Raw genomic sequence first — 41,786 nt, forward strand, 5'->3', positions numbered from 1 at the left:
GGATCTGAATTCATGATACTGCCTGTAAATCCGAGTGTTTATATTAGTATAGGTTAAAAATGAAACTTTATTAGGTCGCTTAAAATGGTAAAGAAGCCTAGAAGGCTATTCTATTGTTATCAACAGGATCTATTAATATTGCATCAATTTGAGCCTCTTTTTTGTTCCTTTCAACTTTAATAAAAAGAATTTCTTTTATTTTCATTTTTCCTGCTATTTATAAGCGCAGTATTGCGTAACAAATTAACTGATGGTATAATTATTGAACAATAGCTGATTGTAATAAAAACTTCAGTTATAGCGGCCTATCTTCTCCCAAAGGATTTACGGAGGACTGGTACTTCCTAGTTTTAATCACTAAACGGGTTTGTCGCTGATAAGACTTAATGAAGAAACGTGTATTCGTTACATACTCATTAAGCCTGGTTCAGCGAATCTGGCTTATAGTATTCCTCGCAATCACCAATTTTATTAAGTCTATTAGGTTAGATATTTTTTATGAGGTGATTTATGTATACGAGAAAGGACTATAGGCAATTTTTTGGTGGTTATAAACGTCCAACTAAAACACCATCACGACCTGGAATGCAGATCCGTGGATTGAAAGAGCGATTATCTGACGAGCAAAAATTAGTAGCAGAACTCTATGCGGAAGGATATGCAGAACTAAAGGAAATTTTTGAAGCAGGGAGAGAGGCAGGTAGGTGCCTTGATCATATGCAGCAGTGGCTCGATCACAATGTTTCAAACTACAGAACAACAAGCTTAGATTCTTCAAAATCGGTGCAGACACTCCAGGGTGATGTTTCTGATTCCAGTGGACAGACAGTGGATTCGCAAAGTAATAATTCTACCGATTCTAACGCAGCATCAACTGCTCCTGGAAGGCCTGCGAATCCAACAGAATCGGTGCAGACAGTCCAGGGTGATGTTTCTGATTCCAGTGGACAGACAGTGGATTCGCAAAGTAATAATTCTACCGATTCTAACGCAGCATCAACTGCTCCTGGAAGAAGGCCTGCGAATCCAACAGACAGTCTCGTTGTAAGCGCGGCCTGCAAATTATTATTCGATCAAATGTTTTATGATGCTCGTGAAAAAACTGGACGCCTTGCAGTTGCGGTAAACCTGCTCGAACCAATTTTCCGCTCCAAAGCAAATCCTTGGTTAGAACGTCTTATTGCTACTTATGCTTTTGCTAAAAAAGAAAAAGAAATTACACCGGAAATGTATGAAACAATATCTTGTAAATCAAAATATGTGCTCATTGCTTTACTCATTATTGTAGCCAATGTATTCATTTATGAGAAGCATAAAGAGTTGGAAAAATTGTCTTCTGAAGTCGAAGAACTCCAGAAGCGTTATGATCAAGCGCTTTTGCAACATGGAGGGGATGTAGCAGTTGTTAATCAAATATTAACCAAATTAGAGGCTATTGCGAAACAAAAAGAATATTACGAGAAAGCACTGCACGAGATTAGCACAGTGGTAAGTGAACTCGATGAAGGAGAAAAAAGTTATGTTCAAAAATTATTAGCTAATTATATTTATAGTAATATCACTAATGAAATGAATCGGAATTTTGAAGTTAAAGAGCATTTGAAACAAAGCAGCGCCAGTATCGAGTCGCCTGGATATCGGGAAATGGCCAAAATAGGTAGTGTTGATGGTGCAATATTTCATTGTGAAGATCAGGTCAAAAAGCTAAGCACGGATATAAATGGGATTAATGAAAGGCTTCAGGAAGTACAAGAAAGGACAATGAAAAAAAAGGAGCTTGTCGAGGAAATTGGTGCAAATCTGCAAATAAAGCAGGCCAAATTAAATGAAAAAACAAAATATCTAGGGGGATTTTTTAAGTCGGTATCGGAGCCAAAAGAAACCGAACAGCACCATACCAATGCCCCCTCTCTTGAGTAAGGAAAAACAATCCTTTTGCAAACTGCACTTAGTGCAGTTTGTTTCTTTTTAGCCATACATTAAGCTACAAAATATATTCATCCTGCTATCCTTTGAACTGCCAGAAAAAGGGAATAGTCATAAATGAATGACAACTTTTGACAATTTCATTTTAATGAGCGTGTCGAGGACTGCTCGCAAGATTTAACATCAATTGCAGCAGTAAAATTATTCCCAGCATCTTTTAATGCTTTTATATTTTCTGGAGTAGGGTCTTTTATAACCTTCTCAATGCAGTCAGCATAGGTATTCAGGTATTTTTCTCCCGCATAATTTCTACCTTGAGAGCTATAATGTTCTTTTGTTTTAAAAAAATTTAGCATTTCTTATCCTTTTTGATTTTCTCAAACTTTGATTTATATTATCAAATTTTGAAGAAAGAATGAGGGAATTATACTGATTTCCTTTTTATTTGGGTACAGAAATCCTGATTGTACAAATTTTACGGGATCGATCAGGGCCTAACCGGATAAGTGAAACAGCGGTGGATTAAGCGGTCAGTACACGAGAGAAGTTTGAGCTTGTGATCTAGTCTTTAATTAGAGCGAAGGCATGATTTTGACTGATCATGCCTAAGAATAATACACCTGAGAAGCGGAATAACTCACGTATATTATTCTTTGAGATTTCACAGATGTTCTTAGAGGAACATTATGCAAATTTATAATAGGCACCAAAAAGAACAGAATTAACTTGTACACCTTTTAAATTAGGTACAGCGTTAATGTTAATCACGTTATTGGTTGGAGAATCAACGTTAAAATCAAATTGTGGATTAGTGATTCCAAACGCATGTGTATAAGCTACTGATACCCCCCAACGTTCCATATCATAAACCGCACCCACTTTTACTTCAGGTAAAATATAGCTTTGATTTAAATTGCCAGTGAATCCATTGTTTATAGTAACACTTGAACCGCTTATTGATAATGTACTTACTTTGCTATTAGTAAATTTGTATCGTGCATTTTCAAAAAAGGTTCCCCCTTTGAGGAATACACCAAAATTGGTAGGTTGATATAAAACCCCCAATAAAAGGTCAGCACCATCTAAAGAAAGAGAGCCGGTGCTAGAAGCATTGTCTTTATACTCATTTTTCTTGCCTAAATAAGACCAGCCGGTTTCTGCTGTAAAACTAAAATTATTAAAGTAGGAATACATTAAGCCACCAGCCACACGCCCGCCCCAAGCATCTTTATTTGAAGAAATGGCAGAAACGGTAGAATGTAAAAAGTCCAAATCAAATGCAGTCCAAGAGGCTTCAGCACTTATAAAGGGTGTAATTGCATGGTTTGCTTGCACAGGTCCCATTGTGCCTGCTTGAGCAGGGGCAGCTATTAAAGCTGTTATTAACCCAAAACCACAACCCAGTTTTAAAAATTGATTCATATATTTATCCCTAAATTTTAAGAAAAAAATTTATTTTTTTCCTTGTATAGAAAATCACATGGTAGAACTTTTAAATATCTTATAATTGATATAATCCATAAGCAAGAACATTAATGAAGCTAGCCCCTGAATTGTGACTTTCAATTGAAGATTGATGAACTGATTGACGTTACAAAAAAGAGAGCACAAAAGACCAATACAAGAGTGGTCAATTTAGTTTAAAAGAAATTGGGGAGTATTTTTGCTCATTATTCTAGTGTAAGTAAATTGGTCAAAAAATTACGACTATAGTTTTTGTAAATTCACAATTCAGGGTCTCACCCTATAACTACTAGATATATTTATTTGGGTCTAAAATCTTGCTGTTCGACATCTTGTTCCAGCTTCATTTGTTCTGGAGTTAAGAACACACCTTGATATATATGCCAATTGCCATCAAATTTTGAGTTAACAGCTATCTGGTTATTTTCCGCATCGAAATAAACATCCATGTCACCTCGATCATCAATTGACTTAAACTCATTAATTTGAATGGTTTTTTGATCTGCTCTCAGTGTAAATAGATGTGGAAACATTATATTGTATCCAATAATGCACACTTGAAGATTTTCTTGACTACCAAGGTGTTCCATAATCTTTGATCTGTATTCATTCATTATTTTTTCATCAAAGCTGTCTCCAGAGTAAATATGGGAAACAAATAGCAGATCATCGGCTTTAACAATTAATGCAACACAATTGGTAATGCGCTCCAAACAATACACGACATGATTAGCACTCTCTAAATTGGTGAGTTCATCTTCTTTAGAACCCAAAGGCACAATCTTTTTCCCTTTCAATTCATCGGGCATTTGTTTTGTATACCAGGATTGTAGATGGGGGTTAGCCAGATATAAGCAATCTGACTTATTTAAAAGATCAACATATTGAGTGAAATTTTTTACTTCCGTTATCCTTTTAAGTCTGTCGGATAAGTTTTCATTTATGGATAAAATGAGATCATAAGGAAGTTGTCCATGAGAGAATCCAAGGAATATTTGGGCAAACTTGAGTTTGCGGAGTAAAATCAATTGTTCTTCAGAATCTCGATTTTTAAATAAAGATTCATTTATTAACTGCCTGGTACTTATATTTTGTTTTTTAGCACGTGTACTTGATGAAACTTGATTAACCAGCTCTTCCATAGACGGATTAGGGTTACATAAAACCAGGAACTTAGCCGATTGCGACATAAAACTATGGAACAAGGGTGATAATTTTGTTGATTTAAGATAATTATTTTGCCAGTGTACTGATAACCTAATGAGGTTTTTTTCGAGAGAATTTAATCGCTCGCGATTTAGATTCTCTTCATCAGTTTCGTTCATTTGATCTAAGCAGTGTTTTAAAGATAAGCAGAGTCCTGCCAATATCTTGTCTTTAAATATTCCTTTCTGATTTGCTTGATTTATTTTGGATAAATCAGACAGTAATCTATTTATAATTTCTTTTGAAACCACGTTATGTTCTCTTAAACACCATATTGAAAGTATAGATATAAATTTTTGAATCAATTCGTCATCCCATAATAAATTATCTAATGACGCACATTACAAAGAGTTAAATAGTCAAAACGATCTAATTGAACGCGATCCGCCCATGATTTGATTTTATGTGAGATGAAGAATCATGGTTATGAGTAAGCATCCCCTAAATAATATGAAAGAAAAAATTGGAGGTATAAAGCACTTAATAGTTAATTAATAATCATTGTGTATTATGTGCAAATCGTTGGCATGTTAATTATCTATTGTCTTAACCAAGTTGTGTCCTATGCTTAATCATGAAAATTTAATTGCTATTAATGGATTATTTATGAATCCCCAAAAGGGAACAAGTAAAGGAGTATGTTATGGTCTTTCGTGTAAATATTTAGACGCGTTATTTTGTAACGATAGAGATACTCTCTATCGTCGACTCGAATTAATTGAACGATGCCAGGAAAACCCAGCTGAGTTATTGCATAAGATTCAAATCGTGTATGATAAAATTAAACAATCAACCAAAGATAATCCAGTTCTAACTGACGAAGAATTTGCATTTCTTGAAATTCGTCCTTTTTTTGAAAGCATTACCTTACAGCTTCACCCTGATTTTTATCCCGAAATCCATGGTCTACATGTAATGCAAAACTACATTGCAAACCATAAAATTTCAGCTCCCAAACAATTAGAAAATGCAGCCCCCAAGCTTTTGCATCGTTCTTATCATGCAAAAGATAAACAGGAACTTACTATTTATTTTGAACAATTAAAATTAATGCTCCAATCATGTGAACAAGTGGTTGGCTTTATTCTAGAGTCTGATGAACATGCGATTGCTTTAAGCTACGATCAACCAAAAGACGCTTGGGCATTATTAAATGCGGATAATTTAATCAGGTCTGAAATTACTGGATTTTATCACCAGGAACTAAATAGTCTTGAGTTAGCAGAGGAATTGTATCAAGCACTTAATCCTCAGATTGAAATTGAAGAAGACGAGGAAATTGAATATGAGCCTTCTGAATATACCATTTTTAGTCTGAACTGTTTTGGTTTAAACCTTGATCCAACGTTAACATCTAAATTAAATTCTCTTTGCCCCCTTCCTATTGATAAACAAATAATCAGTAGAACAAATGAAGATAATGTATCGATTTTTTTTCTTGCCGCCCAATCTGGTGATATTGAAGCAATGAAGGTAATGCTTCCGGAACAGTATGATATCGATGAGGAACGATATGATGGTGAAACTCCATTATCAATGGCTGTACAGGAAGGACACCTTGAAGCTGTTAAATTTTTAATTAAAAACGGCGCAGATAAAAATCATTGTAATAAGAAAGGAGAATCTATGCTTCACTGTGCAGCCGCGATGGGGCATTCTGAGATTATAGACTATTTGATTTCATTAGATTTAGATATTGACGAAGAAGATTTAAATTGTAATACCCCATTAATAAGCGCGATCTACAACAATAAAGAAAAGTCGGTTTTAAGTTTATTAACACATGGAGCTGATGTTAATGTTCTCTATAAAGATCAATTCTCACCCCTATGCATTGCTGCATTTATTGGCAACCCAGAGATAATAGTTGCGTTAATTAATGCTGGTGCAAATGTAAACTATCAAATGGAGGATGGTAGCACAGCATTGGATATAGCATTATCTATGAATAACTTAGAGTCTGCAGAAGCAATACGCTTGTTTATAGCTACTAATGAACAAAATGATACGATGAATTCTATTTCACAAAAAGCTTACAAGGATAGGTTGTTAGAAGGTGTTGCTGCTCATTCATACTTGGTTGGTGGGCAAGATAAATCCATAGCTTTTTTTGATAAAATGCCTAAGAAACATTTGTCTGATATTCGTCATCAAACTGATATTGCTGAGAATGAATATGATAAAAGTAAGATGTTCCCCGCGCATTAATACAAATTGGCGGAGAAGCGGTCAAGATATATGCCATTTAACAATGTTATGTAATGAGGGGTAACTATTTTAATTAATTCATATCGAATTTATTTAATGAATTTTTTTAAAATCATTTCAAGTGGGCAAAATTGAGTAAATCCACTTTGCAACAAATTTGCACCGACAAAAGCGGTAAACCATAAAAACTTAGAACTGATGAACACTGGGCTAGCAGGAACTCCAAGACTGAGCGAAATCAAAATGAAAAAACCTGCAACAATTCGAATAATGCGTTCAATACTCATACTTTTCTCCTGATCATTAACTACGCTTATGCATTCTTTTCCACCAACTTAAATAAATTAAGGGAATTAAGAATAAGGTAAGAACGGTTGAGGCAAAAGATCCAAACATTAAGGATATGGCAAGCCCACCAAATACTGGATCTGATAACATAACAGCGGATCCTAAAATAATTGCTAATGCAGTCAAAATAATAGGCAAGAGACGCTCAACTCCTGATTCAATCACTGCCTGTTCAATCGAATATCCGCGATGTTGATGCTCCAAAATAAAATCAATCAATAACAGTGAGTTACGAACTACAATCCCTGCTAAAGCAATCACGCCAATCATGGACGTTGCTGTAAACGGTTGGTGCATGAGCCAATGGCCTGGAAATACACCAATAATCGTTAGAGGAATCGCCCCCATAATAATAAGGGGAATAAAAAACGATTGATAAAAAGCAGTCAGTAAAATGTAAATTAATACAATAGCCACAATAAAGGCAGAGCCGAGATCACGAAATACATCAAGGGTTAAACGCATTTCTCCTAGCCAGAATAATTGATTCTTGGTCAAATTTTGTGGTTGTTCTTCATGAAAGCCTAAATTACCTATCTCAAGCGAAAAGGGCGGTTTTTTTAGCATTTGTGTCGCAGAAGTGACTGCATAGGCGGGACTGGAACCTAAAACTTCTCCCGTCACATAAACAATAGGCGTTTGATCTTTAGTAAAAATTGGTTTTTGCTCTTTACTAAGATGTAATCTGGCAATTTGTGCCAGTGGAATCAGTTGTTGCTGTTGATTTTTAAGATAGAGGTGATCTAATACGTGAGCATCTTCCCGTGCATCACGAGGCAATCGCAAGATAATATGTTCTGGCTCTCTAGCATTAGGTTCATGTCCATTACCTACATAAACTCCTTTGAAAAAAGCAGCAACTTCTTGGGCTACCGTTTGTGGCGGTAATCCAGCGAGTATGGCTGCGTTGTGATCGATTTCAATACGGTATTGGTTTGCATCTGACATGACGGAATTATCAATATTAATCATGCCATAGATTTCGGGATATACCGATTGAGTGATTTTATTAGCGATTGTTCTTAAGTCATTATAATTAGGGCCATAAAGACCAGCTTCCATTTGTGAGCGAACAGGAGGGCCTGGAGGACTTTCAAAGAGTTTAATAGTACTTTCAGGGTATTGTTGTTTAATTGGCATCAGGCTTTGATAGACTGCTTCTGCTATTTCATGAGAGCCCACACTACGATCGTGTTTATTCAGCAAATTAATCCGAATCTGACCGTACTGACTTCCCCGTAACAGATTATCCCCGCGCACCATGGCGGCAAAATCCTCCGGTGCCGTTTCCCCTAAATACAGTTCATAGTCATAGACATAGGGATTTTGTTTAATTATTTGGCTCATCGCTTTTACTACAGCGGTTGTTTTCTCTAAAGTGGCATTTGCCCCAGCATCAACGGAAATTAAGAATGTATTGACGTTATCATCGGGTAGCATTTTAATTTCAACACCGAGAGGACTTAATGGTCCATTAGCGCCTGAAGGACGAATAAATTGCCATAAAGGCTGTAATAACACGACACCTAAGAGAATCACGATACTCAGATAAAATAAATGTCGTTTTTTAGATGAAATGAGTAATCCTTTGAATAAATATAGATAAATGCGCTGCAATAGCGTTGTATACTCATGATGTTCTTGATTAATTTGGCTATGTGCTTTTTTTCTAAGCCAGCGATAGGCCAGATAGGGCACAACACTGTAGGCAATAAAAAGCGAGACAATCATTGCTAAAGGCGCATTAAAAGGAATGGGAGCCATAAAAGGGCCCATCATTCCGCCAACAAAAGCCATAGGTAGCAAAGCTAACATTACCGTAAAGGTGGCAATAATTGTTGGCTTGCCAATTTCATTAGCGGCATAAATTAGTAAACGAGTGAAATTACGTTGTACTCCTTTCATTATATGGCGATGAATGTTTTCAATCACCACAATACTGTCATCAACTAATAAGCCCAAGGAGAGAATCAAGGCAAACAGGGTAATACGATTAATCGTTTGTCCCGACAACCAACCAATCCCAAGAACTAAACATAAAATGAGCGGGATGGAAAAAATTACGATGGATGCTTCTCGCCAACCTAAAAATAGCATGAGCAAGACAACAACACTGGCAATCGCAATACCTAAATGCTCGACTAAGGTATTGACTGCATTATTTGCTTCATCACCATAGTTACGGGTAATTGAGACTTTAATAGTTTCTGGAATCAATTTATCATGTTGCATCAGTTCAAGCTTTTTAAGGATTGCTTGAGCCACGTCTACCCCATTGCTCCCTTTTTGACGTGCTAACGCAATGGTTACAGCAGGCTCTAAATCATGGTTGTTTTGCTTTACATGTGATCCATACGAAAAATAAGAAGCAATGGATTCCTGCTCAGGACCCTTCTCAATAGTAGCAATATCTTTTAACAGAACGGGTTTTGCACCATCAGTGCCAATGATAATGTTGGCTAAATCCCTGTTGGAAATCAATGAACCCTCAATGCGTAACGGGGTTTCACTAAATCGACGTTCCAGAGTACCCGCAGCAAGGCTGATGTTGTTAATGGATAGCGCCTGTTGGATATTAGCAATTGAAATAGCATGCTCTGCCATTTTTTGGGGATTAAGCCATACACGTAGGGCATTAGGTGATGCGCCCATTACCCAACTTTTTCCTACCTGAGGTACGGCACGTAATTGTTCTAACACTTTATCCGCTAGTGTGCGGAGCTTGACTGCATTTTCCCCTTTAGCATGCAGGGTAATTGTTACCAATGGAACATCATACAAACTAACGGAACGGATTAAGGGCATCAACGTGCCCGGAGGCATTTTGTCCATATTACTGTTAATCTGGTTATAAACCTTAACCAGACTACTCTCTTCATTTTCATTCACTTTAAAACGCACAGTTACTAAAGCGCTGTCATCTATAGCCATTCCGTAGGTATGTTCTACTCCGGGGATAGAAGCCATCAGTCCCTCTAAGGGACGAACGATTTGATTAAGTATTTCCTGAGTATCGCTGCCAGGCCGACTCACCGAAATGGTTACTGCTGGGACAATAATTTCAGGATTATAAGTTCTTGGTGTGCGCTCTAGAGCCAGAGTTCCAAATAACAAAATACTAATGATTAAAAGAAGAGTAAGCTTTGACTGAATAAACGTTCTTGCCAGTTGCCCTGCTTTATTTAATTTATCCTTTGAATAAGGAATATCATTCACAATAGCGTCTCCCTAAGAGGTATCAGTTAATCAGGCTTTCGTGATTGCCTTAGGAATTAATTGATTGGTTAGCATCAAAATATGTGCTTGAGTAAGTCTTAATTGATGCAAGGTTTGAAGTTCTTGTGCTTTGCTTTGCGTCAATTTCATTTGGCTTTCCAATAATGCGCTCAATGGTATTAAGCCTCGGCCAAATCGTTTGTTTAATTTTTTGATAACCTCTGCTTCTTTTTCAGCCATTTGACGGCTTAATTGCAACTCATAGTTAAATTGTGTCTCATTACGTGTTAATTGCCTGAGAAGAAGTTTGAGTTGGTTACGTTGTTCATCTAATTCAAATTGTGCTTTTTTCGCCTTGGCTGTAGCTGATTGAACCGCTCCTGCACGCTCTCCTGCACTAAAGAGGGTCCAATTAGCACCTACCGCGATCGTATCTGAGGGTAATCCTGAACCGAGTGTGTAGCCATTCCAATCATGTCTTAGTTGAAGATTGACTTGTGGTTTATATAAAGATTGAGATGCAAGAATATTTGCCTTTTCTGCCTTTATATGGGAGCGAAGCGCTTTAATCGACGCATTTTCTTCCAGGGCCTGAGATATCAGGGTGTTTAATCGGCTGTTTCTTTTCCTCAAAGTAGTATGCTGACTTGGAATAAGGTAACTATTAGGATTGCCCATAAGTGTTCTAAAGTTATCCAGCTCATTTTCTGCTTGTAATCGTGCGCTTGATAAACCTAGAGAGGAGCTATTTAAATAAGCCTCCGCCATCAATACATCGCTATCCAAAGCAAGCGACTGTTTTCTTAACGCTTTGGTGGTTGCTAAAAATTCCTTTGCTCGAGTAACTTGCTGCTGGGCAACATGGATCAATTGATTGGCTGTTAAAAAGCCTTCATAAGAAACATAAAGTTGATAGGCCAATTGGTTTTGTGCTTGTTGATTCCCATGCTGGGCCGATATCAGTAATGCGCGAGTATTTTCTTGTTGTGCTTTTATTTTTCCACCTGAATAAATGGGTAAAGTCAATTTAAACGCGGTATCTAAATTACTGTAATAACCAGGATGATTTAACGCATTAGGTCTCGTAAATAAAGTACTTGGCCCTGTATATTGGTTGGCACCAAAATCAGCAAAAGATGCATTCCCCTGACTTAATTTATACCCAAATACAGACAGGGGATTATTGCTTCGCGTCCCATTAAGTTCTAACCCCAGCTGAGGCCAACTCATGCTATTTGCTTGTTTCAAAGCACCATAAGCGGCTTCGATTGAAGTCTTGGCGCTTTGTATTGATGGATTATGGCTTAAGGCTTGTTTTACTGCATGAGGGTAGGAAATAGGTTGTTCTGTATGCGCCCAGAGTGTGGTCGATAAAGAGCAGGCGATAACAATCAGTATGAGGTATTTTTTTATTATATGACAACTGAGCAACATTAAATATCCTTGGTCATTATATTATCTTTTTCTAATATATTGGTTAAAATTTAATCTTTACAATAAATTAAATACAACGTTGATAAAATCGCCTCTACTTCAGGTTTATTGATATGGTAATAAACATATTTTCCTTTTTTTGTAATGGATAAAAAGCCATCCTGCCTCATTTTGGCAAGATGTTGAGATAGCGCTGACTGGGATAATCCAATCAAATCCTGAAGCTCGCTAACAGTGCGTTCATTTTTCAACAAATGGCATAAAATAAGCAGCCTCTTGGAATTTGCCAAGAGTTTAAGCATTTTTGCGGCCTTGGAAGCATTATTTTTCATGACTTCAAGGCGATTATTAGTTAATGTTTTCATCCTCACATTATATTAGAATAAACTAATATTTCAATAGCCTAAAATACTTGTTAAATTTCCTCAACGGCTTACCCTGTTTTGGAAAAATAATGGAACTGCCAAGCGACTATTATCTTCATTCAGCTCTTTATTTTTTTCCAATAGGCAAAATATATAGAGGCTCTTCATTGGTAATTCCCAGGGCTTGTTTTACCTGGACATCATCGAATCCACCGATTGATACGGTAGCTAAATTTAAAGAAACAGTTTGCAGATAAATATTTTGCGCTGCATGTCCTGCTTCCATAAACACGAAACGATTTCCTAGTTTGCCGTATTTTTTTATCGTTCGTGAAAAAACAGCCGTAATTACAATGTTGGCAGCACCGGAGTTCACTGTGCTTTGTCCTAATGCAGCTCGGGTTAATTGAGCCGAGATATCCCCTTCCTTTATTTTTTGTAAGATATGTTTTGATGGCACATAATGATAAACGCCTGCGGACAAGTTGGAGACGTTTCTTGCCACCAAGTACACTTCTAATGGATAGAGTGCTCCTGCTGATGGGGTGGTTCGAAAGCCTTCATTAGAGGTTATCCCTTGCGAGGCCCACAGTAATTGGGCAACCTGCTGTAAGGTTATTGCTTGATTTTTATATTGTCTTATCGAACGCCGTTTTTTGAGTGCTTCTTCAATGGAAATATGGCTGGAATATGTCGGGCTAGGTAAGACTCGTTCAATTGGAGGGGTAAGGTCTGGCGTTATTTTAGGCTCTCTTGATAATTTCTTGGGAATCAAAATCAAGCAAAGACAGACCAGAATCGCTATTATCAAGAGCGCTATCTTTTTACGGCGCAAAAATTCCATTTGCTACCTCCTGATATATGTCCTCATAAAAAATATTTTGAATGATATTTCTTTAACTTTTAACATGATGGATATTATCAATTAACTTATTATAGTTAATAAAAGATAAAATAAATAAATTTGCTATTTAAAGAAATAGGAACAAATCGATATAAACTCCTCCGTTAAATAGGGAAATTGATATGAAGCAATGGCATGCAAAAACAGTAGACGAAGTTAGAATCGCCCTTGCAAAACAACAAATGAACCGGGGAAAAAATGAACTCATTGAGGCTCAACCTGTACGATGGTACTTCATATTAGCGAGACAATTTCTCAATTTTTTAATTCTAATTCTGATCATCGCAGCGATTCTCTCATTCTATCTTTCTGATAAAATTGATGCATTAGCTATTTTAGCAATTATTATTTTTAACGCATTTCTAGGTTTCTTTCATGAATTGAGGGCAGAAACAACACTCAGGGCATTAAAAAAAATGCTCTCACCTAAATGCTCGATTATCAATAAGAAAAAAGAACAAAATATCGATGTTAAAAATCTTATTCCTGGCGATTGTGTTGTGTTAAGGGCCGGCAATATTGTGCCGGCCGACATGCGGATAATCAAGTCAGCGAATCTTATGATCAATGAGGCGGCTCTAACCGGTGAATCAGTTCCAGCGGAGAAGCTTAGTGCCCCATTGCCAGAAGAAACAACAATATCGGATCAACGAAATATGGCATTCATGGGGACGCATATTGTTAATGGCCATGGGATAGGGCTGGTTGTTGCTATCGGTATGGATACGGAATTAGGCCGCATCTCAAGACTTGCAAATAAGATTGTTGAAGTAAAAACGCCATTACAAACTCAACTGTCTGTCATAGGGCGACAATTTGGCGTTTTAGCCGTTGTGATTTCAATAATTATTATTTTAATCGGGATATTCGAAGGCCGAGACTTAATTAACATGTTAATGACTGGAATATCTCTTGCGGTTTCTGCAATTCCTGAAGGGCTTCCAGCGGTAGTTACCATTGCCCTAGCCTTAGGAGCGCGGACAATGGCTAATAAAAAAGCCTTACTACGTCACCTTGAAGCTGCCGAAACATTAGGTGCTGTCTCCATTATCTGTACTGATAAAACAGGCACACTAACAAAAAATCAAATGAAAGTTGAGAGAATATGGACCGCAGGCGAAACAATCGATGTTACAGGAATAGGATATGAGCCTGTAGGAGTGTTTATAAAAAAGAACCAGCAAATAAATCCGCAATCTTCATTTGAACTTATGAGTCTTTTAAATACAGGCAGTAAATGTAATCACGCTCAAATAAATCAAGAAATGGGGAGCTGGGAGACTTTAGGACCATCTGATGAAATTGCATTACTCGTTGCTGCATTCAAAGCGGGAATAGAACAAAAACATCAAGGCAATATAACCCATGAGTTTTCTTTTGATTCGGTACGCAAAAGAATGTCGGTTATTGAGGAATTGGAACATAGTCAAATGATACATGTCAAAGGTGCACCAGAACATATAGTGCCTTTATGTACCCATTTTATAATGGATGGAAATGAAATCGGATTAGGTCCTGAAGAGCAGAAAAAAATAGAATATGCTTATACTCACTTTGCACAAAAGGGCCTGAGAACATTAGCATTAGCTAGAAAAAAAATTCCCAAGCAAGCGCAAGTGAATGTGCATGAAGCTGAGAGCAATTTAACGTTTCTTGGAATTATCGGTTTACTTGACCCTCCTAGACCTGAAGTAGTTCATGCAATTAAAGTCGCCCAAAAAGCAGGCATCAAAATCATTATGATCACGGGTGATTCACCAATTACTGCCAAGGCAATTGCTACCGAGATTGGTTTAAATGTTACAGAGGCTGTAACGAGTAATGAATTACAACAAATGAGCGATTCTGAGTTAAGCACGGTATTAAAACAAGATATTTTATTCGCAAGAACAGTTCCAGAAGATAAATTACGAATTGTAAGACTCTTACAAAATCAAGGAAATCTTGTAGCTATGACGGGAGATGGTGTTAATGATACGCCCGCTTTGAAACAAGCCGATGTGGGGATTGCCATGGGGGTACGTGGCACAGATGTTGCTCGAAGTGCCGCAGATATTGTTTTATTGGATGATAATTTTACTTCAATTATCGCGGCTGTGGAGGAAGGAAGGCGTCAGTATGCGAACATTTGCAAGTTTGTGCTCTATTTAACTTCTTCAAACATAGGCGAGGTATTAGTTATATTTGTTAATATGTTATTTGGGGGGCCACTTATTCTGATTCCCATCCAAATTCTTTGGATTAATTTAATAACCGATAGTGCTACTGCTATCTCATTAAGTATTGAACCCGCTGAACGTGACATTATGAAACAACCTCCAAGGGCTATCAATCAGCGTATTATAAACAGGAACTCTTTTTTACTGCTTGGGTTATTTGGATCTTACATCGCCGTAGTGAGTTTCCTTATTTATCAGCTTTATCTTCCGCACTCTTATGCCGTGGCCAATACGATTGCTTTTACTGCTGTGGTAGTCATGGCAAATCTTCATACTTTAAATTTTAGAAGCCTGACTACACCAATCTCAGAGGTAGGTTGGTTTTCAAATAAGTCAATTTTAGTCGCAATTTTTTGTATGATGGGTTTGCAAGTTGCAGCGGTCTATACACCAACGCTACAACATGTCTTACATACAACATCTTTATCTGTTAGCAATTGGGGGGTGATTCTCGTATCTGCTTTACCTTTATTTTTAATACCAGAACTTTACAAAAAGTTGCGATACAAAATTGTTGCATCATAGTCGCCCGGTTTGTAGGTAATTTTTAGAGCATATCGAAATTCTCTTTATTAGGAGTAGCTATTTTTCTATATCCTATTCATAGTCCGCTCTGATAATAAGACATGCAATTTAATAAATAACCCATGACTCATACATCCCCTTCGCGAGAGAAAGATCTTTATCATATTGTTTTATTAATGAAGCATAGCTCCAGGTATAAAAAGCTAAGCCATCATCTCTTAGGAAGATTATATACATTTGCTTAAATTCTTTATTTTTATATTTGTAATTAAAAACCAGAAATTCCCCATGAAATCTCTTTGGATTTTGGGGCAGATCGATTTCTCCTTGTTGTAATAATTTAGGTTCTTTGGCGTTCGCAAAAATCTGTGATTTTAAATCATCTTTCAAGTCTTGAATGGTTGCGTATGTTCCTTTATTTTTTTTGGTCAAAAGAGTTTGGATAGTAATTGTTGTATTATGAGAATCAGTGCCTTTTTTTCCTCTAAAGACAATAGTTCCTTTTCCAGATTTAATATATTCCCAGTTACTGGGATATTTTAGAGAGTATCTGCTGTTTTTATTATCGAAATTGAGCCATGTAAATTCTTGAGATGTCGATACGTTTGATGAAGTAAACTTGTTATGATCTACATCGATTCCTGCTCCAGTATAACTTACCGTAATATTTAAAATTTTCCATGCTCCATCCTCCCATATCAAGCGATATTCAATGGGGGTTTTTGCACCATCTTTTGCAGTCAGGGTTCCTTTGACAAATCCTCTATTATTTTCAATAACTCGTTCGTTAAAAAATGAACTCTCATTATTTTTTAATGATGGGTACTGATTTATAAATTTTTTAAAATCAGAAAGAGAGGTCGCTTTTTGAAAGTCTTTTGAAGTGTAGGAGTATGCTTTTTCAATATTACCAGCCTTTAATGCACTGAGCTGATGATTAATAGAGTGAATCAAGCCGCTTGTCAGGAACAATATGATTAAAAATACCGTACCAACAAATAGTAAAAACCATGCAACAATAGCCCCAATTATCATTAGTACTTTTTTTAATGAGGACGGATTTTTTGTGAGTTGAATCAAGTTGCCATTTTTATCTTCAAATTTGTTAGTAACTAAAAGAATTAAATCGATTAGATACCAAATGCCAAGTCCTCCTACTGTAAGGAGCATTAATAAACCGGTAGTTATTTTTCCCACATAAATTCGATGAATCCCAAAAACTCCTAAAAATAAACCTAAAATAAGTACAATAATGGGCGATTTCTGATGACTTTCTTTAATGGAACATGGACTTTGTATCTGAGAGGAAGAAGAATCTGCTTCTATAGATGCGCCACATTTACTACAAAACTGAGCATCTGGTGTTAGATTATTTCCACAATGCTTACAAAATTTAGATGCATCCATGCTTACTCTCCAATTTAATATCGAGCCAGTTCTAAATTCTATAGGCTAGATCTTAGGATTATACTTTTATATATAGATTAAATTTTAATAAACTCAATAAATCCTATCTAAAATATGGGATTGCTAGCGGTACTAATTTTTTTATGAAATGATGTAAAAAGTACTGCTTCATCAAAAAAATATTCTAAAATTCTTTGATTAATAAAGGATTAGTTCTTAGGCAATAATATATTGAATTGCTTCAATTATAGGTTAAGGGAGTTCAAGCTTCATCTTACCGACTACTTCCTCAGTTTTTGCGGGATCCAGAAGAGCTGTCTTAATATGCTGTACCCCACGGATAAGTAGCGGGGCATAGGCGCAGATGTGATCAAGATACAAGAACAGGCCGAGGCAAGAAGGCTGCGAGATGAATTGTCACCAGTCCCTGGTTGATTTTCTTATACAGAGAATGAATAAAGATTTTTCATTAGCGCTTCTTTTCTATTGTCTGTAAACGAATTCCTTGCTCTTCAATATCAATTAAACCTCGTTTATAAAGTTGTCCCAATGCACTTTTAAAATTTTTTTTACTCTCAGCAAATAGCTGTTGAATTTCTGCAGGAGAGCTTTTGTCGTGTAAAGCTAAAAAGCCACCAGCTTGTTCTAGCTTGGATATAATACGTTGCGCTAATTCATTAATACTGTTTTGGCCTATTTGCCTCAAAGCAACATCAATTTTGCCATCTTCACGTACTTTCTTAATGTACCCTTTTATTCTTTTGCCATAAGTTAATGTTTGAAAAATATCACCGGCATGGATTAATCCCCAGTGACTGTTGTTGATAATTACTTTTCGTCCTAACGGGGTACTCTCTGCAATTAGTAAACTAACTTCCTCACCTGGCTTAAAATGAGCTATTGTCTTATCCAAAAAATAATCGATTTTTGAGCTTGCAATAATGCGTCCCTGATTATCTTGCTTTAAATACACAAGATAAGATTTACCAATTTCCATAGGGCGCTGTTGTTCTGGTTTGGGAACCAATAAATCCTTATCTAAGCCCCAATCAAGAAAAGCGCCTACAGGATTTACATCAATTACTTTTAAAAATGCACAGCTACCTAATTTTGCAAGAGGACGCGCGGTTGTCGCTATAATTTTGTCTTCTGAATCAAAATAGACAAAAACATCCAATATATCACCAACCAAGGCGCCTTTAGGCACCGATTTATTGGGTAATAAAATTTCCCCCCACTCTCCTCCTTGAAGATATACCCCAAAAGGAGCTTCCCGCACCATTTTCAATTTATTAAATTGTCCAACTTTTATCATGACCAAACTCGTTTTTTTTATATTAGCCAAGCTTAACACATAATGTTTTATTAATTATTAACGATGGCATTAATTATTAAAAACTCTTGTGTTTTAAAAAATTGACGATACCTCAGGGCATTTTGATCCAACACAAAAAACCATTAAAAAATATGTATTCCAAAGCATTTTAAACATATGTTGCAAATTGATTGATAAAAGAAAATAATCGGCTCCTAATTATGTTTCAAAGAGTCGATTATTATGAAACCAGCAAGAATTGTAACATCCTTAATACAAGTGACTATTTTAACTTTTTTGATAATTAAAGGGGCTATTTCTGGAGATGTTCATCTTATAGGCTCAATAAAACATACAATACAACCTACTGCCGAATCTTCTTCAAATTACAATGGACTTAATAATAAAAAGGTCATTCAATTGCTTAAAATTGAGCTGTCTGATGAAGCTAAAAAACTGCTGGTGAGGCGCATTAAAGATATCGCCACAGATCGCTCTCAGGCTCCGCTTTCATTGCTAAATACTGAAACTCCTAAAATGGTTCAATTGGCTATGAATCATGTTCCTGTTCTTGACCAAGGCCCACATGGAACATGCATCACATTTGCAATAACTGGTGCGCTTGACGCCGTGATCGGCCAAGGAGATTACATTAGTCAACTTTGTCATTTACAGCTCGGCAATTACTTGGAACAACATGGATATGCAATGAGCGGTTGGGATGGTAATTATCCTATTGCAGTAATAAATCAGATTGAACAGTATGGAATTGTGAACAAAGAAAAACAAACAACTATAGGATGTGGCGGTTTGACTGAGTACCCCAATCATTCGAATAAGAAACCGGACTCTTTTATAGATCCCAAAGAATACAGCACGATGAATGAGCTAATCTTCGGTAAGATAGTGAATTGGTCAAATATATACTGGAGAATCAGTTCTGCCTGGACATTAAATGAAGTGAAAGAAGCGCTTCGCTCAGGCGACCGATCTGTTTTTGCGATCATGTTACCTCGCCTTGACTTGGGTGTCGTTGGTGCTGTTGGAAATTATAAAACCAAAAACGATACTTGGCTAATCACCTCAGATGTGTTAGTAGGTTTGCCCAATATACAAGCGGCCCATGGAATGATCATTACTGGTTATGATGATAATGCGGTCGCTGTCGATAATTACGGTAAGAAGCACACAGGATTATTAACCTTACGTAACTCTTGGGGGAGTAACATGGGGAATAATGGGGAGTTTTATATGTCATACGATTATTTTAGATTACTGACATATGATGTAAGACGTTTTTCGCCCAATTAAGAGCATGACATAATATTTAAAGACCAGTAAATCTTGGATGTATGCAGCAAGCCTCGTTGCTTTTGCAGCCAGGCTACACAAGATTCAGGGTTAACTTTTGGGGTTATATGCCAGCTCGATAACCTATTTTTTATTATTGACCTATAATTCAAATGTCTAATCAATTTAGGAGATAGGGAAATGAAAAAGGTTTCAATCCTTTTAGGAATCACACTAATGAGCTCATGTGCTTTTGCAATGGAGCAATCCAATATGGGACAAATGTCTATGAATGAAAATCATTGTCCTAAAGACAAGGAACAAACAGTTGCACTTGAAAAAGAATTCCTGCAAATGATGATTACCCATCATGAACAAGGAATGCAAATAATAGATTTAGCCATAAAAAAATCTCAAAACCCCAAAATAGTCGCTATTTCTAAGAAAATGCTTGAGCGCCAAGGCAGTGAGGTTACTAAAATGAAAGCTCTTCTCAGTAAATTACCCACTACCTCTGCAGCCAATTATCCAATTCCTGGAATGAAACCGATGGAGATGAAGTCTCTGGCGCCGCTTTCAGGTAAAGAATTCGATAATATGTATATAAGTGAAATGAGCGATCATTTTAAAGGAGGCATGCAAATGTCGGCTTACTTATTAAAATGTAGCCATGATCCCAAGATTAGAGAACTTTTGAAATCCATCCATGACAAACAAGGCGATGTTCAGAAATTAGAACAGCTGCATAGTTAAAACTGAAGCAATAGATAATCCAATCAGCCATTCTTGTCAGTGAGAATGGCTATAACAATTTGTATTTGTGAATGAATACAATTGGCCGATCTTAGATTAGACCCTATCCTGCCTTAATATAGCCTAAGTACTACAAGCACTAAATTGAGTTTTGACAATCGATTTATAATTTCAATATAATACAAAAATAATATTATTTGGACAAGTTGTTTAATATGAGTGGTAAGGGCCTGGATTATTGGCGACAAGCTTGGCGTGATGCCGGGTTTTTAGCGGCTTATCAGAATGCTGATTATTTGTTGAAGCGTTATGCACGACAATCATTTAATACTTACGGTAAGGACGTGGCAGAGTTTTATTTTGGTAAACCAAGAAGTATTTTTGCTCCAGGTATTAATTCTAAAAGCTGTCGTTCAACTCCTGATAGACAAAGCATGGATAGTGTTATAAAAGATTTGCAAGGTATTCTTAATGGTCGTTCAATTTATCAGGATGGCGATTTGCATAATATACTTCAAGTCTTTGGCGAAATGACGAATCAGGATTACACGACATCTTTTACAATTGTTCAAAAGCCATCCTTTTTTGAACATTTTATGTTCCTTGAATTTTTTCTTTCATTGTTGCAAAAATGTTTTGGGAAGGATCCAACTGAAGAAAAAGGAAATAATTTCTCTCCGCAAAATTAAAAAGTGCTCTGTTTTTTTCCTTGATTTTAGAAGAGTTCACTGCATCGTTGATGACGTTCCCTTTTTAAAGATTGCCTACCTTATGGTAGGCAATCTCAAATTTACGACAAATTGCGTTTTGCATATACTTTCATGGCAGCAGTCAAAAATTCGACCAAATCAGGATGATAGCGATTAAAGAAATCACGAAAATCAGGATGGTTCAGATAAGTTTGTCCAAGCCCTAAATATGTATCCCTGGTTGGCGTCCAACAATTTTTGACCCAGTCATAGTGCTGTTGAATCAGATCCTGAACCTCTTTGGATTCGATGTTAAGGCCTTGTTTTACTGCATTAGCAAGTGCAAGATTTAGTTGCTCACCAGAAGCTTTAAATGCCTCCCAATCCGGTTTTTTCCAATGGGAAACTTTTGCCCAGCTGTCATCAATTTGTTGCTGTGAAATTACACCCGCTTCAACCAGATATTTTTCATGTTCTTGTTGTTTGATTGGATCAAATCCTTCAAACATTTCTTCGATATTCATTTTATATTGTCCTCTTAAATGGGAAATGGTTTTATCAATCGTCTGTATGAGTGTTTGTGTTCGCTCAACATTCGATTGCAATGAGGATTTTTGTTGCTGCAACGATTTTATTTTATCGAAATCATTGCAGTTCAAAATTTCCTTAATGTCATTAAGAGGAAACTCAAGTTCACGAAAAAACAGAATTTGCTGAAGTAAAAATAACTGCTCTTCCTGATAATAACGATATTGATTATCACCATAAAATGCAGGCTTTAATAAACCAATTTCATCATAAAAGCGCAAAGTCCGGGTGCTTATACCAGAGAGCTTCGCTAATTGTTTAATTGTGTACTTCATGGGGTATTCCTCTTAAGTGACAAGAGACACAATAAGGGTTCACGTTGCGGCAAGGTCAAGCATTATAATCTACTTTATAAATTCGTTAATTTTAAGCAAGCATTTCCTGATTGCTATCCAAGCTTAATTTAGTTGTTCATAAATTATTTTATCTGATATATTTACGATTTTAGTGTTCAAAATGTAAATCTTTTGTCAATTGATGTTCTAACTAATTCATTTTAGCTCTCTTAAGACTAGTTTTTAGAGCTTAACTACGAATTAAACTCCAAATAATAAGAGGATAATACATGAAGCTGATGTCGGTCATTGGTATAAACCTTGAAATAACAAAATGGATTGTAAGTGAATCCAAATCTCCATTTGATAGCGAGGATAATCTGTGTGTTTATGAATGTACTACGCCGGAAGAGGCGAAGCAGATGCTGGAAAATATAAAATCAGCATTCAAGATGGATTATTCTATGGAGTTGGATGTAGGAGAGCAAGAGTCCCTATCATGGGATTACTATCTGGAAACACATGGAAGTTATGTTATTGCATCAATGAAGTTTTTAGAACGATATTTTGACGGGAAGATTGAGCAAGTTGACCAGGCCAGTAAGTTCGGAAATAAATCGTTCTTGATATACGAGTCAATGACAGGGGGGGATGATGACTTGCGCTCCCGTTTGATTATAGTAAATAGCAGTAACGATTCACTAATAGTTAAGCGTGTATTACCTGAGCAAATTGAGGAGTCCGAGTTAATTGATTTTTCTGAAGAATACCTGGGAGCTACTTCATATACTAAAAGGAATAAGGGGAGTGCTCAAATAAAAGAAGCATATAATTTTAATGGACTATTTTTACCTGGTGATAATTTTAATGTCCTTTGGTTGCCTGCCAAGCCTCATCAAGGACACGCTATGTATACTGCTTATGGATGTGCGAATCATAAAATTGCTAAAATGCTGGAAGCAAAGATTAGAGATGATGAAAAGAAGAAACAAAAAGCAACTCCGCTGGTAATTAATAGGGAACATATTACTTTGGTGTGTGAGGGCCCCATTTTACTGGCTTCAGGGATTTATTTGGAACAAATTTATGGTAAACCAATACATGTTTCTCTAGTCAATGATTTGGTAAAGCACGGCCTTGCTGATAAACAGGCGCAACACAGAGCAACTGCCGTAGATAAGATTTATGCTGAATGGGATAAAAAAGATCAATTAAGAAATCAGATTCATCTTTTAAAGCGACAAAGCAGCTCGATTCCAACATTCTTCGTCCCTCAATCGATTCCAACCGGTAACATTAGAAATTCTGTATTTGCATCTTCATTCAATAGTGAAAACACTGTTGTTCCAAAGCCCGCCCCACTACCATATCCTGCCATGTCTAGGGAGGAAAAGACCATTGTTCCAAAACCTGATCCGCTACCCTATCCTTTTATTCCCGTGAGGCAAAATTCGGTAACAGCTCAGGAGACAATGAAAATGGTTGCTCCACGCGCTCAATCAATATTCCATGTTGCTGATGCAAATGAGCCGCTAAAAACGTTTACCGAAGAGGAGTATTTGGCCCTCTTTCAGTAATCGAGTAAGTAGGCGTATCCTGGTTTCTTGTAACCAGGATACGCTTTTTTAATATAAAAATGCTCAAACAGGAGTGATGTCAATCTACCTTTTTACCAGTCGGTTTTGCACTGATTTTTGCTGGACTAAGGTTATTAGTGATACGGGAGACAGCCTTGTCTACTCGTCGCTGAAGCATGATTTCAACCATTACTGTCTCATTTGGATGAATAATTTTGTTCATGTCGGTAAGTGAGGAATGAAAATCAAGCATCCTATAATAGGCAAGGGCTTGGTTACTTGACTCAGGGTATGCCTTAATACGGAATCCCAGATTGCCTTGCATTTGGGGGGTATTAATCCCGGTCTCCATGATGTCGTAGTCAAGAAAATAAGTGAGTGCTCCTCGATTATTCAGGTTTCTTTGGCGGTCTACGAAGAAACCGGTAGGAAGTGCCTGCTCACTATATTTGGGTCCAGCGGTTAAATAAAGATCATAATCGACTAGATGATTGCCCCGATCATCTATAAGCCGGAAAATAATCATGGAGTAGCGATTGGTAATATATTCGCGCTTGAAGATAAGCGTGTTCACTGATTCTGTATGCTCATTGTTTTGCGTTTCCTTAGTCATCTTATCGAGCTCTTGTACTAGTGTATTATAGGCAGCAGGATTTTTTACTTGCAGGCATCGCAGAACCCATATTGCCGTAGGATGAGTGGCTGCATTAGCCATAGTAACACTACGGATGATGCCGATATTTTTACCAGAATGCGAAAGCCCAGGAAGAACACCAAATGCCATTGGCTTCGACCTTATCATTTGGGAAAACGCCAGATTTTCACCGTTATTTCCCTCCTGATGTAATTTCAATAGACTATAGTTCATATTGGCAGCCGCTACGCGTACCACTCCGTCAGACCCGGCTTCCCCCGTGTAGGAGTTAAGTGCATCATAAAGTTGACGATCAATTTTCTGGCCCGTAAGTGCAAAGGAATAGATGCCATGAGCAGTGCAATCGTAATCAAGCCAACTTTCATTAAGTTGCCAGCTCATGTCGCTCCCTAGCTCAAGCCAATTAAGCACTTGTTGTCCCGGTTCAACACCTTCAAAAAAACTCTTTATACGGCCTAGCCTGGATTTACCCAGTTGCGCAAGAGCAGAGCCATGGTTGGCAGGAGCCAGCATGATAAGATGGCTCAAGGGACAGTTCGCAAGATTATTCTTAAAATATAAATCCATCCATTTTCGAACAATTGGACCACCGGTAGAGTGCGTAATACAAGCAAAACGCTCCCCATCGCCTAGCTTATCAGCAATTTCATCACGTAATGCTTGATCAAATGCCCGTGCTATATCGTCAACCGTTATCGTATCGTCAAAGCTGACGTAGTGACCAAGATAAATATTGCCAACTCGAATATCCAGCGTTCCGTTTTTGCTCTGACTTTCCAGCCATTGGGGAAGCTCCCCATAAGTATTGGTATTCGTGACACTCCAACCATGGACGAAGATAACAATCATAATGCTCCTTAATTGATTGACTCGACAACAGGGCATTGTTGAGTAACTCGATGATATTAGATTATTTTAAACTTGAACCTCAAGTTTTTTAATTTGGCCTCCAGGATAAGATTTATTAAGACGCATCTCTATATTTGAACGAATTTGTTGGCTATAGCCGGGTTACAGTTCGATGATTAAGGTGTTTATCAGAAGGAAACAAAATAATTATTTTCTTAATTGTAGATTAATTCAAAAACAAACCTAATCTGGCTAAGTCCTGTTTTTTATACTTAGTAAAACAATAGAATTTAAGAAAGAGAGGTTTTGATGAGTGTTAATAACAAAAGTTTAGGAACTCATTAAAATGAAATCATTTTTCATCCAATAAATTGAGGTATTTTTGAGAAAATATATATATTTTTAGGTTAAATATCTGCCATAATTTTTCACACATTGTATGATTAATAATGGCTTAAAATATTCTGCTATACTTAATCTGTGTTAATACGAATGTTTTTAAGGGAATAAATCATGTATAAATTAATTTTGAGTTTTTATATTGCTATTTTAAGCACAAATCTAATAGCTGGAACCTACGATGAGCAAATTCAAAAAGCTATGAAGGAATGTGATATTGAAAGAAGTATGAATCAGTCATCGTATCATAGTAACGGTAATGCTTGTGAGAGGGTGCAACAATTAATTGAACTACAAAAGTCAGAAAACTATCAAAATCAAAATGTGAATATTCATGTACAAGATAAAAATGAATGAGGTTTTTTTAAAAGTTTTCGCTTAATCATCTAATAACTAAAGATAGTTATATAAATTTTTATTGTAGTTTTATCATTTCTGATAAGTTGAATCTTTAAAAAAAGATACAGAATGAGTGCTTTTTTCCTTAGGGTAATTCGGACAATGTGACCTATACCAACGATGATGTGCCATCGAGGGGCTAAATTGGTTATTGTCCATAAAGTAAAAGAAAAACCAACAAGCTATCAAATCGTAACTTCTAAACCAATCCATTCGAGAGGTTCACTAAAGTATTTCGGCTGCTCAAAAAACGAAACCTTCCTCCGAAGGGTATTTCATAGGAGCATCATTTGATTTTTCTTGAGAAAAAATTTTTTGTTTGAATTGATGAAAAACGTCTATAGGTTGTCATAAGCCAAGTATTTTGATTTAATTTGAATTAAGAAAATCCTTAATGTTCGGTACTCTTAAGTCATCCTGATCGAACATGTATTTGGTTTTTTGGTGATGGCTTCTTAATTGTTTACTCAATAGGAGCTATCAAGATGTATACATACCCCTCTTCTTTTATATCAAGCTTATGCCTTAAGGTTATGTTTCTTTTTGCTTTATCTTTGCAAGGATTTGCCGCTGACTGCTTTGAAAAACATCAGCCATTCCTGGATAAAACGTTTCAATTGGCACGTTCGGCTCGTCAAAAAGGAAATCACCCATTTGGTGCATTATTAGTGTATCGAGGAACGGTTATTTTAACAGCAGAAAATCTGGTTAACACCTCGCTAGATGTGACAGCCCATGCCGAAATGGAACTGATTAGGCAAGCCTCCAAGCGATTTCCTGAGGAGATCTTAAAACAGTCCACACTCTATGCCAGCACAGAGCCTTGTGCCATGTGTTCCGGAGCGATTTATTGGGCAGGAATACCGCAAGTTGTTTTTGGGTGTTCGGCACAAACATTAGAACAACTTGCAGGCGGTGGCTTAGCGATTTTTAGCGATGAAATTTTTAAACGAGGAAAAAGGACAATAAGAGTAAATGGTCCTTTTTATGAAGAAGAGGCCGTCAGGGTACACGAAGGATTTTGGAAGCATCCATCTCAATCTGCATAGGCAAATCGCAACACACAGTTACAAAGAACTTACTGGTTGATCTTTCACACTTATAAGTGTTTGGGATTAGCTGGTTGCTTGCAACCAGGCTATGCGTGCTTGTTCATAATTATCGGTAATAGTTAAGGATCTAAGAGAACAGCCTCGAACAGTGGGGGGCGTTACTGGATTAATTTGATTAAATTTTATTCAAAAAACATTGACAAATACGGATACATCGACCTTAATTATTCTAATATGCAACATGAATTTGTCTCGTTACTCTCAAATCTCAAAACCAACTTGTAGTGTTCATGGATTGAAGAACAGGAGGTTGCGAAAATGACAGTAGTTAAACGAATTACCGATCTTTCTAATTATACCACCGTACTCCCTTACGATAGTGAGTTATTTGGCATTTATCAACCATTACTTGGGTGGAAATCAAAGCGAATTCAAGAACGCTTTCAACAAGGTTTTCAAAATGATAAACCTTCAATTTTAGAAAAACTTAAAAATGAATTTGCTGGTTTAATTGATATTAACTTTAACCCCGATGGCCAGGTTAATATCCAACTTAAATCCGGTGCATTGGAAGCAGGGAAAATCCGTACTTTTGATAGTGTCGTATTACAACAAATTTCATTACAAATTCCTCCCTATCAGAAGTATCAGCCTGATATATGGGACACAGTTATTACAAATGATAACTTGAATGCCATCCTGAATAAAAATCTTGTAAAAATATACACTGATGCCTACGCGCAAATTAATAACAGAAATAATTTAAACCCAAGCTCAGGCATTCTAATGCGATCCGGTAATGTGACTGGAGCAACTAATACACGAAGAATAGACATTGGGGTGCTTGAACATCAATTACAATATGAATCATCTGTCGCTGGTTCATTATTATTTTTAGTAAAACAGCGAGCATATGATATTTTAGCAAATATCTTCTATAACACAGTGAATAATACTGAGGAAGCAACGAAACTGATAAAGATGCTTTCCTCTGAGAACAGTAGCGATGCATTTCTCAATATTAATGATTTAGATCCCACCAATAAGGAATATCTTGATTGTGTTGCTTTATCGCCAATCAGCATTGTACATTTGTTTCGACAATATTTTTTTGAATTAGATACATTTCTTGGTACGCCCGTAGATCATGTTTGGCTTAGCCCTGGCTCAACAGTTGAATTAATCGAGATACATACCAGAAGTACAACGATTGAGAAAACATTAGAAACGACTCTCGATATCCTAACTAAATCGTCAATGACCACGACAACGCAGGATGAACTTTCTGATGCAGTGAAGGAAGACAATCAGCAAGATGTCAATTTTGGGGCCAGTGTTAAAGCATCTTATGCATCAGTTGAGGCGACATCAAGCTTTGATGATAAAACATCTCAGCAAACCGCACGAGAAGCCACCCACAAGCAAATGCGTCAACAAACGACGCAATTATCGTCTGAAATCCGTAAAAATTTTAAATCAACATTTAAGACAGTAACCGAAACAACGGATATTTCCAGTATCAAACATACCTTGGCAAATACCTCAGAAGAGCTCATTAACTATGAACTGCGAAGGAAAATGCGCCAAGTTGGTGTCCAGGTACAAGATGTGGGCTCATACCTTTGCTGGCAGACCTATGTTGATGATCCAGGAAAAGAGCTAGGTATCGCTAAACTCATTCATATTGCCAAACCTGCCGATTTGGACAGTATTCCTCATCCAGAAGAAATACCCACGTTTCAGCCATTTCAGGAGGAAAAAATCATTACTATTCCTTTTGTATCTATAGATGGTACCGATGCTGACAATAAGAAAGTTTATGTGAATGGTGTTTATTCAGATACTGAATGGGTTATATTCGATGATGTAGAAAAAATTCAAGTTGATTTTGGGCAGGAATTCGTTTGTTCCAAATCAAATTATGATTTAACTGACGTAGAATTCGATCCTCAGGGTAAGCCAGTTAAAGTTTCAAGAACAGATACCATTCAAAATTTATCTGATAAATCAACGTTTACTTTGCATCTGGATTATGCTGACTTTCAAGGAGAAAATAGTCTTGAGGTGACTTTGATTCTTCACTGGAGTCCTAAACCAGGTGCCAATGATGAAATCATCCAAAAGAATAATGAAAATCTTGCTAATTTCAAAGCAAGGGAAAAAGCAGAATATGAAAAAGCCTACGTAGAAAATGTAAAAGATAGAGTGACCTTGGCTAGTAAGATTCAAACGCGTAGCAGTGATGAATTAAGAGAGGAAGAACGTATTGTTGTTTACCGTCAACTGGTTCAGCAAATGCTTTTAAAAGATGTTCCTCTACCTGACGATAAAACCAGGCATGTGGTGGCAGAGCTTATAAATTCAATTTTTGATATTGATAAGATGCTTTATTTTGTTTCACCAGAATGGTGGAGGCCGAGATTACATCGAAGCAAACAGCAGCTCCAAGAAACCCCCACTCCAATATTTAATCCATCAGGACCCGTCTTAAGTGGTGTGGGCAAAGCGTTACAGAAGGGATTGATGAACAAAATAAATATCGCGGACTTAAATTCTGAAAACAATACCATAAGCTCAAGTACTGTTGGTTGGGGAGGCGTCGATGAGCTTCAACGAGATAATTATTATATTACTGAAGATTCTGATCCCGCCAAGTTAGGAAGCAGCCTGGGATGGTTGCTACAGCTGGATGGAGATAATATGCGTAATGCATTCTTAAATGCACCTTGGGTCAAAGCGGTGATCCCCATCAGGCCAGGAAAAGAAGAGGCTGCCATTAATTGGTTAAAAGGCGTTGAAGGCATGAATGGAATCACAGATGATGTCATCTATCAGACCAGCAATCCAGATGAAAAAGACATCAATGGCAATCCATTAAATGGTCAAAAGATGATAGATGTGATCATGGACTTAGCCAAGAAAATACAGAAAAAATATCAGGAAGGAATAGAAACTGGAAAATATCCAAAACCAAATGAGGTATCCGATCCAGCCTTGGTTGATGATAGTAATACAGTGACTGCCACACCTATCGATAGAGTCTATGAGCATGGCTTCTTTCCCTTACAAGGTGGTTTTCGAGCGAACGTCGGTAAAAATTATGAAATTTTTGATCAGTGGATAGAAATTCTTCCAACCGATCAAATCGTTCCCGTAGAAGTAAAATATGATCCTAAAACAGGAAGGCAAATTTAACCATGGCCAATAAATGGTTAAAATTATTCCCAGATGCAACCCGGAATAAAATTGAATACTACATTGATGGAACGAAGGCATTTGCTAGTATCGTCAACGCCATTAAAACAGCAAAATCTCAAGAACATTACATTTATATTCTAGGGTGGATGCTGGATATTGATTTTCCTCTCATTGAGACGGATCAAAAATCTACGCTAATTAATTTATTAAATACAGCCTCTTCAAGTGGTGTCGAGCTGCGAATATTAATCTGGAATAATCCGAGTTTAGAGATTCAACGAATGAACTTGAATAACATTCCAAGATTAAATGGTCTTAGCAATACATTTGCCCTATTGGATGATAATACCTACTCCACTGCTGAATCGCAGCAATTCGTTGCAAAGTTTGTTCCCTTTATTATGCAAAAATTTAATCAATACACATCAATTTTTAAAGAATTAGATCCGCTTTATGCGCTCCTTCGCTATTGCATAACCAAGAATGTAGGCAGTCATCATGAAAAAGTAATAGTTATCAAAGGCGAAGAGGGGCTTATTGCCTTTTGTGGCGGCATGGATATAAATAAAAATCGGTTTGATGCATATCATAAAGACTATTCAAACGTCCATGATGTGCATTGCAAAGTTCAAGGTCCTGCAGCCTATCAAATTCTACAAAAATTTAAAAAAAGATGGCACAACCATCCGAGTACCAAAAATGTACTTCTCAAAGGTGAAAATGAAACAAAACCAGCTGAAATTACTTTTGGTGATTTTCAATATGGAAAAGTTGTTGGAACCTATAATGATCCCAATAGTAATGATAGGGATCGCAGCCTAAACGATGCCTATTTCTCGATCATAGCAAATGCTAAAAATTATATTTACATTGAAGATCAATATTTAGTAAATGTTGATGTAGCAAAGCAGCTTAATAAAAAAATTCAAGAGTCCACTTTTATACGTTTAATTTTGGCAATTCAAGACTCACAAGAAACTACAGATATACTCATCCCTGATAGAAAAAGGGGAGAATTTTGGGATGCGCTACTTGATGGGACTGATAAACAGGTTAAAGACAAAGTGGCACTTGTTCTAATTGATAGAGTCAATGCGCCAAAAGAGAATTATCATCCTGCAATGCATTCCAAGATAATAATAGTGGATGATGAGATAGCCATTATTGGTTCTGCCAATGTGAATCAGCGTTCATTTACTCATGATAGCGAAACATCCATTGTTATTTTTGATGAAACAAGTTTAATGCAAGACTCCTTTGCCAAAAAAATGCGACTTGAAATATGGAAAGAGTTTTCAAGTAAAACCATCTCTCCAGATTCAATCGTTGCATCCTGGGAGCAGTTCTCACGAATTTTAATGAATCCTACAGTACATCCGCTTATGCTAATACCCTACATTAATAGTATTGAGGATTTGGATAAACGAATCATCGATTACATTAAAAAAAGCGGTGCAATAGCCCCTATTGTTGCAAACATCCTGGTTGGTGATAATAGTAACCTATCTGTTGCACTTGCTAATGTCTCTACCGTACTTAGTCCTTTTCAGATCGTGCAAATATTCAATGGGTTATGGGATAATGTCATTGATCCTCAGGTTAAATAGAGTTGCTATAAAAACTGATATTCTCTTAAGGTAGTCCATATGTCTTATACTGATTTATTGAAACGTATTTGGGAGTTTGTATACGAGCCAGATTTGGATGTCACTTCAACAGTTGAACAATATTTTCATCCTGATTATGAGCAAAGTATTAATGGGGTGATCATGAATCGTAGTGATTATATTGCCCATGTCATAGAACAAAAGAGGAACATGCGAATACGTCACATTCAATATAAACACATTGTTGAAGTAGGCAATGAAGTATTTGCCTTATATTATCCTCAAGGAGTCAGTCTCAATGATTCAACCATTGAAGCTGAAGTGATTGCATATTTTCAATTTAAAGAACAAAAATTGCTTAAAATACATGGGCAAGTTAGATTGATTAAAGGAAATTTAACGGATGTCGACATGTAAAATTTTTTTCATCTAAATTAGGGGCGCAACGAGTATAGAAAGTTAAGCATGCCGATGATAATAAAAATAAGGCATATTGAGCCATCATTTCATTAAAAAATATCCCTCTAAACTAAAAAAGAGAATGTATTTTTAAACGCAATAAATTTTTAAAAAAAGGTGCTTAGATGAAGATTATGGAGATTCATATTGCGCAATTAACTATTCCATTAATTCGCCCATTTATAACTGCGGTAAGACGTACTGAATGCGTTGATGATGTGGTGGTAATGATCAAAACGGATCGAGGCAATTGGGGTTATGGTTCAGCCGCTTCAACTCCTGCGATCACTGGAGACAGTACCGAATCCATTATCTCTGCAATTAAAACCATTCTTGGCCCACAGTTAATTGGACGAAATATTTCTGAGTTGAATTTATTACTCCAAATGAATAACCAGGCTATGGCAGGGAATTCTTCTGCAAAAGCGGCTATTGATATCGCATTGCATGATTTATTTGCCCAACATTGTGGTTTACCTCTTTATAAATTGCTGGGTGGTAACACGAACAGCATTAGTTCGTGTATTACGATAAGCGTTAAAGAGATTGATGCGATGGTGCAGGATGCGGTTGATCTTGTCAATCAAGGGCACCAAACTATAAAAATAAAACTGGGATTAAATCCAATGGAAGACATCAAGCGGGTCCAGGCGATTCGTCAAGCAGTAGGAAATTCTATTACTTTACTTGTTGATGCGAACCAGGGATGGTCTTATGAAGATGCCCTGAAGGTTATTGAGTCATTGAAACAGCAGCATTTGAATATCCCTTTGGTCGAACAGCCTATTCGTGCTCACGATCTGCTGCACTTAAAGGCGATTAGCGATCAGGTTGACTGTCTGATCATTGCTGATGAGGCGTGTTTTTCCCCTGAAGATACTCTGAATATTGCAAAAATTAATGCGTGTGATGGCGTTAATATTAAGTTGATGAAATCGGGTGGCATTGAGAATGCGCAAGCGATCTATAATATTGCTAAAGCAGCACAAATGAACATTATGGTCGGATGTATGCTGGAATCACCCATTGGAATTGCTGCGATTGCGAGTTTTGCTTTAAGTAAGCCGGATATCTTCTATGCGGACCTTGATCCTATTTATTTGATTCGTGACAATTATGTACTTGGTGGGGCGCAACGCCTTGGCACTAAAATTATTTTGTCAGACAAACCTGGTTTGGGAATTGAAGGTATTGCCCAAGGATTAAATCAGATTGGAGTGATCCATTAATGTCATTTTACATTCAGCTGGCCAGTTTAGGCATTATTGTTCTTTATGCTGTAATGTTATTTCGCAATGTTGATGCTTTAATAGCAACTGCAATCTGTGTGGGTCTGGGCTATTTGTGGAATCTAAGTAGCCCAATTGACATCGGAAATTCTCTGGCTAATGCATTAGGCTCCTTCATGGCCTTAGTGGGCTTTATTATCATGCTAGGTCATGGCTTGGGTGAAATCTTAACGCATACTCAGGTCAGTCATACCTTGGTGCACCAAATTGTTTATGGGATTGGGATTAATACTCAGCGACGCGCCAAGATAGGCATTGTACTTTCATCTTTTATTATTGTAGGTTTGCTTGGTACCTTGGCTGGAGGGTTAGCTATTTTAGCGCCCAGTTTACGCCCTATTGCAGGTTCTGTTGGACTGTCACGCCCCAGTTTGGCGGTGTTAATGCAGGCTTCAGCCGAAGAAGCTTTAATTCTTGGACCTTTTGCCCCACCAGTCGTGGCATTACTGGGGGTTACTGGGCTAAATTATGAGGTAGTGCTTCTGTATGCATCTCTTCCAGTGGCTCTGGTTACTTTAATTACTACCTGGATTATGGCGAACCGATTACAACGAAAATATGCGCATGAATCTTGCGAAGATGAGGATACCTCAGAACCATTTGTGCCCAGCAAACAACAAAAGCGCACTACGCTGCTCTTTGTGATTGCTTTTATAGCGTGTGTTGTCTATGGCATATTGGCTCAGGCAAAAACTACCTATGTTATTTTTGTCATGTTATTTCTAGCGCTGATTACCGGGTTGGTGAGTAAATTAAGCTTAAATCAAATTTTTAAATTGTTAGTTAAGGGAATGCAAAAAAGCCTGCATCTCTTCTTTTTATTTATTTTATTTGATCCTTTTATGGTTTTAATTCATCAGGCGGGAGGATTTAGTGCATTAACAGAACTATTAACTCCCTTAATTAATTTGGGTGGCAAACCTGTATTATCGATGTTAATTGGTTTCACAGGTGCTTTTGGCATGCCTGGCGCTGCGGAAGCAACCATTAAAATGCTGCATCAGCTTTTTTCTCCTAGCGTCCTTCAGATGCAATTACCCATGATATCGTTCGCTTTGTGCATGATCTTCGCGACCCGTGTGACTAATTATGCCTATCCAGGAGCTAATATGTTTGCTGCAATGGGCTTTGCTGGCAGCGAGAATGTCAAAGCAATGATACAAAACGGACTCACCGTTACTGCGGCGCAAGTCTTATTTCTAATTGTGTATAGTTTATGCTTATGATTGAATGTGTTCATAAAGGGTAGGTTGGGTCGTGACCCAACCTTACTCATTTTGTGTAGACTGAGAGTAGACCAGACTACGCTTTGTTGCGTAGGGATATTGCTATAAAAATGTAAGTCCAACCGCTGATAATCATATCAATCGCAATAAACAATCCGATGACCCATAATCCACTCATTGGCCAGTGCGATAGAATCATGATACCAAGTATTAAAGAGCATATCCCCGCAAAAAAGATCCAACCCCAACCCTTGGTATGTCGTAAGGATATGGACATGCTAATGCGAACCATACCGATAACGATAAGCGTCCATGCGAGTAATGCAGTAATGATAGTTGATGCTAATAAAGGATCATATAAGACGATGCCGGCGCCAATAAGATAGAGTATTGCAACGAGAATTTGCCAAACCGTACCTTTCCATTCTTTATGTTTAAAGGCATCAGCAAAGTGCGACAATCCTGAAATCATGAGTAATGCAGCGAAAAAATACATGCTGACTATGGTTAAGAAGATATCCATTCCTAGACCGATAACACCCAAGACCAAGAGCAGAATTCCAAAACCTAAAAACCATCCACGATGTTGCTGCATGATTTTTGTGTCGGGATGAAGTGCACTATTAGTTACATTTTCCATATCAGTTCCTTTTGATCTATGTAACTTTAAATATAGCCTATTATTAATAACTGAATGATTATTTTGTTACTTTTTCCTGTTTAACTACTACTCAACATCCTCTAATGCCTTTTCTATAGTTGGACGAATAGACCATAATTAGTTCTATTGATAAGTTGCAATGACAGAACTATAATCGCTCTCCTGAATAATTTATGGTCTTATTGGTGTTTCCATGGCTATTGGTGAGAAAGATAGAAAATCGATAATAGATATCTTGAAGAGAAAAACTGGATTTGACTGGACTAGTGATGAAAATGGAGTTTATTGTAAAGTTATATTAAATGCCGTCGATCGTTTCGAAGGCGAACGTATATTTATGGATATTCTTAAAAAAAATGGAATACCCAAACCGCAAAATGTAGGTAGTTCAATACGCGGCATGAAAAAGGGGCAGGCTGAAGTCTCAGTTGAATATACATTAAATTCAGTTCTTATAGAATTGCTTAAAGACACTGAGCCCTCATCTGATAAAGATGCCATTTCAACTTGTCTAAAAAATAATGCGCAAGTAGCTGCCATGTTAGAAAAGAAAACGGGTTTTCTTTGGCGCAGTGATGTAGATGGAGTCTATTGTAGAACCCTATTAAAGGCCTCTGATCGTTATGAGGGCGAACGTATTTTAATGGATATTCTTAAAAAAAATGGAATACCCATACCGCAAAATGTAGACAGTTCGATACGTGGAATTGAAAAGGGGATGGCCGAGGTTTCAGCTGAATTTACAGCAGTTTCAGTACTCGAAGCATTATTCAAAGAAGCTACTGAAGAAAAGACGGATACGAAGGGGGTTGCATTAGGTATTTTTGCGCAATCGAAAAAAGAGACACAAAAAGGCAAGCAAGAAGAGCCCAGTACAGAATTTGGGCCGTAATTGCTCATGCTAAACCAATCGCATGATTAGCAAACGTAACCTGGTTGCACGCAACCAGGATTTATCAGAAATCTATTCATTATTATTCATTAACCCCGTAAAAACCGAATTGACAAGGAAGCCATTCTCTTCGAATTGCCCGAGTAATTAACAAGGACTAGGCCGATAGTTGTTTTAGAATAAACGTCAAATGTAAGATGAGATTAGTTCTATACTTGAAAGAGAACTACGACGAAAAGAAGTAGATATGAACGCTCTTCATAAACGACTGATTCGCTCTTCAACTTTAGGGGCGCTTGTTATACTAGCACTCCTTTTTATTCCTGCAGGTACCCTGGATTATTGGCAAGGCTGGATTTATATGCTGGTGACTGTTTTTGAATCCGCTGCATACAGCATATATCTAGCAAAACATGATCCTGCTCTTCTTAAGCGTCGTAGCGAAGTAGGCATATCGTATGAAAAGGAACCGGCTCAGAAAATCATTATCCTTTCTCTCTACGTTACATGTCTTGTATTTATCGTTCTGCCGCCACTTGATGTCCGTTTTGGCTGGTCGTTAGTACCGTGGTATATCTCAATCCTGGGAGACATGTTGGTTGCATTTTCATTCTACGTTTTCTATCTTGTCTCGAAAGTAAATACCTATGCCGCTGCCAATATTCGTGTTGAAGAGGGACAAAAAGTAATTTCGACGGGTCTATATGCAGTCGTCCGTCACCCGATGTACTTTGGTGCCATGTTTCTTTTTATCGGCACCCCGCTTGCGCTTGGATCATGGTGGACACTGCTGTTGGTTCCCGTCTTTTTATCCATTCTAATTGCCCGTATCCTGAATGAGGAAAAAATACTCGCCCGGGATTTGCCCGGATATAGCGAGTACCAAAAAAAAGTCACCACTCGGCTTATCCCGTTCATTTGGTAATTGCTATGATTACTAAAACAATAAATATTGTATTCGCTACTGTTGTCGTGATTAGGGTTATCAGGGAGAGTGCGAGCGAGATGTATAGCAAATGGCCTTTCAAAACCCTGGTTGCAAACAATCGGGTGATACGTACTATAATTTTTAATTTTAGGAGTTAAGATTATGGAAGCTGACCTTTTAGATGATTATAAAGATATTCTTTCCCGGCATGGCTATGATGAGAATGATTTCGACTTGACTGAGAAAGATGAAACGGATTATAACCAAAATCCTTATCTCATCATTGGAAAAGTTAGCGTTCGATGTAAAGCCACTGATATAACAAAAACGTACAATACGGGTTATGCAACCATTTGGCCAACTGATTTTGAAGATGATTTAAGAAATGGGTATTTCAAAGATACATTTAAGGCTTGAAATATTGTGACGCTTCGGTTGCAACCTGGCTGCGAACAACCAGGCTACATTTTCGTTTTAGATGCAGTCGTCTGCGTTTTATCCACGCTTTGGTAGTGCTATAAATAATGAGCCTGGGTGATTTAGTTGATTTGCTTCGACACCAGCCTGGTCTCCTTCCCCCTTGTAGACATCCACATGAGCTCCCATAATAGCGCCACCGGTGTCTTGCGCGATACACCATGAAGTCGATTTTTTGCAATTATAGATAAAACTCATTCCAACAGGGATTACCTTGTGATCTGTTGCACATGAAGCATGGGGCGTAAGAGAAATATTTTCTGAACCATAAGGCCCGCCATCTTCTTTAGTAAAAAAAACATAGCTTTGATCGCGATTTCGCAAGTCGGCGGCTTTGTCACGGTTAAGAGGGCTATCTAAATATTGGCGAATTAGCTTTTCTGATGCAGCACTTTGTCTAATTGCTTTAGACACATTGCAGCGTAACTTTGCTTCATCATGACATTTAGGATCTTTAGCACATCGTTCCATTGTATCAAGGTTACCGCCACAGGTTGGGTCCTGTGCACATTGGACTATGCGACCCAGCATAGTACGTGGCCTGCCATTCGCGCCATCGTAATTGATGTGAAATAATTTGCCATCAAGAATTAATGAACCAGAGCCTTCAAGCATTAAAAAAGCTGGGTCATTGGGATCTTTAACGTAACCAATTATATATTTTGGATTTAAAGCTCCATGTTCAATTTCTTCTCGGTCTGGCACTACAGAGTATGTGCCATCTGCATTTTTCAGACAAAATCCACGTGCCATTTTGGTTAGGGGGTCGACTCCGCAAAGAGGCGCTTTCAAATTAAATTTTTTGCATTCTGCAGCTACATTTACGACGCCTGGATTACGGTACATAGGATATAAAAATCCGCTGCCACGTTTGGTACGCGCTGCAACAGGGGCTGGTGCATAATAGGCAGTAAATTGAAACTCACCCTTTTTAAATCCTGCATGATTTTCAGGCCAGCCATCGCTTTTATACCAGTCAAATTCAGTTTTGATGCTTGATAAATATTTTTTAAAATCGCCACGGGCGGCTTTTGCGAGAGAGAGCAATTTTTTGTTGGCATTATGGCACCATTCCTGGCGCTTGAATTTATGACCTGCGATGGTCATGGTCTGAAATTCACCACGGCTTTTATTGCAGTTTTCAATCTGATTATTTAATGCTTTAATCACTTCATCCATATTGCCTACAGGGTTATCGAACGGTAGCTCTGATGCTGAAATTTTATGAAATTTAAAGCGCAACACACCGGGTTCTTTAGCCGCCATTTTCTGTCTTGTGGTAAAGTCCACGAGTCTTCTAACATCCAAACAGCGCTGAATCGGATCAGCAGGGAGGGTTGCTTGAGCGATGATGCTAAAAGTCATTAGAGCAATTATTAAAGCTGATTGAAACATTGGTATCCTTTACCAGCCATTATTATGTAACAAGATTATATAGGACTATTGCCTCGTCATCAAAGAGATGAATTTAGATGAGTTACATGAGTCAATCAACCCAAGTGCAGCCTGGTTATAAAATTGGTAAAAATGCGATTTGATTGTTATAATTTAGTCACTTTGAGTTAAATTTAAGCCAATTTCAAATCATCGTCAAAGGTTCATGTATGCCCTATCAAGATATGACCGATATGCTTAAACACACAGCAAAACAAAGCGGTTCCTTCTCGAGTGAACTCACAACTTTTAAAGTTTTTGTGTTTCAACCCGATGAGGATTTTTTTTCGTTTTCTTTTGAAGAACGTTTAAATATTTTAGAAAAGCGCATTATCCTTGCTAAAAAAACCTTGCAAGAAATGGTTGGCAATGAAACTCAAATTAATAATCCTCCTGAGCAAAGCAAAACATCAAAGTTACAATGGTTTATAAATTTTAAAAACAAACGTAAAGAAGAAACACAACTAAAGCCCCCTAAAATAAAGACGCCACCAGCAATGTTTGTAGCTCCTGAATACCTATTTAAAGATCAATCTGAACTCTGTTTTCAAAAATATTATTCTCAAGCACAAAAGAATGTATTCAAAAAAAGATTAAAAGAACTTTCGATGGATACAGACATGTTAATTGTTCCAGGAACATTTTGTTGGTATAAAAAAGCGAAGAGTGATTCAAACAACTATTATCGAAATACTGCTTATTTTTTCCATCGTGGTCATATAGAAAAATACAAAAAAAGATACCCTCATACAACCTATGATTTTGACTATGTTGATGAAGGATTTTTAAATTACATGGACTTGCGTCGAAATTTTTTCAAATCAGGAATGGACGATACTTTGGTTAAGGATTTTTCTGGACTGAAGGTGGGCATTGAAATTTGTTATGATAGCGTACAAAGTGCTTTATCTCATTTTGTCAATGACAACAATATGCCCTTAGATGTACAGCTGATTATCGCTGATGGCGCTGAAAAACCCACTTTAGTGACACGGCCAGGTACACTTTTTATCAAGGTTGAAAAAAATGCAAATCAAACGGAGATCGGTACGATAACTAATACTTCTAATGCCCCTGTTGGTATACAACCAGCCATCTTCTTAGGCTGCGTTGAAGAAAAAGATCTCATCTGCTTTAAATTTAAGTAAAGGATTTAGAAAAGAAGTCACTACGGCAGTGACCGTATACACGGTAAGTTAGATTTTTGTATTGATGAAAGCCGAACCCGGATGCAAGCAACCAATCAGCAAAACACATTCTGAGCGTTTTGCTTTTTTTAAGTCCGAAGTGCATTTAAGTAAAAGGCAATTAGTCGATGTGTCTGAACCTGTAGGGAACCCTGCTTTTTCAAATCTAGTTGATATCATTAATTAATCCAGTTCTGAATGAAAATTAAGAGATTTGCATTTATATAACGCAAAATAATTCTAATTTAGGTTAAGGAGTTCTCTTATTTCAATGATGCAGTTTGGTTGCACTATTTTCCTGGAAGAAATGAGTGCAACATTATAAAATGTAGTGATGTTAGTCGTCGAATTCTGTGAGCAAAAAATGATTTCAATGTTTGCAATCCCCAATTGCGATACTGTAAAAAAGGCACGGATGTTCCTGGAGGAAAATAATATTGACTATGAGTTTATCGATTTCAAAAAAGTGCCACCAACAGCAGCACAAATAAAAGCATGGGGTGAGTACTTGGGCGAGCTTCCCATAAATAAAAAAGGGACGACGTACCGAAAATATAAAGAGCATTATGATGCATTAGGTATGTCGGAAAAAATAGATTTTATCATCGCAAATACGTCACTCATCAAGAGACCTGTTTTAGTCGAAAATGGTAAAACAATCGCCTTGGGTTTTAATGAAGAACAATATAATGAATTATTTATGCACTCCTGAGGTGTGATTTCAAGCTGTCCTTAAAAAGATAATTAATGAAAGTAAGGCGCAGAGTAATTCGGGACTTTGGCGTCTAAAAAATGAATGAGAAATCCTGGTTGCGAGCAACCAGGTTACACTTACTTTCAATGACAATAGCGAGATGCGCGCTTGAAATGATTTTATCATTTACAAGCAATGCTTATTGGGATTCCTCTGCATGCAAAGATTGGCGAAATAATCTTTTAAATTGGATACAAAGATATCTCCTTCTTGTTCCATTACAAATATTCGTTCGGGTTGCAATTCAAGATAATTGGATGCCTTTAAAATAGAGTAATAAATTGTTTCTGCAGAGGAGGAAATCCATTGTTTTAAAAAGGGCAGAATGACCCCAGGATCGTTAGAATAAAATCGTTGATAAATATCGGCAATTAATTCCTTTCTTATCTCGAAATTACTTTTAAAATAGAAATTGCCCCGATCTGAATGATAAAGCGTAAATGGTGCTTTATCGGGATTGCTTTTTAAACCGGCATTAAAATTCATCGATGTAATCACGCCTTTGGCATTTTCAATTTGTAACGTTGCGGTATTGAATAAATTGTATCCATTATATTGTTCCAGAGTAACTCCCCACGTCATCCCGAACCCGAGCGCAGCGAGGGTGAGGG

35 protein-coding genes (1 of these 35 only partly in view) are annotated in these 41,786 nt (G+C 37.2%); 19 read left to right on the forward strand and 16 right to left on the reverse strand.

Going from position 1 to position 41,786, the window contains the following annotated elements; genetic code table 11:
* Nucleotides 1–14: the start of a type III effector AvrB4-1 gene (locus BW930_RS06330; protein ID WP_058467367.1), read on the reverse strand. The gene continues 1,117 nt to the left of window position 1, outside the view; 14 of the gene's 1,131 nt are visible here — the first part of the coding sequence; the start codon lies at nucleotides 12–14; its stop codon lies off the left edge, out of view.
* A 496-nt stretch (nucleotides 15–510) separates the two neighbouring features.
* On the opposite strand from BW930_RS06330, the gene BW930_RS06335 reads away from it, so the two are divergent.
* Complete coding sequence (locus BW930_RS06335; RefSeq protein WP_058467368.1) at nucleotides 511–1,920, forward strand: coiled-coil domain-containing protein; 1,410 nt, start codon at nucleotides 511–513, stop codon at nucleotides 1,918–1,920.
* A 146-nt stretch (nucleotides 1,921–2,066) separates the two neighbouring features.
* Here the strand turns inward: BW930_RS06335 and BW930_RS06340 are convergent, their stop codons facing one another.
* From BW930_RS06340 to BW930_RS06350, 3 genes are all read right to left on the reverse strand, one after another.
* Nucleotides 2,067–2,282, reverse strand: coding sequence for a hypothetical protein (locus tag BW930_RS06340; protein ID WP_058467369.1), 216 nt, complete (start codon nucleotides 2,280–2,282; stop codon nucleotides 2,067–2,069).
* Nucleotides 2,283–2,610: 328 nt separating this feature from the next.
* Entirely contained in the window at nucleotides 2,611–3,348 is a 738-nt protein-coding gene (locus BW930_RS06345; protein WP_058467370.1) for a hypothetical protein, read from the reverse strand.
* Between the two features lie 341 nt (nucleotides 3,349–3,689).
* Nucleotides 3,690–4,847 (reverse strand): hypothetical protein, encoded by a 1,158-nt coding sequence (locus BW930_RS06350; RefSeq protein ID WP_058467371.1) that lies wholly within the window; start codon nucleotides 4,845–4,847, stop codon nucleotides 3,690–3,692.
* A gap of 355 nt (nucleotides 4,848–5,202) precedes the next feature.
* Between BW930_RS06350 and BW930_RS06355 the strand changes: the two genes are divergently transcribed.
* A complete protein-coding gene (locus BW930_RS06355) occupies nucleotides 5,203–6,804 on the forward strand; it encodes an ankyrin repeat domain-containing protein (protein WP_162262996.1) in 1,602 nt (533 codons plus the stop codon).
* 89 nt (nucleotides 6,805–6,893) lie between these two features.
* Here the strand turns inward: BW930_RS06355 and BW930_RS06360 are convergent, their stop codons facing one another.
* The 5 genes from BW930_RS06360 to BW930_RS06380 all read right to left on the reverse strand — a co-directional run bounded on the left by BW930_RS06360 (nucleotide 6,894) and on the right by BW930_RS06380 (nucleotide 13,011).
* Entirely contained in the window at nucleotides 6,894–7,091 is a 198-nt protein-coding gene (locus BW930_RS06360) for a YgaP family membrane protein (RefSeq protein ID WP_058467373.1), read from the reverse strand.
* 16 nt (nucleotides 7,092–7,107) lie between these two features.
* A complete protein-coding gene (locus tag BW930_RS06365) occupies nucleotides 7,108–10,368 on the reverse strand; it encodes an efflux RND transporter permease subunit (RefSeq protein ID WP_058467374.1) in 3,261 nt (1,086 codons plus the stop codon).
* Between the two features lie 30 nt (nucleotides 10,369–10,398).
* Nucleotides 10,399–11,802, reverse strand: coding sequence for a TolC family protein (locus tag BW930_RS06370; RefSeq protein ID WP_058467375.1), 1,404 nt, complete (start codon nucleotides 11,800–11,802; stop codon nucleotides 10,399–10,401).
* Nucleotides 11,803–11,852: 50 nt separating this feature from the next.
* Nucleotides 11,853–12,167 carry an ArsR/SmtB family transcription factor gene (locus BW930_RS06375; RefSeq protein WP_165481607.1) on the reverse strand — a complete coding sequence of 105 codons (315 nt, stop codon included), beginning with the start codon at nucleotides 12,165–12,167 and terminating at the stop codon, nucleotides 11,853–11,855.
* 127 nt (nucleotides 12,168–12,294) lie between these two features.
* On the reverse strand, nucleotides 12,295–13,011 hold the full coding sequence (locus BW930_RS06380) for a SagB/ThcOx family dehydrogenase (protein ID WP_058467376.1): 717 nt from the start codon (nucleotides 13,009–13,011) through the stop codon (nucleotides 12,295–12,297).
* A 182-nt stretch (nucleotides 13,012–13,193) separates the two neighbouring features.
* Here BW930_RS06380 and BW930_RS06385 point away from each other — a divergent pair, with 182 nt between their 5' ends.
* Nucleotides 13,194–15,815, forward strand: coding sequence for a cation-translocating P-type ATPase (locus tag BW930_RS06385; RefSeq protein ID WP_058467377.1), 2,622 nt, complete (start codon nucleotides 13,194–13,196; stop codon nucleotides 15,813–15,815).
* 108 nt (nucleotides 15,816–15,923) lie between these two features.
* Here BW930_RS06385 and BW930_RS06390 read toward each other — a convergent pair whose 3' ends face one another.
* Together BW930_RS06390 and BW930_RS06395 are read right to left on the reverse strand one after the other, a co-directional pair.
* Nucleotides 15,924–17,222 (reverse strand): DUF4864 domain-containing protein, encoded by a 1,299-nt coding sequence (locus tag BW930_RS06390; RefSeq protein WP_058467378.1) that lies wholly within the window; start codon nucleotides 17,220–17,222, stop codon nucleotides 15,924–15,926.
* A gap of 469 nt (nucleotides 17,223–17,691) precedes the next feature.
* Nucleotides 17,692–18,537, reverse strand: coding sequence for a CvfB family protein (locus BW930_RS06395; RefSeq protein WP_058467379.1), 846 nt, complete (start codon nucleotides 18,535–18,537; stop codon nucleotides 17,692–17,694).
* Nucleotides 18,538–18,780: 243 nt separating this feature from the next.
* Between BW930_RS06395 and BW930_RS06400 the strand changes: the two genes are divergently transcribed.
* From BW930_RS06400 to BW930_RS06410, 3 genes are all read left to right on the forward strand, one after another.
* Nucleotides 18,781–19,848 carry a C1 family peptidase gene (locus tag BW930_RS06400; RefSeq protein WP_058467380.1) on the forward strand — a complete coding sequence of 356 codons (1,068 nt, stop codon included), beginning with the start codon at nucleotides 18,781–18,783 and terminating at the stop codon, nucleotides 19,846–19,848.
* A 180-nt stretch (nucleotides 19,849–20,028) separates the two neighbouring features.
* A complete protein-coding gene (locus BW930_RS06405) occupies nucleotides 20,029–20,580 on the forward strand; it encodes a DUF305 domain-containing protein (protein ID WP_058467381.1) in 552 nt (183 codons plus the stop codon).
* Nucleotides 20,581–20,795: 215 nt separating this feature from the next.
* Nucleotides 20,796–21,269, forward strand: coding sequence for a hypothetical protein (locus BW930_RS06410; protein WP_058467382.1), 474 nt, complete (start codon nucleotides 20,796–20,798; stop codon nucleotides 21,267–21,269).
* 101 nt (nucleotides 21,270–21,370) lie between these two features.
* On the opposite strand, the gene BW930_RS06415 is transcribed toward BW930_RS06410, so the two are convergent.
* On the reverse strand, nucleotides 21,371–22,132 hold the full coding sequence (locus BW930_RS06415; RefSeq protein ID WP_058467383.1) for a MerR family transcriptional regulator: 762 nt from the start codon (nucleotides 22,130–22,132) through the stop codon (nucleotides 21,371–21,373).
* A 290-nt stretch (nucleotides 22,133–22,422) separates the two neighbouring features.
* On the opposite strand from BW930_RS06415, the gene BW930_RS06420 reads away from it, so the two are divergent.
* The gene (locus BW930_RS06420; protein ID WP_058467384.1) at nucleotides 22,423–23,709 is read left to right on the forward strand and encodes a hypothetical protein; all 1,287 of its coding nucleotides are present in this window, start codon (nucleotides 22,423–22,425) and stop codon (nucleotides 23,707–23,709) included.
* 79 nt (nucleotides 23,710–23,788) lie between these two features.
* On the opposite strand, the gene plaB is transcribed toward BW930_RS06420, so the two are convergent.
* Complete coding sequence (gene plaB / locus BW930_RS06425) at nucleotides 23,789–25,213, reverse strand: phospholipase PlaB (protein WP_058467385.1); 1,425 nt, start codon at nucleotides 25,211–25,213, stop codon at nucleotides 23,789–23,791.
* Nucleotides 25,214–25,726: 513 nt separating this feature from the next.
* Here plaB and BW930_RS06430 point away from each other — a divergent pair.
* The 7 genes from BW930_RS06430 (at nucleotide 25,727) to BW930_RS06460 (ending at nucleotide 34,842) form a co-directional block, all read left to right on the forward strand.
* The gene (locus tag BW930_RS06430) at nucleotides 25,727–25,969 is read left to right on the forward strand and encodes a hypothetical protein (RefSeq protein ID WP_058467386.1); all 243 of its coding nucleotides are present in this window, start codon (nucleotides 25,727–25,729) and stop codon (nucleotides 25,967–25,969) included.
* Between the two features lie 527 nt (nucleotides 25,970–26,496).
* Entirely contained in the window at nucleotides 26,497–27,060 is a 564-nt protein-coding gene (locus tag BW930_RS06435) for a nucleoside deaminase (RefSeq protein WP_202972260.1), read from the forward strand.
* A gap of 321 nt (nucleotides 27,061–27,381) precedes the next feature.
* Nucleotides 27,382–30,258 carry a hypothetical protein gene (locus tag BW930_RS06440; protein WP_058467387.1) on the forward strand — a complete coding sequence of 959 codons (2,877 nt, stop codon included), beginning with the start codon at nucleotides 27,382–27,384 and terminating at the stop codon, nucleotides 30,256–30,258.
* A gap of 2 nt (nucleotides 30,259–30,260) precedes the next feature.
* A complete protein-coding gene (locus tag BW930_RS06445; RefSeq protein WP_058467388.1) occupies nucleotides 30,261–31,868 on the forward strand; it encodes a phospholipase D-like domain-containing protein in 1,608 nt (535 codons plus the stop codon).
* A gap of 39 nt (nucleotides 31,869–31,907) precedes the next feature.
* On the forward strand, nucleotides 31,908–32,285 hold the full coding sequence (locus tag BW930_RS06450) for a hypothetical protein (RefSeq protein WP_058467389.1): 378 nt from the start codon (nucleotides 31,908–31,910) through the stop codon (nucleotides 32,283–32,285).
* A gap of 167 nt (nucleotides 32,286–32,452) precedes the next feature.
* Entirely contained in the window at nucleotides 32,453–33,556 is a 1,104-nt protein-coding gene (locus BW930_RS06455; RefSeq protein ID WP_058467390.1) for a dipeptide epimerase, read from the forward strand.
* Nucleotides 33,556–34,842: a Na+/H+ antiporter NhaC family protein gene (locus BW930_RS06460; RefSeq protein ID WP_058467391.1), complete on the forward strand. Its 1,287-nt coding sequence runs from the start codon at nucleotides 33,556–33,558 to the stop codon at nucleotides 34,840–34,842. Before BW930_RS06455 ends, BW930_RS06460 begins: the two co-directional genes overlap by 1 nt.
* A gap of 76 nt (nucleotides 34,843–34,918) precedes the next feature.
* Here BW930_RS06460 and BW930_RS06465 read toward each other — a convergent pair whose 3' ends face one another.
* The gene (locus BW930_RS06465; protein WP_058467392.1) at nucleotides 34,919–35,482 is read right to left on the reverse strand and encodes an HdeD family acid-resistance protein; all 564 of its coding nucleotides are present in this window, start codon (nucleotides 35,480–35,482) and stop codon (nucleotides 34,919–34,921) included.
* Between the two features lie 214 nt (nucleotides 35,483–35,696).
* On the opposite strand from BW930_RS06465, the gene BW930_RS06470 reads away from it, so the two are divergent.
* From BW930_RS06470 to BW930_RS06480, 3 genes are all read left to right on the forward strand, one after another.
* The gene (locus BW930_RS06470) at nucleotides 35,697–36,395 is read left to right on the forward strand and encodes a hypothetical protein (RefSeq protein ID WP_058467393.1); all 699 of its coding nucleotides are present in this window, start codon (nucleotides 35,697–35,699) and stop codon (nucleotides 36,393–36,395) included.
* A gap of 247 nt (nucleotides 36,396–36,642) precedes the next feature.
* Nucleotides 36,643–37,320: a methyltransferase family protein gene (locus tag BW930_RS06475; RefSeq protein WP_058467394.1), complete on the forward strand. Its 678-nt coding sequence runs from the start codon at nucleotides 36,643–36,645 to the stop codon at nucleotides 37,318–37,320.
* 165 nt (nucleotides 37,321–37,485) lie between these two features.
* A complete protein-coding gene (locus BW930_RS06480) occupies nucleotides 37,486–37,740 on the forward strand; it encodes a hypothetical protein (protein ID WP_058467395.1) in 255 nt (84 codons plus the stop codon).
* A 78-nt stretch (nucleotides 37,741–37,818) separates the two neighbouring features.
* Here the strand turns inward: BW930_RS06480 and BW930_RS06485 are convergent, their stop codons facing one another.
* The gene (locus BW930_RS06485; RefSeq protein ID WP_058467396.1) at nucleotides 37,819–39,195 is read right to left on the reverse strand and encodes an MltA domain-containing protein; all 1,377 of its coding nucleotides are present in this window, start codon (nucleotides 39,193–39,195) and stop codon (nucleotides 37,819–37,821) included.
* Nucleotides 39,196–39,404: 209 nt separating this feature from the next.
* Here BW930_RS06485 and BW930_RS06490 point away from each other — a divergent pair, with 209 nt between their 5' ends.
* A complete protein-coding gene (locus BW930_RS06490; RefSeq protein ID WP_238587837.1) occupies nucleotides 39,405–40,382 on the forward strand; it encodes a carbon-nitrogen hydrolase family protein in 978 nt (325 codons plus the stop codon).
* 403 nt (nucleotides 40,383–40,785) lie between these two features.
* Nucleotides 40,786–41,133, forward strand: a complete 348-nt coding sequence (locus BW930_RS06495; protein ID WP_058467403.1) for an arsenate reductase family protein — start codon at nucleotides 40,786–40,788, stop codon at nucleotides 41,131–41,133.
* A 168-nt stretch (nucleotides 41,134–41,301) separates the two neighbouring features.
* Here the strand turns inward: BW930_RS06495 and BW930_RS06500 are convergent.
* Nucleotides 41,302–41,786: Lpg0189 family type II secretion system effector (locus BW930_RS06500; protein WP_175607549.1), on the reverse strand; the 485-nt coding region annotated here is incomplete at its 5' end.

The sequence above is a fragment of the Fluoribacter gormanii genome (genome assembly GCF_900156395.1).
Taxonomy (GTDB): Bacteria; Pseudomonadota; Gammaproteobacteria; order Legionellales; family Legionellaceae; genus Legionella; species Legionella gormanii.

What these genes read in the sequence shown, in the direction of transcription:
- BW930_RS06335 (WP_058467368.1), top strand. Translation starts at nt 511, where the DNA reads ATGTATACGAGAAAGGACTATAGGCAATTTTTTGGTGGTTATAAACGT.
- BW930_RS06340 (WP_058467369.1), bottom strand. Translation starts at nt 2,282, where the DNA reads ATGCTAAATTTTTTTAAAACAAAAGAACATTATAGCTCTCAAGGTAGA.
- BW930_RS06345 (WP_058467370.1), bottom strand. Translation starts at nt 3,348, where the DNA reads ATGAATCAATTTTTAAAACTGGGTTGTGGTTTTGGGTTAATAACAGCT.
- BW930_RS06355 (WP_162262996.1), top strand. Translation starts at nt 5,203, where the DNA reads ATGAATCCCCAAAAGGGAACAAGTAAAGGAGTATGTTATGGTCTTTCG.
- BW930_RS06360 (WP_058467373.1), bottom strand. Translation starts at nt 7,091, where the DNA reads ATGAGTATTGAACGCATTATTCGAATTGTTGCAGGTTTTTTCATTTTG.
- BW930_RS06370 (WP_058467375.1), bottom strand. Translation starts at nt 11,802, where the DNA reads ATGTTGCTCAGTTGTCATATAATAAAAAAATACCTCATACTGATTGTT.
- BW930_RS06375 (WP_165481607.1), bottom strand. Translation starts at nt 12,167, where the DNA reads ATGAAAACATTAACTAATAATCGCCTTGAAGTCATGAAAAATAATGCT.
- BW930_RS06380 (WP_058467376.1), bottom strand. Translation starts at nt 13,011, where the DNA reads ATGGAATTTTTGCGCCGTAAAAAGATAGCGCTCTTGATAATAGCGATT.
- BW930_RS06385 (WP_058467377.1), top strand. Translation starts at nt 13,194, where the DNA reads ATGAAGCAATGGCATGCAAAAACAGTAGACGAAGTTAGAATCGCCCTT.
- BW930_RS06390 (WP_058467378.1), bottom strand. Translation starts at nt 17,222, where the DNA reads ATGGATGCATCTAAATTTTGTAAGCATTGTGGAAATAATCTAACACCA.
- BW930_RS06395 (WP_058467379.1), bottom strand. Translation starts at nt 18,537, where the DNA reads ATGATAAAAGTTGGACAATTTAATAAATTGAAAATGGTGCGGGAAGCT.
- BW930_RS06400 (WP_058467380.1), top strand. Translation starts at nt 18,781, where the DNA reads ATGAAACCAGCAAGAATTGTAACATCCTTAATACAAGTGACTATTTTA.
- BW930_RS06405 (WP_058467381.1), top strand. Translation starts at nt 20,029, where the DNA reads ATGAAAAAGGTTTCAATCCTTTTAGGAATCACACTAATGAGCTCATGT.
- BW930_RS06410 (WP_058467382.1), top strand. Translation starts at nt 20,796, where the DNA reads ATGAGTGGTAAGGGCCTGGATTATTGGCGACAAGCTTGGCGTGATGCC.
- BW930_RS06415 (WP_058467383.1), bottom strand. Translation starts at nt 22,132, where the DNA reads ATGAAGTACACAATTAAACAATTAGCGAAGCTCTCTGGTATAAGCACC.
- BW930_RS06420 (WP_058467384.1), top strand. Translation starts at nt 22,423, where the DNA reads ATGAAGCTGATGTCGGTCATTGGTATAAACCTTGAAATAACAAAATGG.
- plaB (WP_058467385.1), bottom strand. Translation starts at nt 25,213, where the DNA reads ATGATTGTTATCTTCGTCCATGGTTGGAGTGTCACGAATACCAATACT.
- BW930_RS06430 (WP_058467386.1), top strand. Translation starts at nt 25,727, where the DNA reads ATGTATAAATTAATTTTGAGTTTTTATATTGCTATTTTAAGCACAAAT.
- BW930_RS06435 (WP_202972260.1), top strand. Translation starts at nt 26,497, where the DNA reads ATGTATACATACCCCTCTTCTTTTATATCAAGCTTATGCCTTAAGGTT.
- BW930_RS06440 (WP_058467387.1), top strand. Translation starts at nt 27,382, where the DNA reads ATGACAGTAGTTAAACGAATTACCGATCTTTCTAATTATACCACCGTA.
- BW930_RS06445 (WP_058467388.1), top strand. Translation starts at nt 30,261, where the DNA reads ATGGCCAATAAATGGTTAAAATTATTCCCAGATGCAACCCGGAATAAA.
- BW930_RS06450 (WP_058467389.1), top strand. Translation starts at nt 31,908, where the DNA reads ATGTCTTATACTGATTTATTGAAACGTATTTGGGAGTTTGTATACGAG.
- BW930_RS06455 (WP_058467390.1), top strand. Translation starts at nt 32,453, where the DNA reads ATGAAGATTATGGAGATTCATATTGCGCAATTAACTATTCCATTAATT.
- BW930_RS06460 (WP_058467391.1), top strand. Translation starts at nt 33,556, where the DNA reads ATGTCATTTTACATTCAGCTGGCCAGTTTAGGCATTATTGTTCTTTAT.
- BW930_RS06465 (WP_058467392.1), bottom strand. Translation starts at nt 35,482, where the DNA reads ATGGAAAATGTAACTAATAGTGCACTTCATCCCGACACAAAAATCATG.
- BW930_RS06470 (WP_058467393.1), top strand. Translation starts at nt 35,697, where the DNA reads ATGGCTATTGGTGAGAAAGATAGAAAATCGATAATAGATATCTTGAAG.
- BW930_RS06475 (WP_058467394.1), top strand. Translation starts at nt 36,643, where the DNA reads ATGAACGCTCTTCATAAACGACTGATTCGCTCTTCAACTTTAGGGGCG.
- BW930_RS06480 (WP_058467395.1), top strand. Translation starts at nt 37,486, where the DNA reads ATGGAAGCTGACCTTTTAGATGATTATAAAGATATTCTTTCCCGGCAT.
- BW930_RS06485 (WP_058467396.1), bottom strand. Translation starts at nt 39,195, where the DNA reads ATGTTTCAATCAGCTTTAATAATTGCTCTAATGACTTTTAGCATCATC.
- BW930_RS06490 (WP_238587837.1), top strand. Translation starts at nt 39,405, where the DNA reads ATGCCCTATCAAGATATGACCGATATGCTTAAACACACAGCAAAACAA.
- BW930_RS06495 (WP_058467403.1), top strand. Translation starts at nt 40,786, where the DNA reads ATGATTTCAATGTTTGCAATCCCCAATTGCGATACTGTAAAAAAGGCA.